This is a genomic window from Bradyrhizobium sp. URHC0002, assembly GCF_054059515.1.
Genome location: NZ_JBSSCF010000001.1, coordinates 4,486,849 through 4,543,880, shown reverse-complemented (window position 1 = coordinate 4,543,880; position 57,032 = coordinate 4,486,849). Strand labels below are relative to the sequence as shown.

Here is a 57,032-nt window from a genome sequence, read left to right as displayed (position 1 = left end):
CCGACTGAAACCTCCACCTGGCTACTGCAGGCCAAGGAATTTCTTTACGAAGCGCGACGGCTGAAGCCGGGTCCTGAGCGCAATGACCTGCGCCAGACGGCAAAGGTGCTGCGAGAAATTGCGAGGCTCGAGGCGGAATCCGAGCCGGCACCCGGTCGGGATTGGCGGCAGAAAAGCGGATCGGGCGGACAATCCGCGGTTTGATGGGCTTTCCGGCAGCGCCGCAGCGGCACGTCGCGATACGGACGGTCGAGCGGTTGCGCGGAAACGCGCTTACATGGCGCCGCCCGTTTTGATTCCTGGAATGCGCCGGTGTTCGGGCAGAGCCGCCGCGCGAGATCGGGACAAATTCGTCGCGAACATCTCCTCGACTTCGAGATGCATGACGTTGTGGCATTCGCACGCTGCCGCCGCGAGCCGCGCCGGGTCGATCTCGATCAGGCCTCGTCGATCGGACCTGATCGCTCCACGCGCGCGCAGATTGCGCATCAGGAGCGTCACGGTCGTACGTCGCACGCCGAGTATTTGCGAGAGCGCCTGCTGGGTGAGCGGGAGCACATCATGGTCGACGCGGTCGCGAAGCTGAAGCAACCAGCGAGCCATGCGCGCTTCGACGGGATGAAGTGCGTTGCAGGCCGAACCGAGCTGAAGCTGTTTAAGCATCGCCCTAACATGAATCTGGACTGCGTGCCGTATCGCAAGGCTCCGGGTGAAAGCGGAGTGAAATCGCGATGCGGGTATCCGGGCGGCGGTGCCGGCCGCACGAACGACCGCGGTATTGTCTGCAGACGACGGCCCGAGCACCGATAGAATACCTACCGCCCCTTCGCGCCCAACCGCGGCGATGGCAACGGTATGCCCGTCCGCCATATCGATCATCAGTGAGATGGCGCCGCTATACGGGAAGAAAACGTACTCGATCGCGTCACCCGCCCGCGACAGGACCACGTCCTGATCGAGCGCGATGACCTCAAGCTCGGGCCTCAGCAGATCAAGGTCCGATGCGGGCAATGCTGCAAGAAGGCGATTACCCATTCCCGCTGGAGGCGTCACTGCGGGGAGCCCGCGGTGAAGCGTCCGCGACCATCGCCATTTGGAGCATTCCGGAACGGCGGCCTGAACATGAGTTAAATCTGCTTTCTCTACACATACTCACTGAAACAAACGCTCAACTCTAATAAAAAGCCCCCAAACGCTCGGGCGCGAGGCGGACTACTCGTGTCGCCTTAAGAGTTAGATGCAAATGAGCTTTCGGACGCAACCATAAAATACGCATGGGTAACACCGTAAGCTTACGGGATCGTGAGGTTCCAATTCCAGCGCACGGCAAGCCGAATAGCGCTTGAAACGGCTTGCTTCTCAACGGGCGGTGCAGTTACGACGAGATCCGCGTCCAGCGTTGCGCGGCTGGCCGTTGTAATGCAGCCACTAATGTCACGCTATTGCACCACCGTGCCGATCCGCCCGTAACGGATAAAAGGCGGCGTGCCGTCGCCGCCGGCATCGCGCGAAAAGAAAATCATACTCACGCGACCAATCACATTCTCCAGCGGGATGTATCCCACAGAGGTGAGGACACGGCTGTCCGTGGAGTTGTCGCGGTTGTCGCCGAGCACGAACAGGTGACCGGCCGGGACGGTATAGACATTGGTATCGTCGTAGAAACCCCTGTCGACACAATCCAGCGTCACGTAACTCGCTCCCTCCGGCAACGTCTCGCGCCAGCGCTTCGCCTTGGCCGGTCCGCCGCCACACAAGGCGCTGTCTTCGAAACTCTCGACGCGCTCGCGCTTGACGGCCGTACCGTTGATATGAAGCTCTCCGTCCTTGATCTGAATGCGATCGCCGGGAAGCCCCACCACGCGCTTGACGTAGTCGGTCGAAGTATCCCTTGGCAGCCGGAAGACGATCACATCGCCGCGCAGGGGGGCGGAGCCGAAGATGCGCCCCGAAAACAGCGGCGGTGAGAATGGCAGCGAATAGTGGGTATAGCCATACTGATATTTCGCCGCGAAGACACGGTCGCCCGGCAGCAAGGTCGGCGACATGGAAGCCGACGGCAAGCTGAACGGATGAAACAGGAAAGTCCGCACCATGAGCGCCAGGCCTGCCGCGAGCGCCAGCGTGCCGACAAAATAGGTCACGATCGTCCGCCAGAAGCCGAACCGCTCGACCCGGGACAGCATCATCAAGGTCACGACCAGCCCCCAAAGCCCGCAGACGCCGTTCACAAGGTCGAATAATGACGACAGCAACCCCGGCTCCGCTCCAGGCGTGAATAAACGCCAGCCAGCGGCAATCGCCAGAACGACCGCAAATCCCAGAATGCTTGGCAACATGCCCCAGGCGAAGACGGCACGCACCGCATCGTTCGATGCCACACCCCCCATCTTTCGTCCGATCCAGCCGGTAATGACGGCAAGGACGTAGAGATTGAAAATTGCGAAAATACCTGCGCCGACGGCACAGGCCAGCAACGTCCGCCAGCCGACGATGTCGCTACCCGCGCCATATCCCGACAGCATGTTGGCGGCCGACGCCGCGCCACCAAGCGTGATCAAGGGCAGCACCAGATGATGCGGCCGTTCGGCCACAAGGCGCTCGATGGTCTGCCGTGGACTCAACCAGAATGAGATCAGCGGCGACGTGCGCTCAGCACCCGCATCGATCGGCAAATCAGACATCATGCCCCCTGCTCCCAGCCCGCCCCTTACTCCACCAGCGCACGCCCGCCCTGCCGATACCGCGCCTTCGTAATCTCGAAGATGTAATACGGCCTGTCGCCGGACAACTCCCGGGTGAATAGCCCGTCGCGCTTGATGCCGCCGATCTTGGTCATCGCGCCCTGCGAGCGCCAGTTCTGATCGCCGACCCAGAAGATCACGGCATCGACGAAGGTGAACGCGTGGTCGAGCATCAACCGCTTGACCTCGCGATTGGCGCAGCCGCCCCAGTGGCTGCGCGCCAGGAAAGTCCAGCCGATCTCGATCTCGCTCAGTTCGGGCTCGTAGCCGTAATAGCGGCTCGAGCCGATGATGCGTCCATTCGACTGGTCGACGAACGCAAAGCCCATTTTGGCATCGACTGCGCCATCGAAGAATTTCCGAAACCCCGCTTCGGTGTAGCGATCGGGGACGGGATGCACTTTCCAGATCTCCGGGTCGGAGCCGGCCGCAAACATGTCGGTCCAATCGTCTTTCGAAATTGGCCTGACGGTGATGCTGGGGCCGACCAGCGTCGGCTGAAAATCGGGCGGGGACATGGATGCGAATGTAGCGTTGCCGCGCGATGTCTGAAAACAAAAAATGAAGGGCCGCCCGTGGGCGACCCTTCCTGTCATGCATTCTCCGCGGGCTTCAGGCGGACCAGCTTGGTGAGCAGGGCGTCAAAGCCCTGCCCGTCACCCGCATGCAGGTCGATGCGGCCGACCTTCTCCACGAGCCGCTCCAGCGACTCCAGCTCCTTGAGCCGCAGCAGCAGAGGGTTCTCCTCCATCAGGCGGGCGGTGTTCAGGAGCGAGCGCGTCGCCGCGGTCTCTTCCTGCCGGCGGATCAGGTTCGCCTTCGCGACCCGTTCTGCCTCCACCACCTTGTTGACCAGCTCGCGGATCTCGCCGGGCAGGATCACGTCCTTCACGCCGAGCTCGGAGACCTCGACGCCGCTATCGGCGATGCGCTCGCGTACGTAGTCGCGCAGCTCCGCATCCAGCGCAGCCTTCGCCGACAGCACCTCGTCGAGCGTGCGGCCGGCAACCGCCTCACGGATGGCGAACTGCACCAGCCGGTACAGCCACGCATCCACGTCGGGCACGGCCGCGACCACGCGCTCGGGGTCGACGATCCGGCGGAATGCCGTCAGGGTCACACGCAGCGCGATGCGATCCCTGGTCAGCATTTCCTGCGCGGTGATCTCCACCGCCTGGGGGCGCAGATCGAGGCGCTTGACCTCGATCTTGCGGCCGGCGATCCAGAAGGCGTGCCGGCCGGGCGCAAGCCGCTCCAGCAACCTGCCCTCGACATAGAGCAGGCCGGCCTCGTGGTTCTCGACCACCGCCTCCGTCACGATGGTGGGACGGTTGCGCTCGATCATCGCGAGGTGACGTGCGGTCACGCGGGGATCGTCCGCCACATCGATGCGCTCGACATCGACCGACGTCGCGACCTTCCAGTAGACGCGCGCCTGCCAGGGCGTCATCAGGTGCACGGGGCGGCCGTCGAGGCTGACGATGGCGATTTCGTTCGCCTTCGTCTCCACCGCCTCGAACAGCTCGCCAGCCAGGTCGGGCCGCGCGGCCTTCAGCACCGCGTAACGCTCCGCGGGGAATTCGGTGCGAACGACGTTGAAGATCTCCGCCGTCAACTGACGCCGCAGATCGAACAGCCGATGACGACCGGGTTCGAGCACGCGCTCGAACCTGCCGTCGCGCGTCAGCAACGCACGCTCGCCATCCTTCACCGTCAGCGTCTTCATCAGCAAATGCCAGGTCATGGCACGCCTCCATGGTTTGCCCTCCGGCCCTGGCAGGGTCGGAACGCGGGTTTCGTTTTGCAAAGGACGTGGGGACGCGGACGACGCTTCCTGAAAGCTCGGCGGGCCGGGTTTGAGCTTGCGCAGATAGCGGGCGCACGCGCTCGATCGCCCGACTTGCGTCGAGCGGTCAAACGTTGCCACCCGGCATCAACGCAAGCGGTATCCACCGCGGCGCAAAGCCGGTCTCACAGTGTCTTGGTTCGGACGGAAAGCCTTGCGGCAATGCGGCCGGACTGCGACTGAAGCGCGCGTCCGGTCCCCTTCAATGGGAATCAGCTTTTCAGGCTGAACCGGAGCGGAGCGGGATTCGAACCCACGACCCGATGATTACTATTCATCTGCTCTACCCAACTGAGCTATCCTTTGTGGTGCCATAGACCGGAATCGAACCGGCGACCTTCGGGTCACCCCGATGCTCTACCGCTGAGCTACTATCGCGTCTTCACCAGGCGGAACACGAAACCGGAAACCGGCCTGCGCCAGTCGGGATCACAACGAGCCCGAACCCATGGCCAAAGCGAAGGAGCGGGTCAATAAACGAAGCATCTTGAGATTGCAAGAGCGCTGAGAAGATTTTTCGTGATCGAGGAGACGCTGTGTCGTCATCGTCACAGCGCTAACCAACTTCGCAGTTTCGTAGGGTGGGCAAAGGAGCGTCAGCGACGTGCCCGCCATCCATCGTCGAGCGCGCTTCCAAATGGTGGGCGCACGCTCCGCTTTGCCCACCCTACAATTGCTACTGAAATGCGACTTCGGCAAAGCTTCTGAGCTTGCGCGAATGCAGGCGCTCGGATTCCTGGTGCTTGAGCCGTTCGAGCGCCTTCAGGCCGATCTCGAGATGTTGACCGACGCGTCGCCGGTAGAATTCGCTGGCCATGCCGGCGAGCTTGATTTCGCCGTGCAGCGGCTTGTCGGAGACGCACAGCAGAGTGCCGTAGGGGACGCGGAAGCGATAGCCGTTGGCGGCAATCGCTGCGGACTCCATGTCGAGCGCGACAGCGCGGGATTGCGACAGCCGTCGAATGACCGATCGCCCGCTGATTTCCCAATTGCGATTGTCGACGCTTGCGACCGTTCCGGTGCGCATCACCCGTTTGAGATCAAAGCCGGTCAGCCCGGTAACCTCGCCGACCGCTTCCTCGAGCGCGACCTGCATCTCGGCAAGTGCCGGGATCGGGACCCAGAGCGGCAGCTCATGGTCGAGCACGTGATCCTCGCGGACGTAACCATGCGCGAGCACGTAGTCGCCGAGCCGCTGCGTATTCCTGAGGCCCGCGCAATGCCCCACCATCAGCCAGGCATGCGGCCGCAACACCGCGACGTGATCGGTGACGTTCCGCGCATTGGACGGGCCGATGCCGATGTTGATCAGGGTAATGCCGCCATAGCCGGGCTCGACGAGATGAAAGGCAGGCATCTGTGGCACGCGCTCAGGCGTAATCCCGGTCGTGCCGCCGCCAAGCCGCGCATTGCGCGTGATCGCATTCCCGGGCGCAACAAAGGCGTCGGGGCCGATCTCGCCCGATGCGAGGCGCTGCTGGCACAGTTGCACGAAGGCATCGACATAGAGCTGGTAGTTCGTGAAAATCACGAAATTCTGGAAGTGCTCGGGATCAGTGCCGGTGTAGTGATAGAGCCGGCGCAGTGAGTAATCGACCCGCGCCGCACGGAACAGGGACAGGGGTTCGGGTGCTCCGGGAGGCAGCTCAAACGTGCCGTCGGCGATCGCATCGTCCATGGCGGCAAGATCGGGCGTATCGAACACGTCGCGCAGCGATCGCGTAAAGGCCGAACTGTCGGCAATCGTCAGCGCCGCCTCGATGTTGATGTCCCGCCGATAGGCGAAATGAATCGGAATAGGCTCGTTCGACTCGCCGATTTCAACCGGCACGCCGTGATTATTGACCAACAGCTCGATCTGCTCGGTAAGATAGGTGCGGAAAATATCCGGGCGCGTCACGCTGGTCTCATGCACGCCCGGCCCCGCGACAAAGCCGTAAGCGAGACGCGAATCGAGCCGCGCATGGGTCGAGGTCGTCATCCGCACAAGCGGATAACAGGCTCGCACGCGCGTTGTGAGCACCCCGCCATTGACATAGGCTTCAAAGCGATCGCGAAGGAACCGGGTATTGCGCTCGTAGATCTCTTCGAGACGGGCAACGGCCGCACCGGCATCGACGAATGCCTCGGTCGCGAAGGGCGGTGGAGTTTCGACGAGCATTGCGGATCACATGTCGCTTCACGCCAGACTGGTTGTCGAGCGGAGACTCACTCTGGATCAGCAAATATAACCACAATCGAGTTTCGATCCAGACGCGTCTGGGTCTTGCCCGGAACTACCCCCATGACAGGTTTACGCCATCAGGCACACGGGAGCAGCGACCCGATGCCGCTACTGCACCTTCGCCAGCACGGCGAGGCGGCGGATGCCCTTGTTCTTGTAGGCGTCGAGAAACGCGTAGTAATCCTTGAATGAAACGCAGCCGTTGGACTGGCCGCTCGGCCCGAGCATGTAGGTGTGCGCGAGCAACCCGTCGCGGCCGTGGATTTTTTCCTCGCCGCCGAGCGGCGTCAGCCGCAGCGCCGGCACGCCGTGAAACAGCGTCTCGCGCGGCTTCAGTTCGTAGATGTGCGGCGGCGTCACGCCCTGCATCCGCACGTGCGAATAGCGCACGTCATCCATCTTGGAGCCGAGGCCCGAATGCGCCTCCAGCCTGGTACCGTCGGGCAGATAGACCGTCTGGGCGGCGATATCGTAGACTGCGGTCTGGCGGTCATAGGGCGGCGCGCCGCCCATCATCGGGTTCTGGCTTCGCGTATCGATGATGCTGCCGGTGACGCTGGCGTCGGCGGACGCATAAGCCAGGAACCCGCCGGATGCCGGCTGCTTGCCCCACAGCTTTTCGACCATGCTCTGCTTCTCGTTGGAAGCAATCGACATCACGGCCGCCTTGGCGCGCTGTGCCATGTCGCGAACCGGAGAGCCGGAGGATGCCTTCGCGGCCTTGTCGTCCGCAATCTTGGGCTCGACCTCCTTCGGCGTCGAGGCCGGAATGTTCAAGGCGAGCTTGGTGGCCGGTGCGGAAACTTTTGGCTTCGGCGTCTCAACAAGCTTCGGCGCCTGCACCGCCTTCGGCGCTTCGGCCGGTGGCGAAGCTTCCGCCAGCTTGGTCGCTTCGACGGGTGGGTAGCCGACAGATCTGGACGGCTCGCCTTGCGCCGCCGACGCGGCGAACCGTTCGTTGAACATCAGCGAAGACGCGACGTTCTCCGGCGCGGGGATCACCAGGGACTGTTGCTCCAGCGACGCGAATATTTCGTTGAAAGCCGGCCGCACCGGACGGGCAGCAACGGTGGCCGTGTCCTTGACGGCGGGCGCCACGAAGGCGGCGCTGTTCACGGACGGATAGACGTTGGCGCCGAACACATTGGTGTAAACGGTCCAGGCGCAGCCGAGCACGAGACCCGCGACCGCGACACTGCCGAGGAAATATTGGGGAATGCCCTTACGGGAAGGCTTCCTGCGGTTGTGCACCGCAGGGCCGTACGCACGCATACGCTTACTCATTCACACAACGCCCAGAACAACAATTCCACCAAGTCCCCCGTTTGATGCCGCGTCCGGATAGTCCCCAGCAGCATCTCGCAGAAGCACACAGCGTCATTAAGGCGACTTTTAGTTAAATCCGGATTAAACGCAGGCGGATGTAAGGCAGGCTCAAATACATGGAACTATTGGGGAATTTATCCCCGCAATGATGCGGGATTTAGTCCCAATCAGGGACACCGGGCAAATTACTCGCCGGGTGTCCCACATCGGGCCAAGTTTGGCCTCAATCCTTGAACGGATCGAACTCGTTCTCGCCGGCCATCGCGACCGCGAACGGGCGCAGCGTATGCTTCACCTTGATCGAGCGAGCGTGCTCGGCCAGCACCTCCGGCAGCCGGCGGTAGGCCATCGGACTTTCATCGAGGTCGGCGCCTACCAGCGTCACGCCACGCGATTGCAGCCAGGCGTCCATCTCGGCCCGCGTGAACCGCCGCTTGGCCTCCTTGCGGCCAAACAAACGACCCGCGCCGTGCACCGTCGAGTAGAGCGAAGCCCTCGCCTCCTCGCTGTCGACGCCTTCGACGATCACCGCGTCGTCGCCCATCGATCCGCCGATGAAGCCACGCTGGCCGGGAAACGCCGGCGTTGCGCCCTTGCGCACCACCCACAAATCCTTGCCGCCATGGTTCTCCCGCCACGCGTAATTGTGGTGGTTGTGCACCATGTCGGTGACCTCACCGCCGATGATCCGGCGCACGCGCTCGATCACCCACTCGCGGCCGGCATAGGAGTAGCGCCCGGCGAGTTGCATCGCCGCGATGTAGCGCCGCCCGATCTCGCTGTCCTCGTCGATCACGGCAGGCGGCACGTTCATGCCGTCCTTGCCGCCCGCCGCCTTGAGGTAGCGGGTCGCGCTGGTGTGGCCGAGGCCGCGGCTGCCGAAGTGTACGCCGATCCAGACAAAGCCCTCCTCGTCGCGCAACAGGTCGACATAGTGGTTGCCCGATCCGACGGTCCCGAGTTGCGAGACCGCTTTCTGGCGGTAGGCGCCCATGTCGGATTCGCGCCATGCATCGGCGTCGTCGAACAGATCATGCTCGACGCGCTCGTCGTTGGTGCGCCCGACGCCGAACGAAATCACCTTGTGCACGTCCTTGATGATCGTGCCGACGTTGCCTTCGATCTGGCTGAACGGCGTATCGAGGCGCACGGCCATGTTGCCGCAACCGATGTCGAAGCCGACACCGGAGATGCTGATCTGCTTCTCATAGGCAATCACGCCGCCGACCGGCTGGGCATAGCCGAGATGACCGTCGGCACAAATGACGCCGGCGACGGCGTTGCCGACCGACATGCAGTTGCGCATCTGCGCGATCGTTGCATCGTCATGCTTGCCGAAGATTTTCAACGGGCTGTTCTGGTATTGCGCGGCCTGCGGCTTGAGCGCGATGTCAGCGGCAACGGTCTCCGCATCGCGCGCAAGCTTCTCCTTGCGCGCGGCATCGCGAAACAGGCACCAGGTCGGCATCGGCCGCTGACCGGGGCGGTCGATCTTGGCGTCGGGGTCGAGCCCGGCTTCGGCGGCCAAAGCCCTGGCGCGCTCCTGGTAGGGATCGGATCGCATCTCACTCTCCTTCACTGCAATACTTTACGCCAAAGTCCGTTCCGGACTCCGGAGTATCCCATGTCAGTCGCGACACAGGCTGGTTGGGTTTGCAGGCAGGGAGGAATTACGAGGTCGAGCTTGCCATGATTGGCATACCGCGGATCATTCCCTGCCTCGACGGCAGAGGGAGACCCGCTGCCGCGTTACGCTGGTAGATTGCCTTGGCGGTACGATTCACTGATCGAATACACACCAACCGGACACGTTAAAGCGCGACCATGCCGGACGACCGGCTGGCCTGCATAACGTGAAGCGTTGGTGTCTATACGAAGCATCGTCTTTCCATGGATCGGCGGAAGCGCGCGATCACATACAGCAATTCCAGGATTTGTAAATAGAGCCCACAACGTTCGCGGGTTGCCGGCGCTAATAACTCAACCGCGGATACCAATCCTTGCCACGCCCTTCCGGCGTGGTGTCGAGGATGGTCCATAGCGGATCCATGTCGGGCGCGCCGCGCGGATCCTGTCCGGGATCGGCAGTCGATGGTCCCATTTCGCCGGACCAGAAATGGCGGATGCTGCCGTCGCGGCGCGTGAACACGTTGTAGCCGGGCGCGTCTGCATCGGCCGCGCTGACATAGTCGCGCGTAAAATCGCCCGACGCGTCCGAGTAGATCCGGTGCTGTGTCCAGCCGCGCGCCCTCTTCGCCGCGATCAGCCGCGCGATCGGCGAGCGCGCGACGAACACGAACGCGATGCGCTGCTCGACGTCGGGCAGTTTTGCTTCCCAGGTGCTCATGAAGGACGTGCACATCGGACAAGGCTGCTCGCGCTGCGGTCCGAACATGTAGCTGTAGATCACGAGCGTCTGCTTGCTGCCGAACAGGTCCGACAAGGTTGCCTTGCCGCCCTCGCCTTCGAACGCATAGTCCTTCGTCACCACCCCGCCCGGCGGCAGCGCGCGGCGCAACTCGGCGACGCGCTCGATGTGACGCCGCAGTTCGATCTCCTCCGCCAGCAATTGCGCGCGAGCGCGGCGATACTCGGCGCTCTCGTTGGGAACGCGCACGCTGTTTTCGCGTGCGAGTTCTGCGGGGGGTTTCAGGGCGGAACCGGACATGGCATGACCTCGATTCTGGTTGATCTGGATACAAGACGTTTTGCGGCGCGTCGCTCCGACATTGCCGCGCCAAGGAAACGCTTCAGAAATCGCGTTCCGGCGCTCACGCGACAAGTTGCATACCGGCCTTGCGTTCCCGCCGGGACGCGCCGTGTCACAACCGGAACGGGTCCGGGCAACGCTTTCTAATTTCTACCGTTTCAGCGCTGTAAACGGCCGTTTACGACGCCTTTTGGATCGCATTGCACGATCGGAGTTTTCGCCGAACCTTATGGCCCGCCGGCAGACACATTATCTGCGCACCTCTTTCGCTTTGCACGCGGGGGCGCCAATGTGATACGGTGCCGTATCAATCCAATTTCTCCCGTGCCCGGAAGGGGAAGCTGCCATGACAAGGCTGGCGCGTGCCGGATGGATCGCCTTTTCAGGCCTGCTGCTGCTGATCGGCGGCGCGGCGGCCCAGCCTGCGAAATTGGGCTGCAATGCCCAGCAGACGGCTCAGGGAACGCAGACGCTCCGTTGCCCGACGGCGATCACGATCGTCGCCGAAAGCGGCGCGAAATTCGAGCTCAGGGATCGCAACCGCGACGGGCATGTCGATTCCGTCGAACTCAGCAACAAGGCCCTCCTGCTCGAGGTACCGAAGAAGCCGGGCCGCACCAGGTTCGACGTGGTGACGCCGCAGGCGATTGCGGCAGTGCGCGGCACCAAATGGGCGGTGGACGCCGAAGGTGCAAAGACATCGGTCTTTGTCGTCGACGGCCGCGTCAACGTGGCGCGACCCGCCGGTCGCGGCAGCGTCGTACTCGGCGCAGGTGACGGCGTCGATGTCGAGCCGTCGGGCGACCTGATCGTCAAGCGCTGGCCGCCCGCGCGCGTGACGGCCCTGATGGCAAGGCTAGGACAATAGAAGACACGCGAATGAACCATCGACGTCTTCATATTCTGATTGCGCTGCTCTGCACGGGATTGTGGGCAGGGGCGATATGGCTCGGCCATACCAGCGGCCATTTACGGTTTCTCGACCGGCTCGAGGCGGCATTGTCAGATATGCGAACGTTGGCGCGCGGCGTAAAGGCGCCGCCCGACCTCGTCACGATCGTTGCGATCGACGACACCATCGTCAAGCTCGCCGGCACCTATCCGCTGCCACGCGCCGAGATGGCCAAAATCATCGAGGCGATCGCACATCTGGAGCCGAAGGTCATTGCGATCGATCTTCTCTTGGTCGACAAGGGCCTCTCCGACGGCGATGCGGCGCTCGCGAAATCGTTCGCGGCGCGTCCGACCGTGCTGGCGGCAGCGGCGGTATTTTCGAACACCGTCCAGCCTTCCGCAGCGGACGACGGGCCGCTGGCCCGGCTGCCGAAGGCCGACCACTTCCTGCTGCCGCTCCCGGCCTTTGCCGACCGCGCGGAAGTCGGCATCGCCAATGTGACGACGGGCCAGACCGGCACACCGCTGTCGGTCCCGATGCTGTTCCGGACGCGCGACAGAATCGAATTGTCGTTTCCGCTTCGTGTCGCATCTGTCGCCATCGGCAAGCCGCTGACGATCGAACCCGACCGCCTACTGTTCGGCGACCGGCCGATCGCGACCGCCTCCGACTATTCGCTGCCGATTTCCTATTACGGCCCGCGCCACAGCATTCGCACCGTCAGCGCCGCAAATCTGATCGATGGCCAGATCGACAAGGAAGCCATTCAGGGCCGGATCGTGGTCCTCGGCGCGACTGCAACCGGCGCCGGCGACTTCTTTCCGACGCCATTCGATTCACTGATGCCGGGCGTGGAAATCATTTCCACCGCGATTACGCATCTGGTCGCAGGCGATGGCGTCGTGCGCGACCGGCCGGTTCGCATCGTCGAGGCCATCATGACGATCCTGCTTCCAATGCTGCTGATCGGCTTGCTGGCCTGGCGGCGAAACGCGATCGGCCTCTTGACGGTCAGCGCGGTCGTGCTGGCATGGGCGGCTACAAATGCGATTGCTTTTGCGCATGGCATATGGCTCGACGCTGCGACGACCATCGCCGCCGCCGCGCCGCCGGTCATCCTGTTCGGTACGTTGCAATTGTGGTCGGGCCGGCGCAGCGCCCAGCACCTCGCCACGCAAAACAGGCTGCTCGAACAATTCCAGACGCCGGGCCTGCAGGAATGGCTGACGCGCGATCCCGACTTTCTGCTGGCGCCGGTCAGGCAGAATGCCGCCGTCGTGTTCGTCGATCTGTCCGGATTTACCTCGCTCAGCGAAACGCTCGACCCGGATGCCACGCGGGGGCTCTTGAAGGAGTTTCACGCCCTGGTCGACAAGGAGGTGACGCGGTGCGGCGGCATGATCACGAGCTTCCTCGGCGATGGCGCCATGATCCTGTTCGGCCTGCCGGAGGCGGCATCGGATGACGCGGCGCGCGCGGCGCAATGTTCGATCGCGCTCTGCGTCAAGACCGAACGCTGGATCGAGGCGTTGCCGCCGGCAATCGCTCATCGTATCGGCTTCAAGATCGGCGCGCATTTCGGACCGATCGTCGCCTCCCGGCTCGGCGGCCGCAACCATCAGCACATCACCGCAACCGGCGACACCGTGAACGTGGCGAGCCGTCTGATGGAAGTGGCGGCCCGTCACGATGTCAGGCTGGCGCTGAGCGATACGCTGCGCATCGCGGCGGAGCGCATCGGCGCCCGGCTGAAAACCGGAAGCCTTGCCGGCCCCGTCGAGACGCAGATTCGCGGCCGGTCAGGCTCGCTCACGGTCTGGCTATGGCGGGGTGAACAACGCACGATGGGTCAGCGCACGCATCCCGACGCCGCGGAGTAACCGGCGCGGCCTACTGCAATTCCGGCGGCGGCGTGCGGTCGAATACCCCGCCCTTGGGCCCTTCCAGCAGATGCAGCGCATAGGTCTCGATCAGCAGCGGGCCGCGCCTGCGCTCGACCTCCCCGACCTTCCGGACGCGGGCGAACACGTCCTGCAAGGGAGCATCGCCGGGAAGGGCTTCGCGGACGTAGAGCAACGGGCCAGCCAGCTGCACCGCATCGGGCTCGGGCATGTTGACCCAGCGGATGCGCTGGCTCTGCTGCGCCACGCAGGTCCCCTTCGGCAGATGGAAGGCGAGCCAGCCGGTGGTGCCGTAGTCCGAGGCCAGCACGCATGTGGCTCCCGTTCGCGCCCTCACCGCTTCGATCGCGGCGGCCGTTTCGCGCCAGCCGACGCCGACGCTGCGCACGGTGGCATCGCGGCGATAACCCGACAGCACGCCGGTGTCGGCCTGCACGACCAGCAATACGAACATCAAGACGCCGCCCGGCGCCGCCCAGCGCCGGCAGAAATCGACCAGCCGCTGCCGGTGCGGCTCCCATTCGACCAGATGCGCGGCGACGGCGGCGGCGATCACAAACGCCGGATAGACCGGCGCAAACCAGTTGGCCTCGACGCGGGCATGCAGCGAGTGCCAGACGAAATAGGCGACGATGACCCAGAACATCGTATTGACGAGCGCACGCGCCGGCAGCGTGCCGGCGCGTCGGCGGAACAATGCGTAAAGCCCCATCGCGCCGAGCATCCACACCAGCGGCGTTGCGAACGCGATCTGCGTCGGAATCAACTCGGCAATGAAGACCGGGCGGAAATCCTCGATCCTCGCCCGTCCCATCTGCTTGATGAAGGAAACCCAGTGATGCCCGGCGTTCCAGAGAATGACCGGCGCAAACAGCACCAGCGCCACGAGCCCGCCGAGATAAAGCCAGGGCGAGATCAGCCAGTGCCGCAGTTTGGGAACGGCAATCAGCCAGATCAGGATCGCCGGTCCGAAAAACAGCGCGGTGTATTTCGACAGCAGCGCGCAACCGGCGGCGGCGCCGACCGCCAGCCACCACACGCCGTGGCCGGTCTGCAGCACCTTGGCGAGCGCAAACAGCAGGAGACTGGAAGCCACCAGCAGCGGCGCGTCCGGCGTGACGATCATGGTGCCGACCGCGGCCATCAGCGTGACGTTCAGAAGGATCGCCGACGAGGCGGCCACGCGCCGGCTGCCGAACAGGATCGCGGCAGCCTGATAGATCGCCCAGCTCATCGGCAGCGCCAGCAGGATCGAGACCAGCCTTACGCCGAACTCGGTGTCACCTGCGATCAGCGTGCCGAGCCGGATCACCACCGCGACCATCGGCGGATGATCGTAATAGCCACCGGCAAGATGCTTCGACCACATCCAGTAATAGGCTTCGTCGAAGGTGATCGGCGTGAACGCCGCGGCAATCAGGCGCAAGCCAACCAGCGCCAGGATCGCAAGACCCGTATTGAGGGCAACCCGCGCCTCGTTCGGATTCATTTTCGAGCCCGCCCGCCACCCGTCCTCCCCGCGAAAGCGGGGATCCAGTACGCCGGGAAGCCGGCGATCAACCCGATAGGCGGGGTTCGCCCGGTCAGACCGGGCGATGACAGCGGAGTGTGAGCCGCGCATGTCATCCCATCACTCTTCACGCGAACCGGTGTCCACTTCGCTCGAAAACGCTGTCCGTCATCGCTTGCGCCAGACGAACAGTCCGGACATGGCGTAGTTCCAGACCACGCCCATCAGCGCGCCGGCAATCCCTGCGAGCCACCAGATCGGTTCCTGGTCGAAGACCGCGAACGCGACGCCGACATTGGCGAGCAGTCCGACGCCGCAGACGAGATAGAACAGCAGCAGGCCGCGCAGGATCGCAAATCCCTTGAGCCGCTGGTCGCGATAGGTGAGGAAATTGTTCAGGATGAAATTGCTGGTCATCGCAACCAGCGCGCCGGCGGCCTGCGCCTCCGCAAACGGCTCCTTGAAGATTTCGAGTGCGATGAACAGCGTCACGAGATGCACGACAAGGCCGGTGCCCCCGACCATTGCGAACAACAGGAAGCGCAGCGACACCACGTCATGCGTCAGCTTGGCCAGCACCAGGCCGAGGAAATCCAGCGCCACCATGGAATCGAGCTTGCTCTCGCCGTGCTGGCGCGAACCGAAAGTGTAGGGCACCTCGACCGCGCGCAGCTTGCCGTGCGCGGTCGCAATGAGGTCGAGCAGGATCTTGAAGCCCTGGGTCGAGAGCTGCGGCGCCAGTTCCTCGAAGCGGTCGCGGCGTATCATGAAGAAGCCGCTCATGGGATCGGCGACCTCGACCTTCAGGACGCGCCTGGCGACCTCGGTTGCAAGCTGACTGGCCCCTGCCCGCTGCTTGTTGAAACTGTCGGCGCTGCCGCCCTCGATATAGCGGCTGCCGACCACGAGTTCCGCCTCGCCGCTCCGCAGCAGCGCGACCATTTTCGGGAGTTGCGTTTCGTCGTGCTGCAGATCGGCGTCGATGACAGCCGCATAGGGCCCGCTCGAAGCCAAAATGCCCTCGATGCATGCACCCGACAGGCCGCGGCGCCCGATCCGGCGGACACAGCGGACGCGGGAATCCTTCCGCGCCAGCGCCCGCACCACTTCCCAGGTCCCGTCAGGGGAGTTGTCGTCGACAAAGACCACTTCCCAGGCAATGCCTGATAGCGTGGCCTCCAGCCGCCGGTACAGCACGGTGACGTTGTCGCGCTCGTTGAAGGTCGGGACAACGACCGAAAGCTCAGGCAAACCGGCCTGCGACGGGGTTTCGGAGCCCAGTTTGATGGCATGATTCATGATCGCCAGCGTATATCCGCAGCCGGCTGACATGCCAAGGCGAGCTTGGGGAACGAGGTGATCGGACCGTGAAAACCGGGGCGAAATCGACCCGTTGTCTGCCCGGCGTGGGCCACTCGGTAGCCGCCGCCGGATCGGGTCCGGGGTCTGCGTTGCGTGAAAATGCTCTGAAAATGCCAACGACCACGAACAGAGGGCGCGCGTACATCCGGCGCAGCCAAACTATTCATGGTCGTCCCAGCGCCGGAGCTTTGAAGCGTCGACGTCGCCGTTGAATGCTAGATAGGAACGCCCGAGGCATTCCGCAAGGGGCAATCCCGCCCTACTGGTTCGGCACTTCCCGAATCACCGGCCCGCGCGGCGCTGGCGCCGCAGGAACCGGCTGAAGCGCCGCGGGTTGCTGGAAACTCGCCGGCTTGGCCGGTTTTCCGAACTGGCCGATCGGCCCGTAGGCGATCGCAACCACCATCACGATGGATGCGACGATGGCTCCCAAAAGACCGGCGACTGATTGTGAATTCATACTCAACTACCCCCTACGCCTGACCGGGAACTGATATCACGGAAAAAGCTTGTGGAGGAATAGTCTCGGCGTCAGCCACCGGCAAAACCGGTTGCCGACACCGCCTCCAAAATCTCACCACGCGAGCGCCGCGTAACGGACAAGCAAGAACCGCGATTCCATCGCAAACATGGCAGAGTTTCGACCTTTGGGTTGATAGGAATAGGGGAAAATATGACGACGACACATGAGACCAAACCGGCCGGGAAATCCGGACGCCGCAAGGGCAAGGGGGAGCGGGGCAAAAAAGCGGTTCCCCAAGAGAGCCCGACCAAGAGCCCGGCGCCGGTTGAATTGCAAAGCCCGGATCAGGATCAGCGGCTGCAGCCCGAGCCTGCCCACGCGGAGATCCTGAAGGTGGCTCATCCGGCCGTCGACGAGCCAATCGATGCCGTCGCCGCGTCGTTCGAGACGCAGCCGACCGTGGCGCCTTCGCCGGCCCAGCCTGCACCAGTCGAGCCCACACCAGTCGAGGCCGCGCCAGTCGAGGCCGCGCCAGTCGAGGCCGCGCCCGCCGAGTCCGTGTCGGCCGAGCCCGCCGAGCCCATCTCAGTCGAGCCCGTCTCAGTCGAGTCCGTGTCAGCCGCGCCGGCATCAGCCGAGCCCGCACCGGTGAGCCTGCAGACCATCGCGAATGCCTATCGCGACTACACAAGGAAATCGATCGAGGAGTTCGGATCGTTTGTCGAACAGCTTAGCGGCGTTCGCTCGCTCGACAAGGCGATGACGGTTCAGAGCGAATTCGTGAAGCGGGCCTATGAAACTTCGGTCGCCGAGTCGCAGAAGATCTGCGAACTCCACAGCCGGCTTGCCAAGCAGACCCTCGACCCGTTCAAGGGGTTGACGGGCAAGGCGTCCACGACGCACGGCAAGCCCTGAGGTTCACGCGAAACTGATGTGGTGCAATTGGTGGAATTAAGAGGCTCCGGTTTTCCGGAGCCTTTTTTTCCGAGCGATCACGCCTATGAGCCTACCCTCTGGCTGCGTTTCGACGCCGGCCCAGCTCCGCGCATATAATGCCGCTCAGGCCGGTAGCGGCTGGCCCAGGCCCGCATGATCTTGCCGGTCAAGGTCGATATCCAATGAAAGATCGCCATCGATCGGTCCTTTCGTCCTGCAATCCTGCAATTCACGCGCCAAGCTGGCCGGTCAGCCGCTCGTGGAACGAGGAGCTGCGCTGGTCGAGCCCGGTGAAGCTGACGGTGGCGCCATGTTCACGGTATTTGGTTTCGATCGAATCCAGCGCCGCGACGCTCGACGCATCCCAGATCTGGGAATGGGTGAGATCGATCAGGACGCGCTTGGGGTCGGCGCCGTAGGAGAAGCGCTCGACAAGATCGTTGCTGGAGCCGAAGAACAGCGGCCCATGGACGCTGTAGCGGACCGACTGGCCGTCCTGGCTCACGGTGCGTTCGGCGCGAATGACATGCGCAACCCGCCGGGCAAACAGGATCATCGCGAGCACCACGCCGACGGCGATACCGATTGCGAGATTGCCGGTGACGACGGTCACCGCAACGGTCGTTACCATGACCAGGGTTTCGGGGATCGGCATCCGCTTGAACGTCGTCAGCCTGACGCTGTGCCAATCGATTGTCTTGAGTGCGGCGATCATCATGACGGCCGCCAGCGCCACCATCGGTATCTGCGCCATGAGCTCGCTAAGGCCGGTCACCAGCACCAGCAGCACGACGGCAGCCACCGCCGTCGAAATGCGCGTGCGGCCCTGCCCGATCTTCACGTTGACGACGGTCTGGGCAATCATCGCGCAACCGCCGATGCCGCCATAAAAGCCGGCGGCGATGTTGGCCACCCCGAGCGCCCAGGATTCCTTGCCCTTGTGCGACCGCGTGTCAGTCAGGTCGTCGACCAACTTGGCCGTCAGCAAGGTCTCGAGCAGGCCGACAAAGGCGACGCTGATCGCGGTCGGCCAGATGATGCGCAGCGTGTTGAGGTCGAGCGGGACCGCGAACGCAGTGATGCCGGGCAGCCCCGGTGCCATCGTGCCCTCGCCGCCGACATTGGGAACCGTCAGATGCCCCAGGATCACGATCGACGTCACCACGATGATGGCGACGAGCGGCGCCGGCACTGATGTCGTGATGCGCGGCATGACAAGGACGATCGCAATCGTCAGCGCGAACAGGGGATAGACGAGCCATGGAACGTTGAAGATGTGGGGAACCTGCGCGGCGAAGATGAGAATGCCGAGCGCGTTGACGAAGCCGATCATCACCGAACGCGGAATGAAGCGCGTCAGCCGCGCCAGGCCGGCAAGGCCGAACGCGATCTGGATAATGCCGGCGAGGATGATGGTTGGCAGGATATAGCCAACCCCATGCACCTTCACCATCGGACCGATTACCAGTGCAATCGAACCGGCCGCCGCGGTGACCATGGCAGGCCTGCCACCGAGGACGGACATCACCAAGCACAGCACGATCGAGGCGACCAGCGCCACCTTGGGATCGACGCCCGAGACGAACGAGAACGAGATCACCTCGGGGATCAGCGCAAGCGCCGTGATGACACCGGCCAGCGATTCACGAACGAAAAGGTTCGGGGCACGAAGCACCGCTGATATCGACGGCGCGTCTTCGAATTCTGATTGGGTGGCGGCGGGGTTCGCGACTTGCATGGGATCTATCCGGAAGATGTTGACGGCTTGGTCTGGTCTGGCGGCTGACCCTCGTCAGCTGCCCGGCGGTTTACGCACGATGCAGCGGAAGCCGATGTGACAGGTGGAGGAATCGACCGTTTCGCCCTGACGGGCCGACGGCCGGTAGCGCAGGCAGTAATTGGGCGCGCAGAGGTGCGAGCCACCCTTCACCACGCGGCGCGTCGATCGGTCATCGCCGGCGTTCGGATGGCAACAGGATTGCGCGGGCTGATCCGGCGCCGCGTCATACGGGCTCGACGTCCATTCCCAGACGTTGCCGACCATGTCGAACAGGCCGTAGCCGTTGGCCGGAAACGCGTCGACCGGCGAGGTGCCCTCGTATCCGTCTTCGTTCAGATTTTCGTGGGGAAAGTGGCCCTGCCAGGTGTTGGCCAGGAAACGTCCTTCGGGATTGGCGGCATCGCCCCATGGATAGGCCTTGCCTTCCAGCCCACCGCGCGCGGCAAACTCCCACTCCGCTTCGGTCGGCAACTCCTTGCCGCACCACGCCGCATAGGCGCGCGCGTCTTCATAGGCGACGTGCACGACGGGATGATCGTCACGGCCGGCGATGGAACTTCCCGGCCCCTCCGGATGCCGCCAGTCCGCGCCGGGGCGATATTCCCACCAGGCGAGATTGTTGCGCAAGCTGACCGGGCGATCCGGTTTCACGAACACCAGCGAACCCGGCACCAGCAACGCCGGATCGGCATCGGGATACATCGCCGGATTCGGCGGACGCTCGGAATAGGTAACGTATCCCGTCGCGTCGACGAACTTGCGAAACTCCGCATTGGTGACGGGATAGATGTCGATCCAGAAACCCTCGACGAAGACCGGACGGACCGGGCGTTCCTCCCGATAGAAGCTGTTGGAGCCCATCAGGAAGTTGCCGCCCGGGATCCAGTTCATGGATTCGGGGTTGACCGCATCGGGCACCAGACCCGATTTGGCCTTGCCGGGGAGAGAGCAGCAGCCCTCCCCCCGGCGATGGCCAGCTGCACCACGCGCGATCGTTTCCGCTCTCGTCGGTGCAGTCATCGCATTCAGGCCTTGGCGTGTTGCTTGGGCACGAAATCGAGCGCGGCGCCGGGCGGAATCAGCTCCTCCTTCTTGGCACTCTCCTCAAAATCCCTGATGATGCGTTGGGCGTGCTGCATCACCCACCAGCGCACGTAACGCTGGTTGACGGCATCCCGCTCCTTCGGGTCTTCCTTCAGATGCGTGATGCGGGCAAATCCCAGCGCCAGTTCCGGATCGTGGAAATGCTGCTGCCGCTTGAAGTTGATCTTGAAGTCCTTCCACTTCACGGCATGCAGTTCGTCCTTGAGCCAGACGATGCAGGACTCGCGGTTGGAGGTTTCCTGCTTGCCGAGGAAGAACGGGCTCTGGTCGACACCGTCGATCAGCCGGTCGGCGGGCGCCTTGCAGCCGGTCATCGACAGCAGCGTGGTGAACATGTCGGTGACATGAACCATCTCGTTGCTTTCGATGCCTGCCGGAATGCGGTTCGGCCAGCGGATCAGAAGCGGGGTGCGGATGCCGCCTTCCGCCGAGCTGAAGTAGGAACCGTCGAAGAAACCGCCGGTGCCACGGCCGGCGAGATGATCCTCGGCGCCGTTGTCGCCGCACATCACGACGATGGTGTTGTCGGCAACGCCGAGTTCATCCAGCTTGTCGAGCAGCACGCCGAAGTCGTGGTCGAGCATCAAAAGGCAGTCGCCCCAATCGCCATTGGTGCTCTTGCCGACGAATTCGTCGCGCGGGCTCATCGGGAAGTGCATCAGCGAGTGGTTGAAGTAGCAGTAGAACGGCTTGTCCGCCTTGACGGACTTTTCCATGAACTTGATGGCGCGCTTCTGGTACTCGAGGTCGCAGGTCTTCTTGGTCTCCATGGTGAGCTGCTCGTCCTTGAGCGGCCATGCACCCTTGCCCTTGACGCCCTCATGCATGTGCGAGAAACCGTCGCGCTCCGGCACGTAATGCGGGTCGGTCAGCCACATGCATTCGTCGTAGGTGCGCAAGGGGCCATACCATTCGTCAAAACCATGATCGGTCGGGAAGCGGCCGTCTTCGGCGCCGATATGCCACTTGCCGTAGATCGAGGTCGCGTAACCGGCTTCCGACAGGATCGAGCCGATGGTGCGCTCCCACTTGACGATGCCGCCGCCATTGCCGCCGAGCGCGATGGTGTGGTTGCCCGAGCGGATCGGGAAACGTCCGGTCATCAGCGCCGACCGGGTCGGCGTGCACTGCGGCTCGACGACATAATGCGTCAGCTTGACGCCTTGCTTGGAGAAAGCATCCATGCGCTTGGTATCGGCGCCACGCAGAATGCCGCCGCCGTAGCAGCCGAGTTCGCCCATGCCGAGGTTGTCGACGTGGAAAAACAGTATGTTTGGTTTCGTTGACATTGAATTCTCCGATCTGTGACGCAGGCGCAGGTCGTCGTTGACGCGCGCGTTTCCGTGCGTCTCTCCTTGGTTGATGTCGTTGATTGCTGTTTCGCGCCTGTACGGCCGCGACGTTCAGTATTGTCTCAGAAGATTTCGCCTACTCCTTTCGGTCCCACTTTCATTCCGAAGCCTGAAAGGCCTCGATCCTTGATCTCGGGAGCCATGGCCGCCAGCGACTCTTCGCGGATCAGCCCCTTGAGCTCCTGCACCAGGTTCATGAATTCCGGCGTGTCGGTCATCTCGGCCCGGCGTGGACGCGGCAGCGGCACCTTGATCTCCGCCTTGATGCGGCCCGGCCGCGCGGTCATGACGTAGATGCGGTCGGAGAGGAAAATCGACTCCTCGATATCGTGCGTGATGAACAGCACCGAGATCTTGAACTGCTGCCAGATGTTGGTCAGGATTTCCTGCATCACGACGCGGGTCTGGGTGTCGAGCGCACCGAACGGCTCGTCCATCAGCAGCACCTGAGGACTCGTCGCCAGCGCCCGGACGATGCCGATGCGCTGCTTCATGCCGCCGGAGAGCTGATCGGGATAATGGTTCTCGAACGAGAGCAGCCCGGCAAGATCGAGCAGTGAGCGCGCCGTGGTGTTGCGCTTGCTTTGCTCGACACCCGCCATCTTGAGGCCGAACTCGACGTTCTTGCGAACCGACAGCCAGGGAAACAGCGAATATTGCTGGAACACGACGCCACGGTCCGAACCGGGCCTGGTGATCGCCTTGCCGTCGAGCTTCGCCTCGCCAAGTGTCGGCTTGACGAAGCCGGCGACGATGCTGAGCAAGGTCGACTTGCCGCAGCCGGAGGGACCGATCAGCGAGACGAACTCGCCGGGCTGCACGTTGAGCGACACGTTCTCGACGGCGACGACCTTGTTGTCGTTGGCGCCGAACGTCACCCCCATGTTGCGAACGTCGATGAAGCCCTTCTGGGTTTCGGCTTCAGCCATTGCTGTCGTCATCGCTTGCCTCCCGGTGCGAATGCCAGCCACGGCATCAGGAGGCTGCCAACCATCCGGATAATGCCGCTGCAGGCCAGTCCAAGGAAACCGATGGTGATCATGCCGAGCACGATCGCGGGATAGTCCACCAGCGAATAGGCTTCCCAGGTGAAGTAGCCGACGCCGAACTGACCGGAGATCATCTCGGCGGCGATCAGCGATACCCACGCCACGCCCATGCCGACGGCGAGGCCGGTGAAGATGTGCGGCAGCGAGCCCGGCAGGATCACGTTCAGGAGCAGCCGGAACTCGCTCGCACCCAGGCAGCGCGCCGCCCGTACCAATACGCCGTCGAGCGAATGCACGCCGTGGATGGTGTTGAGCAGGATCGGAAAGAAGGCGCCGATGAAGGTGATGAAGACGATGCTGGCCTCGTTGTTGGGCCACAGCATGATCGACATCGGTACCCAGGCGATCGCCGGGATCGGCCGCATGATTTCGACAACGGGCATGAACAGATCGCGGACGCGCTGATATTTTCCGATCGCCAGCCCCAGCGGCACGCCGATCGCCATGGCGATGAAGAAGCCGAGCAGGATGCGCCGGACGCTGATGGCGATATTGACGAGATACTTGTTGGACAGCCCGACCTGCGTCAGCTGCTGATACACTTCATAGGGCGTCGGCACGTTCTTGAAGCGAATGTAGAACTCGAGCCGGTACTTGGTTCCGACATACCAGAACAGGAACAGGGCCCCGATCGAGATGCAGGCAAGTGCGGCGGTGATGATGCGTTCACGGGTGATCCTGGCGAGCAGACCCCGCAACACCTCGGTCAGCGAAACCGTCGGAATGGGCTCGGGCGCGGGCGCGGGAATTTCCGCGGCAGCAACCGGCGCGGGCGCGCCGGCCGCTGTTTCCGCAGCGGACACTTCGGCTGCGACAGACTTCACGGCTGATATCGCCGGCTGAGGTTCGGAATGCTTCTCGACCATCGGTAACGCTACGATCTTCGCGCTTGCCATGCTGCCCATCAGTCCACCTATTGTCCGATATTGATCGCGGTGAGCACTTCGGCGTAGGTCGCCAGCTTGGCGCCATGCTTGGCCGCGTACTCTTCAGCATCCTTCTTGAGCAGGAACGGCACCACGTCCGGCTTCTTCGGGTCGTTGCCGCCGACCGAATAGAATGCGGCGTCGGCGAACACCTTGATTCCGAGCTGGTGATCGACCAGGTAGACCGCGTTGAACTTTTTGCCTTCGGCGCCGTATTTCTTGACACCCAGCATCGTGCAGACCGGTGAGCTGAACGGCACAATGTCGCCGCCCTGGATCCAGATCTCTCCGGTTGTCTTCGGATCGGCGACCGGTGCGTTGCAGATCGGATCGGTGCCGGTCACGTTATAGGTGTCGAACGAGGCGAGCTGCTTGTCGTAGTCGAGCCCCTGCTCCTTGAAGGCCTGCCGAACGTACTTGTCGTTGACCCAGGCGCCGATATTGAGCTCCTTGATCATGTTCAGCTTCTGCAGGATGGCGTAATTGTTCCCGACAGATTCGACCCATTGCGGCTTGATGGTAGCATCGAGCGTGTGCACGCCACCGGGACCGAGGAAGATGTAGATCACTTCCTTGTTGATCTTGGTCCATTCCTCGATCTTCTCGGCGGCGAGCTTGGGATTCTTGCGCATCCAGTTATTCGCCTCCATCAACGCGGTGATGTAGGCAACCACGATCTCCGGATACTTCTCGCCGAAATCCTTGCGCACGACGACGCCATGGAATGTCGGAGTCTTGGTCTCGGCGCCGTCATAAATCTTGCGGGCAAATCCCTTGAACGGCAGCAGTTCGGCGAACGGTACGAAGTCGCCATGCGCGTCGATGCGCTTTTCCTGCAAATTGGTGCTGCCTACTTCCGGCGATTGCGACACCAGATTCCAGAAATCGGGCGGCAATCCACGCTTCTGCAGCGAGGTCAGCATCATGCCGTGCGCGGCCGAACCGAACGGCACCGACACGTTCTTGCCCTTAAGGTCGGCGAGTTCGTAGAACGGCGTGTCCTTGTGAACGACGATGCCGTTGCCGCCGCCGACCGCGTTGTAGGCGATGATGGCGACGAGCTGGGTTTCGTTCTTGGTGGCCTGCCCCGTGGCGCCGTTCACCATCAGCGGATAGTCGCCCATCATGCCGATCTGGATGTTGTTGGCCATCATGCCGTTGGTGATCGGCGGGCCTGACGTAGCGTTTTGCCAGCTCAGCTTGTATTGAATGTCCTTGTACTTGCCGGTCTTCGGCAAATGCTTCTCGAGAAGGCCGAGCTCCTTCAGAACGACACCGCCGGTCACCGTGTTGGTGGTGGTATTCTGCGTGCCGATGCCGATTTCGAGGGTCTCTGCGCTTGCGGTCACAGGCGCAAACCCGATGGCCGCGGCGACGAGCATGGGAAGGAAGCCAGAGAGTTTGGACGCAGGGCCGACGCTCATTAGACAAATCCTTTTCGAACTGAACTGTGCGGGATTTTGTGCAATGCCCACGCGAAGCGCCCCGGCTACAACGGACTGTGAAGGGGTTGCTCGGCGGTGAGCAGGCTGACTGGCTTGACGGGGAAATTGGTGCAAGCGATATGCCACGGGACCCGTGCTGACGACCTGCAGCGGGTTCGGTTCGCGGTGGCCCGGACCGCAAACGGCGTGGTTAAAGAAGGAAGTTGACGTCATTTGCCGTGAACTCGCTCGCTACCATCGCGGACGCTTGAGACGTCCGTAAGCGAACTCTGAACGGCACCCTTTGAATCCGGAACGACGAACGCGTCGAGCCAGCAACCTATTGCGAAGAAATATCCGGATGCTCAATTAATGGACAGAAATGTTGTCCGATTTGGCTATCGGATGAGCGCCGTGGCTACAAATTAGTCATCCAATCTCAGCCGAAGAGCCGTGCCACGGCATGGAATCGGCCGAAGATCGGGCGGTTACGGCGCTTGTGCAATGCGGTCTTGTCGGCTGCCGCCACTCATCAGGTTTCGTCTGAGGCCGCGGCCTTGGCGAGCTTTCCATCGCGGATTTCGCTCAGCATGTCGGCGTTCTTGATGACGAGATTGGAGCCGTGTGCACTCAGGATTCCAAGCTCGGTGAACCGCTTGAGGCTGACGGTAACGGACTGACGCGTTACGCCCGTCATATGCGCGAGATCGGCGTGCGTGAACGACGCGGCGATCAAAGTGCCATGATGCTCGTCGACGCCGTACAAATTCATCAGATGCAGCAGGAGTTGCGCAAGCCGCTCGGTGGGCGAGCGTGTCCCGAGCATTTGCGCCAGCGCGGAATAGCATTGGCCCTTGAAGGCGAGGCCTTCGATGATGCCAATGGCAAGCGCCGGAATCGTCAGCACCATCCGGCGCAGCACGTCGCCCGGCAAATGCAGCACCGCGCTGTTGACGGCTGCAACGCCCGACCAGACGTGCAGGCCTTGCTTGAAGACTTCCGGGCCGCCGACGAAATTGCCGGAGTGCCAGTAAGCCAGCGTGATCTCGCGACCCGACGGCGCGGTGTAGAATACCTTGATGCGCCCGCTCTCGATCAGGAAGATGCCGTCTTGCGGACTGCCCTGGCTGAAGAGCTGCGCGCCGCGGTAGAGCACCCTGCGCTTGCCCGAGCCCAGCACATGCGCGATTTCGGTTTCCGTCAGTCCGCTGAACAAGTACGGCGGCCCGCTGCGCTGTGCCCCGCCGTCGGTCATCAGCAGCGCACCGAACTGCGCCGGCGCGCCGGCCTTGCCCGGAGCCGACGCCGGTTGCGGTGGGGGATGCTTGCCGATCATGGGTCCGCTGGAAGCCAAACCGAAATCCTAACCTGCGTCGATACAGACGGAGAGCATCAGGCTCGATTGCCAGATCCCCAGCCGGCACCGGCCTGCGATGCTGCATACTTTGCAATTGGCGCGCCAAGTGCCATGTTCATTGTCCGTCGAAGGAACTTCCGTGTCCATATCTCGGCCTGCCGCACTTCGCCGCTATCCCGCGTTTCCGAGAGCTTGTCGCCCACTGCGACAATCTGGCCAATCAGGCCCGGTTTGGTTAACATCGCTCGGAGCCCTCCCCTCATTTTCCGACGAGCCCTCCCGTGAGCAAGCCTTCGAAATCGACCGCAAAAAACAGCGGCAACATCTATATCGGCATCGGCGGCTGGACCTTCGAGCCGTGGCGCGGGGTATTTTATCCCGAAAAGCTCACACAGGCGAAGGAGCTGTCCTACGCCGCGTCGAAACTGACCTCGATCGAAATCAACGGCACCTATTACGGCTCGCAGAAGCCGGAGAGCTTTCGCAAATGGGCACGCGAAGTGCCGGACGGATTCGTGTTCTCGTTGAAGGGACCGCGCTTCGCGACCAATCGTCGTGTGCTGGCGGAAGCCGGTGATTCCGTCAAACGCTTCTACGATTCCGGCGTGCTGGAGCTCGGCGACCGGCTCGGCCCGGTGCTGTGGCAGTTCGCGCCGACCAAAAAATTCGACGAGGCCGATTTCGGCAAGTTCCTCGAACTGCTGCCGCGCAAACTCGACGGGCGCGCGCTCCGCCACGTGGTCGAGGTGCGGCATGACAGTTTCTGCGTACCTGACTTCATCGCCTTGCTGCGCAAGTTCGAAACGCCGGTCGTGTTCGCCGAACACGGCAAATATCCCGCGATCGCCGATGTCGTCAGCGACTTCGTCTATGCGCGGCTGCAAAAGGGCAATGACGAGCTCAAGACCTGCTATCCGCCGAAGCAGCTCGACGCCTGGGCCAAGCGCTTCCAGGCCTGGGCCGGTGGCGGCGAGCCCGACGATCTGCCGCGCGTCGACAAGGCCAAGCCCGCGAAGACGCCGCGCGACGTGTTCGCCTACGTCATCCACGAGGGCAAGGTGCGCGCGCCGGCGGGTGCGATGGAGCTGATCGAACGTGTGAAGTAATCGGGCTTCAGTCGAGCTTGATGCCGGTCTCGCGGATCAGCTTGGTCCAGCTTTCGTATTCCGAGGCGACGAAGGCGTCGAGCCTGTCGTCCGGCAGATCCCACACCTCTCCACCGCTCTTCTCAAAGCGCTCCTTGAGTTCGGGCAGCGAGGCGCGGATATCGCGGCGCAGTTTTGCGATGACCTCCGGCGGGGTTTTTGCCGGCGCGAATATCCCGAGCCAGGAATCGACATCGAGGCCGGATACGCCGGCTTCCGACATCGTCGGCACGTCAGGCGCCAGCGGACTGCGCTTCGATGACAGCACCGCAATGCCTTTCGCCTGGCCCGACTGCACGTAAGGCAGCCCCGCGGCAATCGAATCGAAAAACAGGTCGATGCGGCCGGCGAGCAGGTCGGTAAAGGCCGGTGGCGAGCCCTTGTAGGGTATTTCTTGAAATTTTACGCCAGCCGCCTTCATGAACGCAGCCGCCACCAGATGCTGGCCGGTGCCGACGCCGGCGGTCGCCACCGAAATCGATCCCGGGTTGGTCTTTGCGGCCGCAACGATGTCCGCGAGCTTGTCCTGCGGCAAGTCCTTGCGGCCGACCATCACGTATCCGAACTTGTAGATCAGCGCGACCGGGACGAAATCCTTGCGCGGATCGTAACCGAGTTTCGAATACAGCGCCGAATTGAACGCCATGTTGGAGAGCCCGCCGACAACAAGCGTGTAGCCATCCGGCTCGCTCTGGCTGGCAGCCTGCGTGCCGACCACGGTGCCGGCGCCCGGCTTGTTCTCGACCACGAAGGCCTGCCCCATCCGCTTCGACAGCGCGTCCGCAAGCTGCCGCCCGACCAGATCGTAGCTGCCGCCGGGGCCGATCGGGACAATGATTTTCACGGGACGGTCGGGATAGCCGGTCTGAGCGTGCGCTGCCGCAACGCCGCAAGCGAGAAGCGCGAGCAGCCATGCGAGTGAGTGGCGAATTCGGTTCATCTTGTTCCCCCGTAGAATGGCCATCGACAGGCTCTTTCGCGGAACTATGCGATACGCCACTTCCGGCCGCAACGCGGATGTGGCAATCGATCGGCCATTACCGTAGCCTTGCGCCAGCGACATAATGTCTGGATCGATATGGCCCACAGGACAAAGCGTCTCTTCACCATCGGCTATGAGCAGACGCCATCGAAGTCCGTGCTCGACGAATTGGAAGCCGCCGGCGTCAAGCTGCTCGTAGACGTACGCGCGGTCGCATCCTCGCGGCGGCCAGGCTTTTCCAAAAATCAGCTTGCGGCCGGCCTTGATGAACGCGGCATTTCCTATCTGCATCTGAAGGGCCTCGGAACGCCGAAGAGCGGCCGCGAGGCGGCGCGCAGCGGCCAATTCGGCCTGCTGCACAAGATCTATTCGGCGCATCTGAAGACGGCGCAGGCCAAGGAGGAGCTCGACGAACTGTCGGCGCTGGTGAACAAGTCGGGTCCAGTATGCATTCTCTGTTATGAGCGCGACCATGCTCACTGCCACCGGCAATGGATCGCGGAGATCATCGAACAGCGCGACGGCGTGAAGGTGGAGAATCTGGTCGCGCCACAGGTTTAGCGCGGCGACATCCGGGTCAACTCGAACACCGGCCCCGGATTCCGCTGCGCTCATCCGCGCTACGCGACAATCACCCCTTGCCATCAAGCCGGAACGTTCCCTCCATCATCTGCACGCTACTGCCACCGACATGGATGGAAGCGACCGCGCCATTCTGCTTGCGCACGCGCGTCAGCAACAGGCTCGGCCGGCCCATGTCGACGCCCTGCCCGATCTTCAATCTCAATTCGCCATCCTTGATATCGTCGAGATCGGCCAGCAGCGCCGCGCAGGCCGCCGTCGCGCTGCCGGTCGCGGGGTCTTCGGAAAGTCCGCTGGCGCCGGGGTGAAACATCCGCGCCTGCAGTTCGCACGGCTTTTCGCCGGCCGGCACGTCGCGCGTATAGAAGTAGACGGCGTCGCTGCCATCACACGGGAAGGTTTTTGCGAACGCCGCAGCGTCGGGCCTGGCCCGCCGCAGCGCCTCGCGGGTGGCGACTTCGACGGCCAGGAACGACAGCCCGACCGAGATGATCTGCGGTGCATGCCGGTCGGTCTTGACGTCGCCAGCTGACAGCGAGAGGCAAGCCGCCGCCTGTTCGACACCAAGATGCGACATCCGTTTCAGCGGCTGCGGCGCCGTGAATTCGGTGCTGACGACCCTGCCCTGCTCGGTCACGATCTCGACCGGCACGAGGCCGGCGCCCTCCTCGAACAGCAGCTGCGCCGGTGGCTTTGCCGCCAGCGTCGCCAGCACGAAGGCGGTGCCCACATTCGGGTGGCCTGCGAACGGAAGCTCCCGGTTCACCGTGAAGATGCGCACCTGCGCGTCGTTCGCGCTGTCGGCCGGCGGCAACACAAAGGTCGTCTCCGAGTAATTGAACTCGGTGGCGACCGCCTGCATCTGTTCGGTCGACAGCCCACCGGCGTCGAGCACCACGCCGAGCGGATTGCCGCCGAAGGCGCGGTCGGTGAACACGTCCACGGTGATATAACGCCGCTGCATTTCGATACCTCCAGTTCTGCACTGGAAAAACATGCCGCAGATCGATCCGTCAATGCTAAGATTGCGCCGATTGCTCTGAGCAAACGACGGTTTAGGCGACCAACAACAAAATGAAAAAACTTCCGACACGACACATCGCGTGTGCTGCTACGGCTTGCTGCATTGCGATGATGGGCCCCGCCCCCGCCTGCTCTTCAACCGAAGTCGCTGACCAACAACTCCGTCGAAACATCGGCGACACTATTATTGTCGGTTTTTTCGGGACCAAGAATACAGATCCCGGCTTCCTTCAAATCACCCAAAACTTGAAACGCGGGACTATAGGAGGCGTCCTGTTCCTGGGACGCAACATTTCATCTCGGGCTGACCTCGAAGCAATGGTCCGATCAATAAGGACCTGCAAATGCAAGACCATTCCCCTGATAGCCATCGATGAAGAAGGCGGAGTTGTCGAGCGCCTTGGCGTACATGCCGGATATAGACACACACCGTCAGCAGCAGCGCTGGGAACTTCCAACGAAACACAAGCCAGAACTGAATACGGTCTACTCTCGCGAAAGGTATCCGAAGCTGGCTTCAACCTAAACCTCGCGCCAGTTGTGGATGTGAACAAGAATCGGTCGAACCCGGTCATCGGAATGCTGGATAGAAGTTTTTCAGACGATCCGAAAGTCGTCAGCCGCTACGCCTCCATTTTTATTGAAGAACACCATAAGCGAGGCATTCTGACCGCCCTCAAACATTTCCCCGGACACGGCTCTTCGGCCCAAGACAGTCATCGATCCGTCGCCAATGTACAGACCTCATGGTCGACCGAAGAGTTGTATCCCTACCGATCGCTAATCAAGAAGGGGATGGTTGATTCAATTTTGGTGGGACATCTTGCAAATGAAACGAAGTGGGGTGGTGTCGCCACACAAGCAGGGGCACATGCCATCAATAGAATGTTGAGACAGCAGTTGAAGTTCGATGGGGTCGTTCTATCGGATGACTTAGCAATGGACGCCGTAAACTCGTCAAACACTCCTCTGTCGGGAGTCGTAATCTCGGCCGTCCAAGCAGGAATTGATATGGTCATTGTGAGCCGCATTGATTCTCGCGACGAAAGCATTGACACCGGAGCTTACGTGAATTCGGCGATCTTTAATGCAGTTAAATCTGGTAAGCTTGAACGCTCCTCAATCGCTTTGTCCTCTAGCCGAGTTCGATCTTTGAAGGAGCGACTCAAGGGTACAGCCGCGAAACTGAAGCGTAAGTGAAGACGTCTGTTTTACGCAGAGCAGAGTAACTACCATTAATTCGTTGGGAGAATGAATTGAAACGCATCGCAAAAATCGTTTTGATTGGATCTATTATCACAGCGACGCATGGCGTCTCGCACTCTGCGTCGTCTCAAAATTCTACTTCTGACGCATGGAAGAATTGCCAATCAAACGACGCTGAAAAGCGACTGATAGGCTGTACGAAGATTATAGACGGCAAGGGCTTTGGTTCCACTTCCAGACTTTCCGACGCGTTGGATGGACGATGTTGGGCACATCACGTAAAATCGCAATACGATCTGGCAATTGCCGACTGCAAAGCTAGTTTGGCGATAAGACCAACCTACTCGTACGCGTACAATAATCTTGGTACCGCTTACTTAGGTATGAAGGATTACGCGAATGCTCTTGCTGCCTTCAACCGAGCAATCGAGCTAAAGCCAACCTTCGTGTACTCACGGCTCAATCGAGCGAGGACGTTTGCTGCCCTCGGAAGAGATGGCGACTCTAAGCAAGAGTACCAAAATGTCTTGACAATCGAACCGACCAACGGTGAGGCGCGCGACGCGCTCAAGACCGACTTCACAGCTGAGACGCGGCCAAGCGCTAATGTAGCTACGTCCGAGGGTCAGACACCCCATCTCGCAATGATCAGCCCATTAGGTCGCAGGGTTGCACTTGTTATCGGTAACTCCAACTATCAATGGGTAGGCCGTCTCCGCAATCCCGCTCGGGACGCCGCTTCAATCGCAAACGAATTACGGCGCGTCGGATTTCAGCAAGTCCTGCTGAAGAACGATCTTACCCGCAGCGAACTGGATGGCGTATTGAGGCAATTTTCGCGGGAAACGGAAGGCGCTGACTGGGCAGTTATTTATTATGCGGGGCACGGCCTAGAAATGTCAGGGATCAACTATTTGATTCCTGTCGATGCCAAGATCGAGAGTGACCGAGACGTCGAATTCGAAACAGTCTCAATGGGTCGGGCAATGGCTTCGGTAGAAGGAGCAAAACGGCTACGCCTGATTGTCCTCGATGCTTGTCGAAACAACCCATTTCTAGGCCAGATGCGGCGAACCGGCGTTGCGCGGTCTATCGGTAGGGGCTTGGCTCTCATTGAACCTGAGGCTGGCTCCTTGGTGGTCTATGCTGCCAAACATGGCGAGACAGCTGCGGACGGAGACGATCTTAACAGCCCATTTGCGGCAGCCTTGGCCAAGCGCATCTCAACTCCCGGAATTGAGGTGAGGCGATTGTTCGATCTCGTGCGCGACGATGTACTGGCGAGCACAAATCGCCGTCAGCAGCCCTTTTCCTACGGATCATTGTCAGGAAGCGAGGATTTCTATTTTGTGGTGAAGTGAACTCCGTTATCCCAACTGCCACACGGCCATCGGCCGCTCATAGCCCCTGACCTCGACCTCGCCGAGCGAGATGGCATCGCCGCAGGATTCGCCGAGCGCATCGCGAACCGCTTCCGAGATCAGGAACTGCGAATTGAAGTCCTTGTTGAGCGCCTCTAACCGCGAAGCGAAGTTCACGGTGTCGCCGATCACGGTGTATTCCTTGCGCCGGGGCGAGCCGATACTGCCGGCGACCACCTCGCCGATGTGAATGCCGATGCCGATGCGCAGCGGCCAACTCGTCGCTTCGTTGACCCGCGCATTGGCTTCCAGCATCTCGCGCGCCGCGGCGACCGCCCGGTGCGCCGGGTCCGGCGCTTCCAGCGGCGCGCCGAACAGCGCCAAAAATCCGTCGCCGAGAAACTTGTTCACAATGCCGCCGTGGCGATCGAGAATCTCGACCAGGATGGCAAAGGCGCCGTCGAGCCGGTCCACGACTTCCTGCGGCGTGCGGGTGCGCGCGCCGGCCGTGAAGCTGCGGAAATCGACGAACATGACGGCGACGCGGCGGATGTCGCTGTCGGTTTTCGTGCCCTCGGCCATCAGGCGCTCCACCACCTGCGGCGAGACGTGCTGGCCGAACAAATTGGTGATGCGGTCGCGCGCGGTCGCCGCCTTGATGCTGGCCTCGAACTGCCGCCGCAACTGCATTCCGACCGAGCCTGCCAGCACACCGCCGATCAACAGGATCAGGCTGCGCGCCGCATGATAGTAGATGGGTTCGGCCTGGGCTTCGACCGCCGGATGATAGAACATCGCCATGCAGAACAATTGAACGGCAGCGACTGCGCCGGTGAAGGTTGAGAGCCAGAAATCCAGCCGCAGGGTCGAGAGGATGATGAAGATGAAATAAGTCATCGGCCCGACGAAGCCGAGCGCGGCCACCGACCCCATGCTGTTGATGTGCAGCGCCAGCGCGATCGTCGGCATCGAGGTCTCGATCAGCGCGCCTATATAGCGCCGGACCACCGGCAGGTCGCGCCCCTCCCGCATGTGGCGGGTGATCTGGCCATGCACCCACAATTCGAACAGGATGAACGGCACGATGATCGAATAGATATATTCCGGCTTCAGGTTGCCGTGCCAGACGCGGCTCACCGCTTCGGAAGCGAAGAAGTAGACGGTACACAGGATGATCGCGAGCAGCGCGGTGGTTGCGATCAGCGCCTTGATGCGCAGGAGTTCGGTCGTCATCACTTCCTGCATCAGCGCGCGCTGGAAGTCAGCCGACACTCCCGTGTCTTGGTCTTTTTTCCTCCTGTCCCAGAACCCAACCATCGCCTCACCTGTCACCGGCATCCCGTCTGTCGCGCGCAAGGCGCGTCTGCTTCACCCGTCATTGCGAGCGAAGCGAAGCAATCCATCGTCCCGTTGAGGAAGCGTGGATTGCTTCGTCGCTTCGCTCCCTTGCGCAAACGCTTCGCGTTTGCCGCAGGCAATGACGGCGTCCATGCGGGCCGCACCGCCTTGCTTCCAGAATGCTGCGCGCATTTATACCCTCAATCCAGCGTCCGGCGGAAGCGGGTCACGGCGATCGTCATCGCGATTAGCATCAGTGCAATGAGTGCAATCGTGTCGTATTGCAGGTTGGAAGGCGCCGCACCCTTCAGCATGATGGCGCGGACGATGCGGATGTAATGGGTCAGCGGCAGCACCTCGCCGAGATACTGCGCCCAGACCGGCATGCCCGCGAACGGAAACATGAATCCGGACAACAGAATGCTGGGCAGGAAGAACATCATCGACATCTGCATCGCCTGCAGCTGGTTCTGCACGATGGTGGAAAAGGTGTAGCCGATCGACAAATTGGTGGTGATGAACAGCGTCGTCAGAAGCGCCAGCAGCGCCACGCTGCCGAGGATCGGCACACCGAACAACAAAACCCCGATGCTGACGATCAGCGTGGCCTGGATGAAGCCTACGATCACGTAGGGAATGATCTTGCCGAACATCACCTCGACCGGCCTGATCGGCATCGACAGCAGGCTTTCCATGGTGCCGCGCTCGATTTCGCGCGTCACCGACAGCGCGGTGAAGATCAGCATGGTCATGGTCAGGATGGTGCCGACGAGGCCCGGCACGATGTTGAGCCGCGACTCGGCCGCCGGGTTATAGCGGGCATGCGCCCTGATTTCGAACGGCATCGCCGGCGGATCGCCGATGTGGAGGTCGTGGGCGAGCGCGGTCTGCACGACAACGCCGAGCGATCCGAGCGCCGCGCCGGCTGCGACCGGATCGGTGGCGTCAGCCGCGACAAGCAGCGCCGGCTTGTCGCCGCGCCGCACCGCGCGTTCGAAGCCGCGCGGTATCTCCACCCCGAACAGCACCTTTCCGGACTGCAGGAGATCGTCGAATTCGGCGACGCTGTGCACCTCGCGGGTGAAGCTGAAGTAGCTGGTATTCTCCAGCGCCTTCAGCACCGAGCGCGCCAGATCGCTGTCCTCCTGGATCAATACCGCCGTCGGCAGATGGCGCGGCGTGGTGTTGATGGCGTAGCCGAACAGCAGCAACTGCATCACCGGGATCATCACGATCATCGCGAACGAGACGCGGTCGCGGCGGAGCTGGATGAATTCCTTGACCAGCATCGCATAGCTGCGGCGCCAGAAGCCAAAGGCCGGCTCGCGGACGTCGCGATCTTGGTTGGTCGTCTCGATTGCACTCACTGGAAATTGTCCTTTGAGCGGGTCATGAGATCGATGAACACGTCTTCCAGCGACGGCTCGCTATCCTGCCAGCGCCATCCCCGGTGATCCCGGTAAGGCGCGATGGTTGCTTCAAGCGCGGACTTGTCGCGCCCCGAGACATGCAGGCTGGTGCCGAACGGCGCCACCATGTCGACGCCGGGCTTGCCTGCGAGTTCAGTTGCAAGGCCGTTGAGGTCGTCGCCCGAGACCGTCCAGGTCGACAACGCCGATTTCGCGATCACCTCGTCTACGGTGCCGTGCGCCAGCAGATGGCCATAGGCGATATAGGCGATCTCGTGACAGCGCTCGGCCTCGTCCATGTAGTGGGTCGAGACCAGCACCGTCAGCCCCTCGGCGGCGAGCGCGTGGATCTCGTTCCAGAAATCGCGACGCGCCTTGGGATCGACGCCGGCGGTCGGCTCGTCGAGCAGAAGCAATTGCGGATTGGGTAGCGTGCAGGCGCCGAGCGCCAGCCGCTGCTTCCAGCCGCCCGAAAGCTCGCCGGCGAGTTGCTCCTCGCGGCCGTTCAAGCCAATGCGCTGGATCATTTCGCGCGCGGCACCGCGTGCGTCATGCAGGCCGTAAAGCCGCGCGACGAATTCGAGGTTCTCGCGCACCGAGAGGTCCTGGTACAGGCTGAAGCGCTGCGTCATGTAGCCGACCTGACGCTTGATCTTGTCGGCGTCGCGGCGGATGTCGTAGCCGAGGCAGGTGCCCTCGCCGGCATCGGGCGTCAGCAGTCCGCACAGCATGCGGATGGTGGTGGTCTTGCCGGAGCCGTTGGGCCCAAGGAAGCCGTAGATCGAGCCGCGCTTCACCTGCATCGACAGGTCATGCACGACCTCGCGGCCGCCGAACGATTTTGACAGGCCCTCGACGTTGATGGCGATGTCGGGGCCCGATGCGGGAACCGAACTCATCGCTTGTCCGCCATCGGCGTTCGAGGGTGGAGAAACACGCTGATCGGCTGGCCGACGCGCAAAACATCGGGTCGGCTCGGCCGCGCCTGGATCAAATAGACCAGCTTGTTGCGCTCATCGAGGCTGTAGATCACCGGCGGGGTGTATTCCGCCGTGGTCGCGATGAAATAGATCTTTGCGGTGAGATCGGCCGCGCAATTGTCGCAGGTCACCCTCACCTCGTCACCGACCGCAAGCTTCGGCAGCTCCGTCTCCGGCACGAAGAAACGCAGCTTCATGTTGCCGGGCGGCATGATCGACAATACCGGACGCTGCGCCGGCACCATCTCGCCTTCGCGGAAATAGATCTGCTGGATGGTGCCGTCGACCGGCGCAAAGCCGCTGCGCCGCGCCAGCCTTGTCTGCGAGGTGTTGACGCGGGCTTCCGCCACGCGCAACGCCGAGGTCGCTGAATCCAGGTTGGCCTGCGTGCCGGAACCGGTCTTGCTCAGCGACGCCGCGCGATCAAAAGTCTGCTGCGCGTTGGCGAGCGTCGCCTTGTTCTGATTGAGGTCTGCCTGCTGCAGATCGTCGTCGACCGAATAGAGCTGCACGCCGGGCTTCACCTCGTCGCCTTCGCGCACGTTGAGTTTTGTGACGCGGCCGCTTTCGTCCGGGCTCACGAAGATCATGTCGGCCTCGATCCAGCCCTGGAAGCCCGGGTCCTTGCGCTCCTTGCAGCCGGTGAGCACGGCGGCGAGCGCCAGCGCAGCCAGAATTGTCGTCATTCGCGACGAGGTCATGTCGTCCTCCGTTCGCCAAAAATCAGATCGAGATGCACCCGAAACATTTCGAGGGCGTCCAGTGGCGCATGTCTGCTGAAAAGGCTCTGCCAGATCACGGCGATCAGCGCGGGCGCCACCATGATTTGCGGAAACCGCGCCAGGTTTTTCTGTTTGATCTCGCCGCGCGCGATCCCGAGTTCGATCAGCGCGCGCATGCCGGCGAGGCCTCGCGACACCACTTCGCGGTAATAGAAGTCGGCGACGGCTGGAAATCGCGGTCCCTCGGCGACGATCAGGCGCACCAGGTCGCCGCGCCGCGTGGTCGCCACCTCCTCGATGAAAGTTTTCGCAAACCCCTCCACCATGTCGCGTACCGACGCCCCGGGCTGCGGCGGCGTGCCCCAGAGACGGGTGATCATCGGCACGATGGCGGTGCGGATCAGTTCCTCGAACATCGATTCCTTGTCCTTGAAGTGCAGATAGATCGTGCCCTTGGCGACGCCGGCGCGCCTGGCGACGTCATCAAGCCGCGTCGCCGCAAATCCGCGTGCAATGAACTCGTCCATCGCGGCCTCGATGATGGCCCCGCGCCGCTCGGCCGCGCGTTCGGCGCGGTTGGAGGCGGGCTTGGGCGCCGCCGGAGCGGCCGATGCCCTCTCTCCTGCCCGCCGATTGGCGGGTTTCGGGGCGGATTTCCGGGTTTTCCTGGCGGCTTCATTTGTCATGCCCGCAATATGACTGACCAGTCAGTCATTGTCAATTTGAAGCCGAAAACGACCTTTCACATGGGCGTGACTGGCGTCGGTGAACTTTCGATCGCGCAGCCGGCCTTGAGGATTTTGCGCTTCCCCTGGGGATCGTCATATCCCGCGTATGTGGGGCGTCCGGTACACTTCGGCCTCTCCACGTCATTGCGAGCGAAGCGAAGCAATCGTGTAGCAGACCATTCCGAGTTCGTGCCTCAACGCGGCGGAAAGCCCGACTGCGTCATAGCATCTTTAGCCACTGCTACAGGGATCGGATACGAACAGGTAGCGGACGCGCTCGGGATCGAACTTAAGAACGGCATTCCAGATTTCACCGGGGGCATAAACGATTTCAGCGTGTTGGGCCCCTTGTTTAAGATTGGCTGGTCAAGCTGCCCGCTGATCCCTGCGGAATTGGACGACCAAGTGGATGGAACATCGGCGAAGCAGCTAAGTCGCGACGATATACGGGAACTGGTCAAGGGCCATCCCGCAATCATCGGCTATCACGACGCTGACGCGAGCTTCCACACGGTGGCCTGGAATGGGAAGGAGGCTGTCGATTGCACGGACGGGTTGATCATTGATCTTTCCAATCTCCCGTTTCAGCACGCAATTGTACTGACCAAGGTTTAAGAAAGAGCCACGCCAAAGAGCGAACTCCCGCATTTGCATATGTGCAACCTTTACTCGATCACCACCAACCAGGCCGCCATTGCCGCACTGTTCCGCGTCGTCAATCGCGATGTCGGCAACCTTGCGCCGATGCCGGGAGTCTTCCCGGACTACCCCGCGCCGGTAATCCGCAACTCTGACAGCGGGACGGAGATTGCGATGATGCGCTGGGGCATGCCGCCGCCGCCGCGCACAGGCGGACCACCGGTCACCAACATCCGCAACACGTCATCACCGCACTGGCGCGGCTGGTTGAAGCCGGAGAATCGATGCCTGGTCCCGGCCAACAGCTTCGCCGAGTACGCGCCGGAGCCGAACCCGGAGACCAAGAAAAAGGACGTGGTATGGTTCGCGCTCAGTGACGACCGTCGGTGGCCTCTGGACAACCTTCAACGGTGATCGCGGTACCAAGTCCAAACCGATCCCCGGGCCGCATCAGGTTTATGGTTTTCTCACGACATCGCCGAACGCGGTGGTCGAGCCGATCCACCCCAAGGCAATGCCTGTCATCCTGATGACCGATGAGGAGCGCGATGTTTGGATGCGCGCGCCACAGCACCTGTTCGAGGTGGATCCCGGCAGCTCGCCCACAGGATCACGATCGCCTGGCGCGCCAGCGGCACGCGACGCGCGGGCCCAAATTCCTTAGCGAGCGGGCGGTTTATGGTGGGCTGAGTCCGCCCTGCGCCCAATCGCTGTCATCGAGACCCGCCCGGCAACAGACCGCACTGCTTGGCAATGATGCCGAGCATCACCTCGTCAGCACCGCCACCGATCGATCCGAGGCGGCCGTCGCGGTACCGGCGCGACACCAGTGTCTCATTCATGTACCCCATGCCGCCCCAGAATTGCAGGCACGCGTCATGGACTTCGCGGCCCAGCCGCGTTCCCTTGAGTTTCGCCATCGACGCGAACCGAGTGCAATCGCCGCCGGACACGTGAATCTCCACGGCCTTCCAGGTTAGCGCGCGCAGCGCTTCGACTTCGGTCAACAGCTCGCACAAGCGATAGTGAACGACCTGGTTTTCGATGATCGGGCGACCAAAATCCTTTCGGTTGCGTGTGTATTCGATCGTCTCTTCGATCGAGCGCGTGCAACTGGTGATGCAGCCGAGCGCCGCGTACATGCGCTCCTCCTGAAACTGCTTCATCTGATACACGAATCCCTTGCCTTCGTCGCCGATCCGGTTTCGCAGCGGAACGCGAACATCCTCGAAGTAGAGTTCGGCCGTGTCAGAGGCGTGCATGCCAAGCTTCTTCAGCTTCTTTGCCACCGTTACGCCCTTAGCTCGTTTCCCGCCTTCCTTGAGCGGCACGATGATCAAGGACTTGTTGCGGTGGACCGGCCCTTCGCCTGTATTGGCGAGCATGCACATCCAGTCGGCCTGGGTTCCGCTGGTGATAAAAGTCTTCGAACCGTTGATGACGTAGTCGTCGCCGTCTTGCACAGCCCGGGTCTTGATCGAGGCGACATCGGAACCGGCCGAAGGCTCGGTGACGCCGATGCAACACACCATGTCACCCGCGATAGCAGGCGCCAAGAACTCTCTGCAGAGCTCAGGCGAACCGAAGCGTGCGAGCGCCGGCGTTGCCATGTCGGTCTGGACGCCGATCGCCATCGGAATTCCGCCGCAGTTGATATACTGCGATGTCTCGTCGATGATGGCGCCATACGAATAGTCGAGGCCCAGGCCGCCATATTCGACCGGCTTGGTGACACCCAGCAGCCCGAGGGTGCCGAGCTTCTTGAACACCTCATGTGCCGGGAAGGTTTGAGCTTCCTCCCACTCATTGACGTGCGGGTTGATTTCTTCGTCGATAAGCCGTCGATAGGTCTTTCGCAATTCCTCGTGCTCGTGAGTGAGCTGCATTTCAGTCTCCCCGTCGTTGGGCGATCACGGCGCGCGGCCAACTTGCCGGAACGGCCGTTTCTGCCGGAGCCGTCGCCGCGGTCTCCTTTAAGTCGAACTCACGGCAGACCTTTCGGATGGCCTCGCCATAGTCCTTGCGGAAGTCGGCTATCGTCTTGAAGTCTAGCACCAGGCGGCCGGTCAGCCAGACCAACTTGATGTTGCGCTGGCACTCCCGCTCCAGCCGCCGGCTGGACTGTACCCGATTTAGATAGCCATAAATGTAAAGCTTGAGCAGCACCGAGGGGTGATACGACGGCCGACCAGTCGCCGCCGGCTCAACCCCTCGAAGCTGATATGAGGGACCATGTCGGTTGATCCAAAATCGATCGCGTACCTCCTACTGGCGCTGAAAAGCGACGCAGCAGCAGCAGAGAGATCCAAAGGTCAACTTTCGCGAGATTTTTAGGGTCGTTCGATTTTCGATTTTTTCAACCATATCGGCCAAATCGAGACATGTAACGTTCGTAGCTGAGACCCGAAAAAACCAAACCCTCGGTGCAAAACTTTAGCGCGGGAAGATCAATCAAGCGACTTACTCGTCACCCTTAATCGTTGTGCGAGGATCCTCATTACCTTGAGGGCGAAGTACGGGGTTTGGGTTACAAGAAAAAGAAATTGCTTTTCCGAGATGGGAACCAGCTCAACGTCGCTGATCGCCACGGCAGTCGCGCTCCGCGGCTCGCGATCAATCAGAGCCATTTCACCAAAAATATTGTCAGCCGTAAGATCGGCCATCGTTCTGTTGCCGACTTGAATGCGAACGTAACCGCTCTTGATAACGAAAAGCTCATCCGCCTTCTCGCCTTCGCGGAAAATGACACCCCCGGCTCTTATTCTGCGGGTCTCGATATCATTGCCAGTAAAGAGGCTGAAGCTCGTATCGGCCGCCATCGCCAACTCCCACACCATCAATGAGCAAATGGTAGCAGCATTACGAACATCCCGATACATGGCCAAAATGCCCGTTACGGGTCAATCGCGTCACTTTGGCCGTCGGCCGACTACTTCCGGTCTTCCCCTGTAAACGGACGTCGTCAGGGCCAGCGAGCATGTCTCAACAGTGCCATTAACCGACATCAGCTTGGGCGGGCATCCCGTCAAAACGCATTGGCACTTCCGTCCGATCCGTCGTACGGTGAGCTCTGGATTGCGCGCCACGGTGCAAGAGCAGGCAAACCGGGTCGGACGCAGGTTGTCGGCGATAGTGGCGGCCGACGTGGCTGGCTATTCGCGGCTCATGCACAATGACGAAGAGGCTACCCATGCCAAGCTGAGGGCGCTCCTCGCGGAAACTGTCGAGCCAGCAATCGCCGAACACGGCGGCCGCACTGTGAAGAACACCGGCGACGGGTTTTTGGCAGAGTTTCCGAGCGCGGTCGAAGCGGTCCGCGCTGCTGTGCAGTTCCAGACCCGCATCAAGGAACTTACAATCGATGAGCTGGAAGACAGGCGCATTGCTTTCCGTGTGGGCGTCAATATCGGCGACGTAATCGTCGAGGGTCATGACATTTTTGGAGACGGCGTTAACATCGCGGCGCGGCTTGAGAGCATCGCAGAACCCGGCGGCATCTGCATCTCGTCTTCTGCTTACGATCAAGTTCGGGGTAAGGTCGCAGTTGAGTTTGCTGATCTGGGCGAACAGAGCCTCAAGAATATTGCCCGCCCGGTCCAGGCCTATGCCGTGGTCGGGGATAGGCTAGGCCTGGCGACAAAGGGCGGCAGCACGAAACCATGTCCATCTTCAGCCCCGCGCTTGTCCATGGTGGTGCTGCCATTCGCGAACATCGGAGGCGATCCCGAGCAAGACTATTTTGTCGACGGCGTAACCGAGAGCTTGACTACGGACCTCTCGCGCATCAGCGGCTCGCTCGTGATCGGGCGGCACACCGCATTTACTTACAAAGGCAAAGCGGTTGATCTCAAACAGATCGGCCGCGAATTAAACGTCCGGTATGTGCTCGAAGGCTCTGTGCAGCGTAGCGGCAATCGACTTCGGGTCAACGCGCAGCTAATCGACGCCGAAACAGGTAATCACCTTTGGGCCGAACGGTTCGATAAGCCTGTCGCCGACCTATTCGATATGCAGGACGAAATCGTATCGCGGCTCGCGAACATGCTCAATGCCGAGTTGATTGTTATCGAAGCGCGGCGAGCGGAACGTTCGTTGCATCCTGATGCGATGGACTTGAATTTTCAGGGCTATGCTTGCTTGAATAAGGGGCTGACCCCCGAAAATGTTGCCCTGGCACAAGGCTTTTTCGAGCGGGCCCTAGCGGTCGACCCTCAAAATGTTGGGACACTGGTCGCTTCGGCTATTGTTGATGCAGTAATTGGCGGTGTGTTTGTTTCCGCCGACCGGGCTGCGCGCTTTGCGGCGGCCGAAGCGGCCTCAACCAAGGCTCTGTCCCTCGCCCCGGACAATGCCTTGGCCCACTTGGCATTGGGCTTGACCTTTACCCTCACAAACCGCGCGACTCAGGGCGTCGCTGAATGCGAGCAGGCATTGGCGCTAGATCGAAATTTGGTGGACGCGCATGCTATCATCGGTTGGTCCAAGCTTCGTCTCGGTCGCGCCGCAGAAACCGAAGGCCATATCCACGAGGCGCTTCGACTTTCTCCCCGCGATGTCTTCGCCTTCCGGTGGATGGCATGGGTCGGCATGGCGAAGTTGATGCTTGGTGCCGACGCGGAAGCAGTCGCGTGGCTACGCCGCAGCATCGAAGTCAACCGCAATTGGTCCATTGCGCATTTCCAACTCGCCGCTGGCCTAGCGCGGCTCGGCTCGCCGGATCAGGCGCGGGTCGCCGTGCAGGCTGGACTTGCGCTCGATTCAAACTTCACCCTTCGCCGGCTTCGGTCTGGCGCAGCTAGCGACAATCCAACCTTCCTCGCTCAATGGGAGCGCCTCTTGGAAGGCCTGCGCCTCGCCGGGGTGCCGGAGGGGTGATGTCGCCTTTGGGTCATTCGCGTCGGTTTGGCCACGTACCGACGACTTCCGCTCTACCCCTATAACCAGACATCGTTACCGTGCGTCGGCATGTCTCAAATGTGCCAACAGCGGAAGTCGATATCGTTTGATCGACCTATGCGGGAGCCCTCGGATTGGGTAGTTTGGTGCTATACGATGTTGTTGGTGCGTGACCAGCTTTCTGAGGCTCCCGACATCGTAACTCAGCTATCAGCTGGAGCTTTCGCTGCCGTGCGACAAGTCATCCTTGAAAAACTTTGGTTGGAATTTGAGTGCCTCAACCCCCTGCTTCTAAGCCAAGAATACGCAGCTTTACTGGTAAAACGGAGCATCCTTAAAGATGTAGCAACGTTATGAGCCCAAAGGAGAACACCATGTCGACCAAGACTGCCTTAGTGACTGGTGGCGTACGCGGAATAGGGTTGGCAACTGCAGAAATCTTTTTGACGAGGGCCATGAACGTTGTGGTTGTTACTCACGACGCCAAAGGCACACCAAGTACCCTCGCGAAAGAAGTTGAGATCGTCGAGTTAGACCTATCGGTTCTTTCGAATGTTGAAGAATTGGTTCAACGCAAGCCGAACATAGATGTACTGGTCAATAATGCGGGACACATGAACGGATTTGGGTTGGACCAATACGACGATGTGCGTCGAAATCACATCTTTAATCTCAACCTGATCGCGCCCGTTCACCTGATGTGGCGCTACGGCAATCTAATGGCCGGCAAGGGTGGAGGCAGGATTGTCAATAATACATCAATTGCCGCTCATATTGGTCATCCAGATATTTGGTATGGTGCAACCAAGAGCGGCTTATTGAATGCCACAAAGAGTCTAGCGCGTGCTTTGGGCCCTAAAGGAATTGTAGTCAACGCGGTAGCTGCTGGACCAACCGACACTGACATGCTCCTAAAAATTCCAGAAGCTAGAAAGGCGGCGATGAAATCCGCCTCAATCCTAGGAAGATTCGCGAACGCCGAGGAGGTTGCTGGAGCAGTGGCGTGGCTCGCGCTTGATGCCCCAGCTTATATCAACGGCATTTGCATTGATGTGAACAACGGATCTTTTATGCGCTAAAGATCACTCGCACCTTTGCCGATTCCGAGAATGCCGAGATAGCCAAGTCGTCGAGCCAGTTGGCTCACGTAACCACCGACCTGAAAGTTCTGTTTGCCCCTTAATCCAACGGCCCCCGAGTGACCAATGAAAGAAAGTGATCACGTCCTATGGACAAAGATCGTTTAACTGCACCAAGCAAGGAAGCATCCGCACCTCGTAACGGCGCTGAAATCCCCTCAGATGCTCCCGCCTTCTTGATCCGTAAGGCGGCGACAATCGCAACAATGGCTCCTGCGTGATATCTCTTTCAGCGGCGGCGACCGAAGAACATGAGCAAAGGCAGGCTCCAGATGGATTTTAAGCAGCCGGGCGATGGCTCTCAGGACGGCGAAACGTCCGCCGGAGCCGTTGCCGGCGATCAACCGAAGAGTCAGCGTGCACATCCGGTCAACAGTGTTCACGACTACAGTCAACCGATCTGGACCGATTCCGTTGAGGGGACGGCGCCGAATGCCCCTCCCTTCTTGATGCGGGGTTTTGACTCCGGATTGCAAGCGGCCCCCTGGAAGGTTTCGCGCCGACAGAACCTGCTCAAGGCGATCGCCGCAAGACTTCGGCTACGGGGCAGCATCTGGCGCGGCCATCTGGTGCGCGATGCACCGAAGGCAACCGCCCCGCGCAGAACCGCAGAAATTGGCGGCGCAACATTTGCGTTCCTGGCCTTCCTGGTCATCACGATCTGCGCCGGCGCGGTGGTCGCACTCACGCAGATCAAATCCCTGAAAGCCGAAATCACCTCGCTCCAACGCGAATTGTTTCCCCTGAGGGAGCGGCTCGCGAAATTTGAACAGGTGGAGAAGGCAAAAGCCAGGGAGGCGGAGATCAGGGCGGCCGCCGAAAAGGCCAAAGCTCTGGCGCAAAATTTGTCCCAACAGGCGGCGCCGCTCACGTTTTCGCGCGAGGAAACTCAGCTGATCCGTGAATACATCAAGCCGGCGCCAACTGCGGGCGCAACGGCACCAGCCATTAACGTCGGCGATCCCGTCACCAGCGGCACGATCGCTTTCCCTTCGCCTCTCACCGACAAAGTGCCCAAGCTTCTCGGCGCCCGATTTGCCATTCGCGATGGCGCAATTGTCATTGTCAGAAAAGAGAGTCGCCAGGCTGACGCAGTGTTGCCGCCGTATTAGATCGTCTGGAATTTGCCCGCCGACAAGCGGTTGGGATTTTGAACGCGCTGTAATTCTTCCACGCAGTTCGAAGAAGGGATGCGGTTGTTGCAACGAGACGGGATAGGCCGCAGCCAACTTGCCAGGACCTTAATTTCCGCTCGCACAGCGAGGGAAATAGAGCAGGTGCGTGACCGCAAAGGACAGAAGGCAAGTCCCTAAGATGGTCGCCATCACGTACAGGCCAGTACCCGACGGGACCATAATGGGTCCAAGCGATGCTTGCGTGGCCATGGGTAAAGCGTGCCAGGAGAGGAGCAAAACGCCCGCATAGGCTGCGCTTAATTGAGTTGCGACCGTGAAAGGGGCCTGGACCTGGTTGAGAGCCCTAGGCAGGCGAGCAGGAAGATCGGAAGCGCAAGCCCGAAGAACTGAAACCCATCGATCGGGATGAAGTGGCTCAACATCAAGTGGCTTCGCTGAAAGATGCCGAAGATCCTGCGATTGATGAACCAGAGAAGTTCAGAGCTGGGAGCATTTTGAAGGGGCACGCGCAGCCAATTCCGCGCAAAGCGTGGTGACAAAAAGCGCGAATGGTCCCAGGAACTGCAGTTTAAAGAGGCGGTTCATGAGACAAGCCATACGTCAAAGACGTTTAACTCATCTTAAAGGGTCCCCGCCACGAGGCGTGCCTTCTCGCCTGTATAGAATATCAACAGAGATCAAACTGATACGGCAGCCGTTCTATTTATGGCTGATTATTCGGCGGCCTTTCAATGAACCGCCGGCTGCCATTGAGAAGCTCGAGGTTATTGGCGATCACCGGGTTGCCCGGATCGAGCGAATAAGCCTTCTCAAACTTTCGCCGCGCCGCAGTCAGATTGCCGCGCAGCATGTACGAATATCCCTGATCATTCAGGACCTGAACGGTTTCGCCCCCCAGCCGGATCGCCTGCGCATAAGCCTGATCGGCAAGATCAAAACGACGTATCCGATCGTAGCTCGCTGCGAGCCCAATCCAGGCCGTTACGTCCCTCGGCGATTTCTCGACGGCGTCCTTGAAATAGCGCTGGGCGATCCCGTAAGCGCCGCGGTTGAAATGCTCCAGCCCCAGACGCACGGGCTCGTCTGAAGGGTAATATTTGACGTCCGTCGGTTCCTGCACGGGGTCCCCGCCCGGCGGATCCACCGGAGCCACGATTGCGGCTTCCCTCAACGTTTGGTCACACGCCGCAAGGCCTGTCCCCAGCCAGCAACAGGTCAGCGCTAGAAACAGACGTCGCATTTCTCTCTACCCCGCAGCCGCCGCTCCAGCGTCAATGCATCTGGCCGAATACCGCAATCAATCCCACCAGAACGACCAAAAGAATTACACGAAATTGGTCCGAGGGCGGCTATACGCGCTCTCGCTTCGAGGCTGCGACCCTCTGGCTCCTTCACCTATCCGCTCCCCCACCGACCGGCACCGATACGCCAGCAGCCGCTCCAGCCCCCAATCCTTCTACGTTGATGTTCTGGGTTGGGGTAGACCGCACGCCCATCTGTTTCGTCGCATCGCCAATGTCGGGAAGCTGATCCACCGGCTGTTTCGTGTTACCATAGCGTGTCACGGCGGCGCCCACGCGCCGGGCGTCGTACGCGATCCTGCGATCACCGACGTTTCGCGGCCACGGATGGATTGTATGGGTGACGGCGTTTACCTGTTTGGCATTGCCAGCACTCATCGTGATGGTGTCGGAACGCTGGAAATACCGGTCTACTTCGTCGTGACCGTAAAGTCCGTAGCAGCCGCTCAACAGAAGCGGAGAGAGTATAGCCAGGCATTTAACCGTCATCTCTCTCTCTCCCTCAGTTCAACGTCTTGATAGCTGGCTGATCCGAAACGGCGGCCGGTACCGGCTGCCTGAGCTCGGGAGCGATGATGTGACCATAAGGTCCTTTGACGTCGCCTCCGGAATTTACGTAATCGTTGTAACGCTTGCGTACTTCCATCTGACCGTTAAGGAAGAAGTCGACATCGTTAGCCGGCAGCCGCGAGTCGAGCGGCGACGCCAGCGCCTGTCCGGGCACGGCCGGCGCAACCAGACGCGGCGTCACAATGATCACCAGATCGGTTTCCAGCTGCTGGTAGGACGAAGAGCGGAACAGCGTCCCGAGCACAGGCACCGAGCCGATCCAGGGCACTTGCGAGACGTCCTGCCGGTTACGGGTCTGCAGCAGGCCGGCGATGGCGAAGCTCTGACCGTCGCGCAACTCGACCGTGGTGCGGGCGTCGCGCCGCGACAGCGCCGGGATGGTCGTCCCCCCAATTGTGACCGCGTTCTGGAAATCAAGCTCGCTCACCGACGGCTCGACCCGAAGGTTGATCACGCCGCGCGAGAGAACGGTGGGCACGAAGGCCAGCTCAACACCAAACTTCTTGAATTCGATAGTAACGGTGGGAAAGGCGCCCGCAACCGGCGTGGAGGCTACCGGCACTGGGAATTCACCGCCGGCCAGGAAGCGCGCGGCGTCGCCGGACAGCGCCATGAGGTTTGGCTCGGCGAGCCGACGCAACAGGCCCTTGGTTTCCAGAGCTGTTACCAGCAGGTCAACCGAGGCGCCGTTTTTCGTCCTGAGGACGCTGGTTAGCAAGCTACCGAACGGGACCGCTCCGTTAATCGCGCTGCTTGCTAACGTCCCAATTGTTCCGAGTATCGGAAGACTGCCGGTAGGAGAAGCACCAACAGGCGTACCACCAGTATTACCAATGGGATTTTGGACCGTATTGATACCACCGATCGGCTGTCGGACGGTCGCGCTAGTTGCCCCACCAAGCCCCGTATTCCCGACATTGGTCCCGTTGGCGTTCGCCGCATAAAGGTTCACACCAAGGTCACGGCCTGCCTGGCGGTTGACCTCGAGAAAGCGCACCTCCAGCATAACCTGCTGCGGCGCCGCAACATTCATGGCGTTGACGACGACGCCCCCTTTTGCGACGGAGCCGGTGGCAATCGCCATGGCGCGCTCGGCGGCGACGGCGTCGACGGCGGTTCCGCTGAGCACCACCTGCCCTTCGGAGGCCGAGACGCGAATTCCCTGCATGCCGGTGCTGGTCCGGATGTTCTGCTGCAGATTGCCGGTGTCGATCGCCACCTCGACATCAAGGATGCCGATCTGCTTCATCGAAGAGTCGAACAGGATGACGTTGGTGGTGCCGGTCTGCTTGCCCTGGATGTAGATCAGGTGATCGCTCAGCGACTTCACGTCGACGATGTCAGGCGAACCCGCCACAATCGTCGAAAAAGCTGTATCGACCTTGAAGGTGCGTGACTTGTTGAGGGTCACCTTGACCCGCTGGACGTCGTTCATTTCGCTGACGAAGACGCCGCTGGAGGAGCCCCGCCGATCTGCCGCCCCCGCCTGATCGGCGGCATCAAACAAGGCAAGCGCAGCGACAAGAACTATCGTGCTCGAGGAAAAAAGCCTCCCTCGTGGCTTACAAAAAACGCGCCCGCCCCTCATTCGAATCCCCTCGCCGCAATCCACTTCCGTCCCCGTAAATTTACGGCCTCGGCGTCCTAAAACTTCCCTCGCACACCAGGTCGTAGAGCTTACAAGCTGCTCCAATATAAATCGTTACGTTCGAATTCCTTGTCGCCACGCAAACCGGGCTCACGCACAAACTCAGCGTCGCCTCACAGAGGCCAAGTCTTCGCCGCGAATGCGGCACTAAAATCATCATCCCTTCATCTGCATCGTTGGCAAGGAGAGACCTCTATCGGGCTGTGCAACGCCGGCGAAAACTTTTGAATGTTGCCAAGGCACCACTGCTGTGCCCGCTTGCGTGCATTTGCGCTGCCCCCCGATTAGAAGGGGATGGTTGTGGAGGCGCTCGGTGCATTGAGTGCTGTGCCCCATATCGGCATCAGCATGGCGAAGCCGGTTTGAGAAGCTGTAACCGTCAAATTGTTGCCGCTGGATGCCACACTCAACGTCGGCGTGAGACCGCCGCGATACAGGAACGGCGCCGCGTTCTGCTTAGCGGTAGTGGACATGGGGTCGCCGGTGCAGCCGGCCGGCGACTGATTTTGAACTACGTCGGGCGTGTAGCACTGAATCATGACCGCCCGGGCGCCGGCGCCCGCGAGCGTCCGCAAGGACTGCATCGTGATCGTATAGCGTCCGAGATCGAAGATGCCGAAGATCAATGTGAAAAGCGGCACGAAGACGAGGATAAGCTCGAAGGACGAGGCGCCGCGATTGTCGAGCTTTCTCATCATTGCACCAAAGAAACGACTTGGGTGTAAACGATGACGGACGGAGCGCACCCTTGCGTGCTCAGGTAGGCGCCACCGCTCATGTCGAGTGTTTTGGCGATCACCTGCGCACAGGTCGTATTGGCACTGGCAGTGTTTCCGGCCCAACTAACGTCGACGTGTGGGAAGTACATGGCGCCGCCCAGACTGACGGTACCACCACCATTTACCTTGACCTGATTGCTGGACTTGTTCGGGGCCTGATCATCAATCAGGACACCATTCAGATCAGACGAGAAACTGTTGGTAGCAGGTGCGGAGAGATCAACCGTCCCCCCGGTGATGCTAAGCTTCGAATCTCCGAGCAATACGAGGGTTACCCCTGTGCCTTTCAGGTTTCCACCGGTCATCTTGATGGTTGCATTGTAGAAGAAATATGTTCCCGGATCCAAAACGTACTTGTCCCCGTTCGACACCGTGAAATTGCCGTAAGCTCCAGTCCCCCCGCTGTTCGGCGTGCAATGCTTCCACCCATCCGCCTGAACAGGGCATGATGGGGTTGTGTTACCAGTCCTGCTGTTGAACGATTTGGTGTCCAGTTTGCTGAGCGGATTGTTTGCGTACGGCATGAAATAGTTGTGCGGCACGCCCGGATTGGTACAGGAGCTGGAGGGGGTGCAGCCACTTACGCCATAAACGGCCCATCCCGAACCGGTGAAAGCTGGAGTGCTGGCAAATTGAACACTGGTATCGGACATCAGCGCGCAGCCAGTTCCGTTGTTGCTGAGGTTACCAGCAAGCTTGAGTGCGCCTGAGTCAGGTCCAAGCGCCAGGGCGCACACCTTGTTTGGCTGCTGGACCAGAGCGATGGCCTGGGCGGGAATGTTGACCGTGGTCAAACCCAGCACTGCCGCCAAGTAGGCCGGTTGTTGTTGGCTGACCCTGGCGCGAACGGCGTTACCGGTGCCTGCAGCCGGCGTTGTGAACGTGCCCGCATTGTAATTGCCGGTATCGATCTGCACGGCCCGCGAGATTCCGCTCGCAAGGCCGGTCGTACAGTTGGTGCCCGGATAGGCGGTGTCGCCGGAGTTGCAGAACCCGTTCTGTGCCGCGAATTCCTTGCCGTAATAATCCACTGTCGAAGGGCAAGTCGCACCAGCGATAATGCACGCAAGCCCCAAGGCGCCCGAGAAAGCCGCCGCGTCGGCGGCGTTCTGCGCGTGTTGCCTGGTCACGTACCACGATCCGCCCTCGGCCCCGAGTGCGACCACTCCGATGAGCGGCACGAGAGCGATGACCGTTGCGAATGCGGCCGAGCCTCGTCGGGAACGGAGCAGATGACGCATGGAAAACTCCTATTGGAAGCGTTCTGAGTAAGCCAGCGTGTACGTGCAACTGGTCGGGCACAGCACCTGTCTCAACACAATCGGGGCCAGAGTGACAGTTGTCGTAAATGTAAAGTACTTGGGAATTTGCGAAACGTTGCCCGCGGAGCAGGTAGCGCTCCCGCACATGACCTGGATGTTGCCGATCGTATAGCCGGCGACGGTCGTCCGTAGCCCCGATGCCCAGCTCCCTGGGTTCGCCGGATCTGGCGGATTCTTGTATTGAATGTATTGTCCGAAGGAGCGCAACGCCGTCCACGCGGAGATAAACCGGAAGCCCGCGGCGGCTACGTCGGCGAGCGGCATAAGCAGGGACGCCACTAAGAATATGTAAACGAAGATCGTCTCGAACGCGACGGCGCCGCGCTGATCCGCGATGAAAGACTTTTCAGGATACGCGCGCCTGCCTCGACCGATACTTACCACCTCCGATCGCGGAGTCCGAACAGTAGCGATTTGAACCATGTCCATGACAATTCGGCCACGCATAGCCGCTCACCAAACATAAGGAACCACTCTCCAGCGCGATGCTTCGTAGCTGGAATACTCAGGGCAATTGCGCCGAAGCAGGTCTTCCTCGTAAAGAATTCGGCATACCTGGATGCCCACATGCAGGATCAGTACGATCACCGTGGCCGGTGTCAGGTATTGCAGCACGACTCCCAGGACGACGATTTCCTCTGCGAGGTAGAGCGGGTGCTTGATCCATCGATACGGACCGGTTTGCACCACCGAACGCGCCTGTGGCACCAAACTGAATGACCGACCTAGATGTCGGATCGTGACAAGCATCATGATCGTGCCGAACAGCACGCAAGCTGTCGATGCCAGGTTTGGCAGCGTTTCGTCGGTTCTGCCCAGGAAGCTGATCGACCATGGCAAATAGCTGCCAACGAACGCAGCTATCCTTGGAAGCAGGCCGTCTGCATGCGCCTTTGCCGGTGACCGGGTCATGATCAACAGCGCCAGGAGCATGTAGAAGATGGCAAGACAAAAACCCGACAGAAGCGATGGCCAGGGATCGGTAAGCGATGACCCGATTTTGATGGCGACGCAAAGCGCCAGCAACAGGAACCACATGCTGCCGAACAATCGCATGATCCGATCATAAGAACAGTTTTTCGACAGGGCGACCGTGCTCATGGCTACTTACCGAAGCTGGCGAACGAACGCAGGAGGTGCAGAATGGGACTTCCTCCCATGATGACGAACATGGCTGGGAGCAGGAACAGCACCATCGGAATGGTCAGCTTGGCGCCTAACTTGTGAGCTCTTTCTTCGAGCTTGGTAATACGTTCTCGCCGCAGGTCGACCGCGATACTGCGCAGCGCCTGGCTGAGCGGCGTTCCGTATTGCAGGCTCTGGCTGATCATGGTGCCGAACCGGCGAAGCCCATCCGAGGTTGCTGCCAAATTCTCGAATGCGTCAGCGCGATTTGGCAATATCCGGAGATCATCAAGAAGACGGTGCAACACCCAGGCCATGGCAGGATTGGTCTGCTTCATTTCTTCCGCTACACGTCCCAGCCCGCTCTCCATTCCCATTCCCGCTTCGCTGCACACAACCAGCAAATCGATCATATCTGGCGTGCCTAGCCGAATGGCCGCATCAAAACGCCGTTTCAGCACCGACAGAATCAATCGCGGCCCCAGAATTCCGATCACCACGCCAATCAGAGTGAAGACCAGTACGTCGGCGGGGCCTCTTCCCGAAAGCTGCGCAAGGAGTAGCGCAATGACCGGGAACGAGAACGTGCTGACGACCTTGACACCGATCCAGATCGGCAAGGTTCGATGATGATTGAAACCTGACGATTGAAGGATCGTTCGTAGTTGTTCCAGATTTTCCTCGGCGTAAAAGCGCCGATACCGCATGCCGAGCCATGAAAACCAACTGGTCACGTCTCGGAATGGTGCTGACCGGTAAGGAATACCCATCACGGCGTTTGACACCCGTACGTCCAATGCACGGACGTGCATTTCGCGGATGATCAACACACAGGCCGCAGTCCCGGCTGCTACTGCGAGGGCCACCAAACTGAGACCGAAAGTCATAGCTCTGTTTCCCGTCTGACCATCCAACTGATCACCAGGTGCCCGATAAGCACCGAGACGACTGCGTAAGCCAGGAGCTTGTTTCCAGTCGGATCAGAGAACAATAGATCGACATTTTGAGGATTGGCCGCGTATAGCAACGCACCGGCAATCAAGGGCGAGATTGCAAGCGCTCGTGAGGAAAAGATCACCTCTCCTGCCAGCGCCTTGGCGCGAGCAGCCAGCGCAACACGCTGACTCACGGTGTCTCCCAGCGTCTGCAGGGTTTCGGCCAAGCTGCCGCCTGACTTCAACTGGACCGCAAGGGTCACCGCAAACATTGCATACTCTGCCACTTGCGATCGCCGATAGACAGCTTCGACAGCTTCCTCTGGTGGTCTGCCCAGATTCACTTCGCTGCACACGATGGCAAACTGCCCAGCCGTTGGTTCCGGCATCTCGCGCGCGATCGTGCGAAATGCTTCGTGCACAGGCAGACCCGATCGAATCGTACTTGTCACCAGTTGGATCGCGTCAGGCAGTTGTCGGAACAGTTGACTGGCGAAGCGACGTTGCTGCCATCCAAACAGAACTCGCACGACCACCATGGCGGCAATTGCAGCCGCGATACACGCGTAGAGGATGGAAAATCCCAGCAGGCTGTTGGCATAGAAGATTGCGGCTACCGTGATGGCAGCAGTCAGTAGCACATATGCCGGATGCCAGGCGTAAACCGTCTCGGGCCTGTAATTAGCCAGGCGGTGGAGAAACAGAGACCGGGACCCGGTCTCCGCCCGGCGAATGGATACCAGGCTGGCCGGATGTGAGGCCGGTAGAGCTACCGCGAGCTGGCGATGCATGCGTCGTTCCCGACGGTCGAGCCACAATGAATAGACTGCTGCGCACATCGCGAGCGCCAGAACAGTAAAGAGCACGGCCTCCGGAATCATATTTGCCTCATGGCGTCGGCCCAGACGCGATCAAGCCCGTAGTAGACCAGACGTCTTTTGAATTTCGGGACTGCAAGGGTGGACCTATAGGTGCCCGATATGCGCCCATCCACATCCTCCTCCTGGTACTCGAAGGCTGCGATGTCATTGGTGGTGATCACATCCCCTTCCAGGCCCATCACCTCGCTGATCTGGACAATACGACGCTGTCCATCGCGCATGCGTTCGACCTGCACGATGATATCCAGTGCAGCGACGATCTGAGCTCGAATGGCCCGCGACGGCAGATTGACCTGTCCCATCTGCACCATGTTCTCGATGCGGGTCAGGGCATCGCGGGCACTATTGGCATGCACCGTGGAGATCGAACCATCATGGCCGGTGTTCATTGCTTGCAGCATGTCAAAGGCTTCAGCGCCGCGCACCTCACCTACGACGATCCGGTCAGGACGCATCCGCAGCGCATTCCATAGGAGATCGCGTTGCGTCACCTGCCCTGTGCCTTCGAGGCTGGGAGGCCGGGTCTCCAAGCTGATCACGTGCGGCTGCTGAAGCTGCAACTCCGCCGCGTCCTCGATGGTGACAACGCGTTCGCTGTGATCGATGAACTGGCTCATGGCGTTCAACAGCGTCGTCTTGCCGGAACCGGTACCGCCGGAGACCAGAACATTGAGCCGAGACCGGCCGGCAATCTCCAGCAATTGTCCCATGGCCGGGGTCAATGTGCCGTTTTCGATCATTCCAGCCATATCGAGACGGCGACTTGGAAATTTTCGGATGGAAATGCAGGGGCTGTGGATCGCTAGCGGCGGGAAGATGATGTTAACCCGGCTGCCGTCCGGCAAGCGGCAATCCACCATCGGACTGGATTCGTCAATGCGCCGCCCAACTTGCGCTGCGATTTTCTGCGCCACCGATGCGATGTGATCATTGTCGCGGAATCGTACCGCGATCCGTTCCAGCTTGCCGTTTCGCTCGACATAAATGTTACTCGGTCCGTTGACCATGATATCGTTGATCGATTGATCCAGCAGAAGCGGACGCAGAGGCCCGTAGCCGGTCATGTCATCCGCAATCTCGTCCGCTAACTGAAGCTGCTCGCGGCCTGACAGCTCAAGCCGTTCCTCGTTGGCGATTCCATGGATGATTTCCTCGATCTGCCGCCGAAGGACATCGCGCGAAACAGTCGCGGCCGCCGACGGCTCAATCTGGTCGATGACCCGCTCGCGCAACGAAGCCGGCACCAGGGGCCGCTGAGGCGAAGGTTCGTGCCTGGGCGCCGGTGCAGGCAAGCTCGGCGTCGACGCTGGCAATGGCATCAATGCCGGCAAACGAGCTGGCGTGTCGTCGTCGCGCCTACCAAAGGTCTTCATAATCCGAGCAGCCTCCTCAGCCTTCCCTTCCGCTCGGCGCCGAGCCCCGTGATCTCCCGTACGATCGGGGCGAGGTGACGTCGCAGACTCGATACGTGCTTGAGCGCTGGAATTCCGAGATTGACCGCCTGAGTCATCCCCTTCCCGAGATCGGGTACCACCATGTCTGGTTCTGCCCCCAAGGCCTTGACAACCGCGGCCCTGGGTAGGCCGCCGGGGCGATTGGCACGGTTGAGCAAAGTAAAGACCCGATCCTTGCCGGCAATGTTGGTGACGGCGTTCCGCAGTGCATGGGCATTGCGAAGTCCGGTCACCTCGGCTTCCAGCAGCACCAGCACGTGACGAGAAAAAGTGATCACCGGATGGATGGATGGCGGAAACGGCACCGGTACATCGACAACGATGTAATTGAACCGTTGGCGGAGCAGACCCAGCACGTGTCTCACGCCCGCCTCGGTGATGTCGAGCTGCGCATCCAGATCCTCATCGGCGGAGATCAGGCAAACCCGTTCGTTGACTTCAATTGCCGCGCGCTCCAGGAATAACGTGTCCGCCCGCATCGGGTTTTCCAGCGCGATGCGCAGACCAGGCCCGGGCTGAACACCCAACATGACGGCTGTTTCGCCGCCTTGCAAATGAAGGTCGAGCAGCGCCACCTTGGCCTTCGTGGTCTCGGCCAATTGCAGCGCGAGATTGATGGCGATACTCGTTGCGCCGGCACCGCCCTGCGCACCACAGATCGAGATCACATGCCCGCCACGGTCGGTCGGACTCGGCGCCACGTCGCCAAGCAGCTTCGGGCGCAGCTGGTCTAGCACCATGTCCCGCGTGATCGGCCTTGGAAGGTACTCGGTCAAGCCGAGTTCCATAAGCTCGCGGTAGAACGTGATCTCCCTGCTCTCA

Annotated in this window: 49 protein-coding genes, 1 tRNA gene and 2 pseudogenes (2 of these 52 only partly in view); 13 read left to right on the top strand and 39 right to left on the bottom strand. The window is 61.0% G+C overall.

The annotated features are described in order from the left end of the window. Positions 1-204: the 3' portion of a hypothetical protein gene (locus ACVWVY_RS22005; protein ID WP_456628350.1), read on the top strand. 18 nt of this gene lie to the left of the window's left edge; 204 of the gene's 222 nt are visible here — the last part of the coding sequence; its start codon lies beyond the left edge, outside the window; its stop codon occupies positions 202-204. Between the two features lie 69 nt (positions 205-273). Here the strand turns inward: ACVWVY_RS22005 and ACVWVY_RS22000 are convergent, their stop codons facing one another. From ACVWVY_RS22000 to ACVWVY_RS21960, 9 genes are all read right to left on the bottom strand, one after another. Beyond that, on the bottom strand, positions 274-1,035 hold the full coding sequence (locus tag ACVWVY_RS22000; RefSeq protein ID WP_456628349.1) for a Crp/Fnr family transcriptional regulator: 762 nt from the start codon (positions 1,033-1,035) through the stop codon (positions 274-276). A gap of 404 nt (positions 1,036-1,439) precedes the next feature. After that, positions 1,440-2,684, bottom strand: a complete 1,245-nt coding sequence (gene lepB, locus ACVWVY_RS21995) for a signal peptidase I (RefSeq protein WP_456632280.1) — start codon at positions 2,682-2,684, stop codon at positions 1,440-1,442. A gap of 26 nt (positions 2,685-2,710) precedes the next feature. After that, entirely contained in the window at positions 2,711-3,262 is a 552-nt protein-coding gene (locus ACVWVY_RS21990) for a GNAT family N-acetyltransferase (RefSeq protein ID WP_456628348.1), read from the bottom strand. A gap of 74 nt (positions 3,263-3,336) precedes the next feature. Next, positions 3,337-4,488, bottom strand: a complete 1,152-nt coding sequence (locus ACVWVY_RS21985) for an SPFH domain-containing protein (protein WP_456628347.1) — start codon at positions 4,486-4,488, stop codon at positions 3,337-3,339. Positions 4,489-4,896: 408 nt separating this feature from the next. Then, positions 4,897-4,968 (bottom strand) — tRNA-OTHER (locus ACVWVY_RS21980). A 298-nt stretch (positions 4,969-5,266) separates the two neighbouring features. Then, a complete protein-coding gene (locus tag ACVWVY_RS21975; RefSeq protein ID WP_456628346.1) occupies positions 5,267-6,751 on the bottom strand; it encodes an AMP nucleosidase in 1,485 nt (494 codons plus the stop codon). 171 nt (positions 6,752-6,922) lie between these two features. After that, the gene (locus ACVWVY_RS21970) at positions 6,923-8,098 is read right to left on the bottom strand and encodes a tlde1 domain-containing protein (protein ID WP_456628345.1); all 1,176 of its coding nucleotides are present in this window, start codon (positions 8,096-8,098) and stop codon (positions 6,923-6,925) included. A 265-nt stretch (positions 8,099-8,363) separates the two neighbouring features. After that, positions 8,364-9,704 (bottom strand): RtcB family protein, encoded by a 1,341-nt coding sequence (locus tag ACVWVY_RS21965; protein ID WP_456628344.1) that lies wholly within the window; start codon positions 9,702-9,704, stop codon positions 8,364-8,366. 408 nt (positions 9,705-10,112) lie between these two features. Then, complete coding sequence (locus ACVWVY_RS21960; protein ID WP_456628343.1) at positions 10,113-10,808, bottom strand: DUF899 family protein; 696 nt, start codon at positions 10,806-10,808, stop codon at positions 10,113-10,115. A gap of 388 nt (positions 10,809-11,196) precedes the next feature. On the opposite strand from ACVWVY_RS21960, the gene ACVWVY_RS21955 reads away from it, so the two are divergent. Then, positions 11,197-11,718 (top strand): FecR domain-containing protein, encoded by a 522-nt coding sequence (locus ACVWVY_RS21955; RefSeq protein WP_456628342.1) that lies wholly within the window; start codon positions 11,197-11,199, stop codon positions 11,716-11,718. 11 nt (positions 11,719-11,729) lie between these two features. Next, positions 11,730-13,625, top strand: coding sequence for a CHASE2 domain-containing protein (locus tag ACVWVY_RS21950; protein WP_456628341.1), 1,896 nt, complete (start codon positions 11,730-11,732; stop codon positions 13,623-13,625). Between the two features lie 10 nt (positions 13,626-13,635). Here ACVWVY_RS21950 and ACVWVY_RS21945 read toward each other — a convergent pair whose 3' ends face one another. The 3 genes from ACVWVY_RS21945 to ACVWVY_RS21935 all read right to left on the bottom strand — a co-directional run bounded on the left by ACVWVY_RS21945 (position 13,636) and on the right by ACVWVY_RS21935 (position 16,978). Further along, positions 13,636-15,135 carry a glycosyltransferase family 39 protein gene (locus tag ACVWVY_RS21945; protein ID WP_456628340.1) on the bottom strand — a complete coding sequence of 500 codons (1,500 nt, stop codon included), beginning with the start codon at positions 15,133-15,135 and terminating at the stop codon, positions 13,636-13,638. A 189-nt stretch (positions 15,136-15,324) separates the two neighbouring features. Further along, on the bottom strand, positions 15,325-16,455 hold the full coding sequence (locus tag ACVWVY_RS21940) for a glycosyltransferase (protein WP_456628339.1): 1,131 nt from the start codon (positions 16,453-16,455) through the stop codon (positions 15,325-15,327). Between the two features lie 322 nt (positions 16,456-16,777). After that, positions 16,778-16,978, bottom strand: coding sequence for a hypothetical protein (locus tag ACVWVY_RS21935; RefSeq protein WP_456628338.1), 201 nt, complete (start codon positions 16,976-16,978; stop codon positions 16,778-16,780). A 585-nt stretch (positions 16,979-17,563) separates the two neighbouring features. Here ACVWVY_RS21935 and ACVWVY_RS21930 point away from each other — a divergent pair. After that, complete coding sequence (locus ACVWVY_RS21930) at positions 17,564-17,896, top strand: phasin family protein (protein WP_456632279.1); 333 nt, start codon at positions 17,564-17,566, stop codon at positions 17,894-17,896. Between the two features lie 250 nt (positions 17,897-18,146). Here ACVWVY_RS21930 and ACVWVY_RS21925 read toward each other — a convergent pair whose 3' ends face one another. The 7 genes from ACVWVY_RS21925 to ACVWVY_RS21895 form a co-directional block, all read right to left on the bottom strand. Next, on the bottom strand, positions 18,147-19,655 hold the full coding sequence (locus ACVWVY_RS21925; RefSeq protein ID WP_456628337.1) for a SulP family inorganic anion transporter: 1,509 nt from the start codon (positions 19,653-19,655) through the stop codon (positions 18,147-18,149). Positions 19,656-19,709: 54 nt separating this feature from the next. Further along, entirely contained in the window at positions 19,710-20,588 is an 879-nt protein-coding gene (locus ACVWVY_RS21920) for a formylglycine-generating enzyme family protein (protein ID WP_456632278.1), read from the bottom strand. Positions 20,589-20,722: 134 nt separating this feature from the next. Continuing rightward, on the bottom strand, positions 20,723-22,090 hold the full coding sequence (locus ACVWVY_RS21915) for an arylsulfatase (protein ID WP_456628336.1): 1,368 nt from the start codon (positions 22,088-22,090) through the stop codon (positions 20,723-20,725). A gap of 125 nt (positions 22,091-22,215) precedes the next feature. Beyond that, positions 22,216-23,094, bottom strand: a complete 879-nt coding sequence (locus tag ACVWVY_RS21910; RefSeq protein WP_456628335.1) for an ABC transporter ATP-binding protein — start codon at positions 23,092-23,094, stop codon at positions 22,216-22,218. Further along, positions 23,091-24,098: an ABC transporter permease gene (locus tag ACVWVY_RS21905; protein WP_456628334.1), complete on the bottom strand. Its 1,008-nt coding sequence runs from the start codon at positions 24,096-24,098 to the stop codon at positions 23,091-23,093. Before ACVWVY_RS21905 ends, ACVWVY_RS21910 begins: the two co-directional genes overlap by 4 nt. Before the next feature lie 17 nt (positions 24,099-24,115). Continuing rightward, entirely contained in the window at positions 24,116-25,510 is a 1,395-nt protein-coding gene (locus tag ACVWVY_RS21900; protein WP_456632277.1) for an ABC transporter substrate-binding protein, read from the bottom strand. 574 nt (positions 25,511-26,084) lie between these two features. Then, entirely contained in the window at positions 26,085-26,888 is an 804-nt protein-coding gene (locus ACVWVY_RS21895; protein ID WP_456632276.1) for a Crp/Fnr family transcriptional regulator, read from the bottom strand. Positions 26,889-27,190: 302 nt separating this feature from the next. Between ACVWVY_RS21895 and ACVWVY_RS21890 the strand changes: the two genes are divergently transcribed. Then, entirely contained in the window at positions 27,191-28,015 is an 825-nt protein-coding gene (locus ACVWVY_RS21890) for a DUF72 domain-containing protein (RefSeq protein ID WP_456628333.1), read from the top strand. Positions 28,016-28,022: 7 nt separating this feature from the next. Here the strand turns inward: ACVWVY_RS21890 and ACVWVY_RS21885 are convergent, their stop codons facing one another. Then, a complete protein-coding gene (locus tag ACVWVY_RS21885; RefSeq protein WP_456628332.1) occupies positions 28,023-28,994 on the bottom strand; it encodes a Bug family tripartite tricarboxylate transporter substrate binding protein in 972 nt (323 codons plus the stop codon). Between the two features lie 138 nt (positions 28,995-29,132). Between ACVWVY_RS21885 and ACVWVY_RS21880 the strand changes: the two genes are divergently transcribed. Next, complete coding sequence (locus ACVWVY_RS21880) at positions 29,133-29,597, top strand: DUF488 domain-containing protein (protein ID WP_456628331.1); 465 nt, start codon at positions 29,133-29,135, stop codon at positions 29,595-29,597. Positions 29,598-29,667: 70 nt separating this feature from the next. On the opposite strand, the gene ACVWVY_RS21875 is transcribed toward ACVWVY_RS21880, so the two are convergent. Further along, on the bottom strand, positions 29,668-30,582 hold the full coding sequence (locus ACVWVY_RS21875; protein WP_456628330.1) for a PhzF family phenazine biosynthesis protein: 915 nt from the start codon (positions 30,580-30,582) through the stop codon (positions 29,668-29,670). A 110-nt stretch (positions 30,583-30,692) separates the two neighbouring features. Between ACVWVY_RS21875 and ACVWVY_RS21870 the strand changes: the two genes are divergently transcribed. Together ACVWVY_RS21870 and ACVWVY_RS21865 are read left to right on the top strand one after the other, a co-directional pair. Then, positions 30,693-31,841 (top strand): glycoside hydrolase family 3 N-terminal domain-containing protein, encoded by a 1,149-nt coding sequence (locus ACVWVY_RS21870; protein WP_456628329.1) that lies wholly within the window; start codon positions 30,693-30,695, stop codon positions 31,839-31,841. Between the two features lie 56 nt (positions 31,842-31,897). Then, positions 31,898-33,208, top strand: coding sequence for a caspase family protein (locus tag ACVWVY_RS21865; RefSeq protein ID WP_456628328.1), 1,311 nt, complete (start codon positions 31,898-31,900; stop codon positions 33,206-33,208). 6 nt (positions 33,209-33,214) lie between these two features. On the opposite strand, the gene ACVWVY_RS21860 is transcribed toward ACVWVY_RS21865, so the two are convergent. The 5 genes from ACVWVY_RS21860 to ACVWVY_RS21840 form a co-directional block, all read right to left on the bottom strand. Then, positions 33,215-34,525: an adenylate/guanylate cyclase domain-containing protein gene (locus ACVWVY_RS21860; protein ID WP_456632275.1), complete on the bottom strand. Its 1,311-nt coding sequence runs from the start codon at positions 34,523-34,525 to the stop codon at positions 33,215-33,217. A gap of 221 nt (positions 34,526-34,746) precedes the next feature. After that, positions 34,747-35,904, bottom strand: a complete 1,158-nt coding sequence (locus ACVWVY_RS21855) for an ABC transporter permease (protein WP_456632274.1) — start codon at positions 35,902-35,904, stop codon at positions 34,747-34,749. A 5-nt stretch (positions 35,905-35,909) separates the two neighbouring features. Continuing rightward, entirely contained in the window at positions 35,910-36,854 is a 945-nt protein-coding gene (locus ACVWVY_RS21850) for an ABC transporter ATP-binding protein (protein ID WP_456628327.1), read from the bottom strand. After that, positions 36,851-37,636 carry an HlyD family secretion protein gene (locus ACVWVY_RS21845; RefSeq protein ID WP_456628326.1) on the bottom strand — a complete coding sequence of 262 codons (786 nt, stop codon included), beginning with the start codon at positions 37,634-37,636 and terminating at the stop codon, positions 36,851-36,853. The genes ACVWVY_RS21850 and ACVWVY_RS21845 overlap by 4 nt, the downstream gene beginning before the upstream one ends. Next, entirely contained in the window at positions 37,633-38,343 is a 711-nt protein-coding gene (locus tag ACVWVY_RS21840) for a TetR/AcrR family transcriptional regulator (protein ID WP_456628325.1), read from the bottom strand. Before ACVWVY_RS21840 ends, ACVWVY_RS21845 begins: the two co-directional genes overlap by 4 nt. A gap of 9 nt (positions 38,344-38,352) precedes the next feature. On the opposite strand from ACVWVY_RS21840, the gene ACVWVY_RS21835 reads away from it, so the two are divergent. Both ACVWVY_RS21835 and ACVWVY_RS21830 read left to right on the top strand, forming a co-directional pair. Beyond that, positions 38,353-39,000: a hypothetical protein gene (locus ACVWVY_RS21835; RefSeq protein WP_456628324.1), complete on the top strand. Its 648-nt coding sequence runs from the start codon at positions 38,353-38,355 to the stop codon at positions 38,998-39,000. A 39-nt stretch (positions 39,001-39,039) separates the two neighbouring features. Continuing rightward, a pseudogene (locus tag ACVWVY_RS21830) lies at positions 39,040-39,688 on the top strand (SOS response-associated peptidase family protein). A gap of 49 nt (positions 39,689-39,737) precedes the next feature. Here the strand turns inward: ACVWVY_RS21830 and ACVWVY_RS21825 are convergent. The 3 genes and pseudogenes from ACVWVY_RS21825 to ACVWVY_RS21815 all read right to left on the bottom strand — a co-directional run bounded on the left by ACVWVY_RS21825 (position 39,738) and on the right by ACVWVY_RS21815 (position 41,843). After that, a complete protein-coding gene (locus ACVWVY_RS21825) occupies positions 39,738-40,910 on the bottom strand; it encodes an acyl-CoA dehydrogenase family protein (protein ID WP_456628323.1) in 1,173 nt (390 codons plus the stop codon). 94 nt (positions 40,911-41,004) lie between these two features. Continuing rightward, positions 41,005-41,235 (bottom strand): annotated as a pseudogene (locus ACVWVY_RS21820) (transposase); the annotation flags it as partial. 236 nt (positions 41,236-41,471) lie between these two features. Further along, positions 41,472-41,843: a Crp/Fnr family transcriptional regulator gene (locus ACVWVY_RS21815; RefSeq protein ID WP_456628322.1), complete on the bottom strand. Its 372-nt coding sequence runs from the start codon at positions 41,841-41,843 to the stop codon at positions 41,472-41,474. A gap of 268 nt (positions 41,844-42,111) precedes the next feature. Here ACVWVY_RS21815 and ACVWVY_RS21810 point away from each other — a divergent pair, with 268 nt between their 5' ends. The 3 genes from ACVWVY_RS21810 to ACVWVY_RS21800 all read left to right on the top strand — a co-directional run bounded on the left by ACVWVY_RS21810 (position 42,112) and on the right by ACVWVY_RS21800 (position 46,171). Further along, positions 42,112-43,899 (top strand): adenylate/guanylate cyclase domain-containing protein, encoded by a 1,788-nt coding sequence (locus ACVWVY_RS21810; protein ID WP_456632273.1) that lies wholly within the window; start codon positions 42,112-42,114, stop codon positions 43,897-43,899. Between the two features lie 395 nt (positions 43,900-44,294). Continuing rightward, positions 44,295-44,999: an SDR family NAD(P)-dependent oxidoreductase gene (locus ACVWVY_RS21805; RefSeq protein ID WP_456628321.1), complete on the top strand. Its 705-nt coding sequence runs from the start codon at positions 44,295-44,297 to the stop codon at positions 44,997-44,999. A 332-nt stretch (positions 45,000-45,331) separates the two neighbouring features. Continuing rightward, positions 45,332-46,171, top strand: a complete 840-nt coding sequence (locus ACVWVY_RS21800; RefSeq protein WP_456628320.1) for a hypothetical protein — start codon at positions 45,332-45,334, stop codon at positions 46,169-46,171. Between the two features lie 727 nt (positions 46,172-46,898). On the opposite strand, the gene ACVWVY_RS21795 is transcribed toward ACVWVY_RS21800, so the two are convergent. From ACVWVY_RS21795 to ACVWVY_RS21750, 10 genes are all read right to left on the bottom strand, one after another. Continuing rightward, positions 46,899-47,348 (bottom strand): tetratricopeptide repeat protein, encoded by a 450-nt coding sequence (locus tag ACVWVY_RS21795; RefSeq protein WP_456628319.1) that lies wholly within the window; start codon positions 47,346-47,348, stop codon positions 46,899-46,901. A 238-nt stretch (positions 47,349-47,586) separates the two neighbouring features. Beyond that, entirely contained in the window at positions 47,587-47,985 is a 399-nt protein-coding gene (locus ACVWVY_RS21790; RefSeq protein WP_456628318.1) for a hypothetical protein, read from the bottom strand. Positions 47,986-47,998: 13 nt separating this feature from the next. Further along, positions 47,999-49,654 (bottom strand): type II and III secretion system protein family protein, encoded by a 1,656-nt coding sequence (locus tag ACVWVY_RS21785; RefSeq protein ID WP_456628317.1) that lies wholly within the window; start codon positions 49,652-49,654, stop codon positions 47,999-48,001. A gap of 344 nt (positions 49,655-49,998) precedes the next feature. Further along, complete coding sequence (locus tag ACVWVY_RS21780) at positions 49,999-50,409, bottom strand: TadE/TadG family type IV pilus assembly protein (RefSeq protein ID WP_456628316.1); 411 nt, start codon at positions 50,407-50,409, stop codon at positions 49,999-50,001. After that, entirely contained in the window at positions 50,409-51,734 is a 1,326-nt protein-coding gene (locus tag ACVWVY_RS21775) for a pilus assembly protein TadG-related protein (RefSeq protein WP_456628315.1), read from the bottom strand. Before ACVWVY_RS21775 ends, ACVWVY_RS21780 begins: the two co-directional genes overlap by 1 nt. Before the next feature lie 534 nt (positions 51,735-52,268). Beyond that, entirely contained in the window at positions 52,269-52,916 is a 648-nt protein-coding gene (locus tag ACVWVY_RS21770; RefSeq protein ID WP_456628314.1) for a methyltransferase family protein, read from the bottom strand. A gap of 2 nt (positions 52,917-52,918) precedes the next feature. Beyond that, positions 52,919-53,827, bottom strand: coding sequence for a type II secretion system F family protein (locus ACVWVY_RS21765; RefSeq protein ID WP_456628313.1), 909 nt, complete (start codon positions 53,825-53,827; stop codon positions 52,919-52,921). Then, the gene (locus tag ACVWVY_RS21760) at positions 53,824-54,756 is read right to left on the bottom strand and encodes a type II secretion system F family protein (protein ID WP_456628312.1); all 933 of its coding nucleotides are present in this window, start codon (positions 54,754-54,756) and stop codon (positions 53,824-53,826) included. Before ACVWVY_RS21760 ends, ACVWVY_RS21765 begins: the two co-directional genes overlap by 4 nt. Continuing rightward, positions 54,753-56,129 carry an ATPase, T2SS/T4P/T4SS family gene (locus tag ACVWVY_RS21755; protein WP_456628311.1) on the bottom strand — a complete coding sequence of 459 codons (1,377 nt, stop codon included), beginning with the start codon at positions 56,127-56,129 and terminating at the stop codon, positions 54,753-54,755. The genes ACVWVY_RS21760 and ACVWVY_RS21755 overlap by 4 nt, the downstream gene beginning before the upstream one ends. Continuing rightward, positions 56,126-57,032, bottom strand: the 3' portion of a protein-coding gene (locus ACVWVY_RS21750) for an AAA family ATPase (protein WP_456628310.1). Its footprint extends 287 nt past the window's final position; 907 of the gene's 1,194 nt are visible here — the last part of the coding sequence; its start codon lies off the right edge, out of view; its stop codon occupies positions 56,126-56,128. Before ACVWVY_RS21750 ends, ACVWVY_RS21755 begins: the two co-directional genes overlap by 4 nt.

What these genes read in the sequence shown, in the direction of transcription:
- ACVWVY_RS21875 (WP_456628330.1), bottom strand. Translation starts at nt 30,582, where the DNA reads ATGCAGCGGCGTTATATCACCGTGGACGTGTTCACCGACCGCGCCTTC.
- ACVWVY_RS21825 (WP_456628323.1), bottom strand. Translation starts at nt 40,910, where the DNA reads ATGCAGCTCACTCACGAGCACGAGGAATTGCGAAAGACCTATCGACGG.
- ACVWVY_RS21940 (WP_456628339.1), bottom strand. Translation starts at nt 16,455, where the DNA reads ATGAATCATGCCATCAAACTGGGCTCCGAAACCCCGTCGCAGGCCGGT.
- ACVWVY_RS21785 (WP_456628317.1), bottom strand. Translation starts at nt 49,654, where the DNA reads ATGAGGGGCGGGCGCGTTTTTTGTAAGCCACGAGGGAGGCTTTTTTCC.
- ACVWVY_RS21790 (WP_456628318.1), bottom strand. Translation starts at nt 47,985, where the DNA reads ATGACGGTTAAATGCCTGGCTATACTCTCTCCGCTTCTGTTGAGCGGC.
- ACVWVY_RS22000 (WP_456628349.1), bottom strand. Translation starts at nt 1,035, where the DNA reads ATGGGTAATCGCCTTCTTGCAGCATTGCCCGCATCGGACCTTGATCTG.
- ACVWVY_RS21850 (WP_456628327.1), bottom strand. Translation starts at nt 36,854, where the DNA reads ATGAGTTCGGTTCCCGCATCGGGCCCCGACATCGCCATCAACGTCGAG.
- ACVWVY_RS21760 (WP_456628312.1), bottom strand. Translation starts at nt 54,756, where the DNA reads ATGATTCCGGAGGCCGTGCTCTTTACTGTTCTGGCGCTCGCGATGTGC.
- ACVWVY_RS21950 (WP_456628341.1), top strand. Translation starts at nt 11,730, where the DNA reads ATGAACCATCGACGTCTTCATATTCTGATTGCGCTGCTCTGCACGGGA.
- ACVWVY_RS21800 (WP_456628320.1), top strand. Translation starts at nt 45,332, where the DNA reads ATGGATTTTAAGCAGCCGGGCGATGGCTCTCAGGACGGCGAAACGTCC.
- ACVWVY_RS21860 (WP_456632275.1), bottom strand. Translation starts at nt 34,525, where the DNA reads ATGGTTGGGTTCTGGGACAGGAGGAAAAAAGACCAAGACACGGGAGTG.
- ACVWVY_RS21915 (WP_456628336.1), bottom strand. Translation starts at nt 22,090, where the DNA reads ATGTCAACGAAACCAAACATACTGTTTTTCCACGTCGACAACCTCGGC.
- ACVWVY_RS21895 (WP_456632276.1), bottom strand. Translation starts at nt 26,888, where the DNA reads ATGATCGGCAAGCATCCCCCACCGCAACCGGCGTCGGCTCCGGGCAAG.
- ACVWVY_RS21880 (WP_456628331.1), top strand. Translation starts at nt 29,133, where the DNA reads ATGGCCCACAGGACAAAGCGTCTCTTCACCATCGGCTATGAGCAGACG.
- ACVWVY_RS21900 (WP_456632277.1), bottom strand. Translation starts at nt 25,510, where the DNA reads ATGCTCGTCGCCGCGGCCATCGGGTTTGCGCCTGTGACCGCAAGCGCA.
- ACVWVY_RS21910 (WP_456628335.1), bottom strand. Translation starts at nt 23,094, where the DNA reads ATGACGACAGCAATGGCTGAAGCCGAAACCCAGAAGGGCTTCATCGAC.
- ACVWVY_RS21840 (WP_456628325.1), bottom strand. Translation starts at nt 38,343, where the DNA reads ATGACAAATGAAGCCGCCAGGAAAACCCGGAAATCCGCCCCGAAACCC.
- ACVWVY_RS21870 (WP_456628329.1), top strand. Translation starts at nt 30,693, where the DNA reads ATGAAAAAACTTCCGACACGACACATCGCGTGTGCTGCTACGGCTTGC.
- ACVWVY_RS21965 (WP_456628344.1), bottom strand. Translation starts at nt 9,704, where the DNA reads ATGCGATCCGATCCCTACCAGGAGCGCGCCAGGGCTTTGGCCGCCGAA.
- ACVWVY_RS21755 (WP_456628311.1), bottom strand. Translation starts at nt 56,129, where the DNA reads ATGAAGACCTTTGGTAGGCGCGACGACGACACGCCAGCTCGTTTGCCG.
- lepB (WP_456632280.1), bottom strand. Translation starts at nt 2,684, where the DNA reads ATGTCTGATTTGCCGATCGATGCGGGTGCTGAGCGCACGTCGCCGCTG.
- ACVWVY_RS21960 (WP_456628343.1), bottom strand. Translation starts at nt 10,808, where the DNA reads ATGTCCGGTTCCGCCCTGAAACCCCCCGCAGAACTCGCACGCGAAAAC.
- ACVWVY_RS21775 (WP_456628315.1), bottom strand. Translation starts at nt 51,734, where the DNA reads ATGCGTCATCTGCTCCGTTCCCGACGAGGCTCGGCCGCATTCGCAACG.
- ACVWVY_RS21815 (WP_456628322.1), bottom strand. Translation starts at nt 41,843, where the DNA reads ATGGCGGCCGATACGAGCTTCAGCCTCTTTACTGGCAATGATATCGAG.
- ACVWVY_RS21985 (WP_456628347.1), bottom strand. Translation starts at nt 4,488, where the DNA reads ATGACCTGGCATTTGCTGATGAAGACGCTGACGGTGAAGGATGGCGAG.
- ACVWVY_RS21770 (WP_456628314.1), bottom strand. Translation starts at nt 52,916, where the DNA reads ATGAGCACGGTCGCCCTGTCGAAAAACTGTTCTTATGATCGGATCATG.
- ACVWVY_RS21765 (WP_456628313.1), bottom strand. Translation starts at nt 53,827, where the DNA reads ATGACTTTCGGTCTCAGTTTGGTGGCCCTCGCAGTAGCAGCCGGGACT.
- ACVWVY_RS21945 (WP_456628340.1), bottom strand. Translation starts at nt 15,135, where the DNA reads ATGAATCCGAACGAGGCGCGGGTTGCCCTCAATACGGGTCTTGCGATC.
- ACVWVY_RS21845 (WP_456628326.1), bottom strand. Translation starts at nt 37,636, where the DNA reads ATGACCTCGTCGCGAATGACGACAATTCTGGCTGCGCTGGCGCTCGCC.
- ACVWVY_RS21805 (WP_456628321.1), top strand. Translation starts at nt 44,295, where the DNA reads ATGTCGACCAAGACTGCCTTAGTGACTGGTGGCGTACGCGGAATAGGG.
- ACVWVY_RS21780 (WP_456628316.1), bottom strand. Translation starts at nt 50,409, where the DNA reads ATGAGAAAGCTCGACAATCGCGGCGCCTCGTCCTTCGAGCTTATCCTC.
- ACVWVY_RS21975 (WP_456628346.1), bottom strand. Translation starts at nt 6,751, where the DNA reads ATGCTCGTCGAAACTCCACCGCCCTTCGCGACCGAGGCATTCGTCGAT.
- ACVWVY_RS21885 (WP_456628332.1), bottom strand. Translation starts at nt 28,994, where the DNA reads ATGAACCGAATTCGCCACTCACTCGCATGGCTGCTCGCGCTTCTCGCT.
- ACVWVY_RS21835 (WP_456628324.1), top strand. Translation starts at nt 38,353, where the DNA reads ATGACTGACCAGTCAGTCATTGTCAATTTGAAGCCGAAAACGACCTTT.
- ACVWVY_RS21920 (WP_456632278.1), bottom strand. Translation starts at nt 20,588, where the DNA reads ATGAACTGGATCCCGGGCGGCAACTTCCTGATGGGCTCCAACAGCTTC.
- ACVWVY_RS21905 (WP_456628334.1), bottom strand. Translation starts at nt 24,098, where the DNA reads ATGGCAAGCGCGAAGATCGTAGCGTTACCGATGGTCGAGAAGCATTCC.
- ACVWVY_RS21935 (WP_456628338.1), bottom strand. Translation starts at nt 16,978, where the DNA reads ATGAATTCACAATCAGTCGCCGGTCTTTTGGGAGCCATCGTCGCATCC.
- ACVWVY_RS21990 (WP_456628348.1), bottom strand. Translation starts at nt 3,262, where the DNA reads ATGTCCCCGCCCGATTTTCAGCCGACGCTGGTCGGCCCCAGCATCACC.
- ACVWVY_RS21970 (WP_456628345.1), bottom strand. Translation starts at nt 8,098, where the DNA reads ATGAGTAAGCGTATGCGTGCGTACGGCCCTGCGGTGCACAACCGCAGG.
- ACVWVY_RS21925 (WP_456628337.1), bottom strand. Translation starts at nt 19,655, where the DNA reads ATGCAAGTCGCGAACCCCGCCGCCACCCAATCAGAATTCGAAGACGCG.
- ACVWVY_RS21955 (WP_456628342.1), top strand. Translation starts at nt 11,197, where the DNA reads ATGACAAGGCTGGCGCGTGCCGGATGGATCGCCTTTTCAGGCCTGCTG.